At 69.9% G+C, this 56549-nt stretch carries 54 protein-coding genes and 1 tRNA gene (2 of these 55 cut by a window edge); 26 read left to right on the top strand and 29 right to left on the bottom strand.

The window, feature by feature from the left end; all coding sequences use genetic code 11:
* The 3 genes in view from IEZ09_RS16815 to IEZ09_RS16805 are tightly spaced (at most 44 nt apart) and all read right to left on the bottom strand, a layout consistent with a single transcriptional unit that may run on beyond the window.
* On the bottom strand, positions 1–123 hold the beginning of the coding sequence (locus IEZ09_RS16815; protein ID WP_189254639.1) for a class F sortase. The gene continues 402 nt to the left of window position 1, outside the view; 123 of the gene's 525 nt are visible here — the first part of the coding sequence; the start codon lies at positions 121–123; its stop codon lies off the left edge, out of view.
* Entirely contained in the window at positions 123–857 is a 735-nt protein-coding gene (locus IEZ09_RS16810) for a DUF4397 domain-containing protein (protein ID WP_189254638.1), read from the bottom strand. Before IEZ09_RS16810 ends, IEZ09_RS16815 begins: the two co-directional genes overlap by 1 nt.
* Positions 858–901: 44 nt before the next feature.
* Positions 902–1765, bottom strand: coding sequence for a PfkB family carbohydrate kinase (locus IEZ09_RS16805; protein WP_189254637.1), 864 nt, complete (start codon positions 1763–1765; stop codon positions 902–904).
* A gap of 90 nt (positions 1766–1855) precedes the next feature.
* Between IEZ09_RS16805 and IEZ09_RS16800 the strand changes: the two genes are divergently transcribed.
* The gene (locus tag IEZ09_RS16800; protein ID WP_189254636.1) at positions 1856–5086 is read left to right on the top strand and encodes an NACHT domain-containing protein; all 3231 of its coding nucleotides are present in this window, start codon (positions 1856–1858) and stop codon (positions 5084–5086) included.
* Positions 5087–5101: 15 nt separating this feature from the next.
* Here IEZ09_RS16800 and IEZ09_RS16795 read toward each other — a convergent pair whose 3' ends face one another.
* Both IEZ09_RS16795 and IEZ09_RS16790 read right to left on the bottom strand, forming a co-directional pair.
* Positions 5102–5851 (bottom strand): hypothetical protein, encoded by a 750-nt coding sequence (locus tag IEZ09_RS16795; protein ID WP_189254635.1) that lies wholly within the window; start codon positions 5849–5851, stop codon positions 5102–5104.
* A gap of 23 nt (positions 5852–5874) precedes the next feature.
* Positions 5875–6999: a GAF domain-containing protein gene (locus IEZ09_RS16790; RefSeq protein WP_229812629.1), complete on the bottom strand. Its 1125-nt coding sequence runs from the start codon at positions 6997–6999 to the stop codon at positions 5875–5877.
* 119 nt (positions 7000–7118) lie between these two features.
* Here IEZ09_RS16790 and adh point away from each other — a divergent pair, with 119 nt between their 5' ends.
* The 3 genes from adh to IEZ09_RS16775 all read left to right on the top strand — a co-directional run bounded on the left by adh (position 7119) and on the right by IEZ09_RS16775 (position 10039).
* Positions 7119–8642, top strand: coding sequence for an aldehyde dehydrogenase (gene adh, locus IEZ09_RS16785; RefSeq protein WP_189254634.1), 1524 nt, complete (start codon positions 7119–7121; stop codon positions 8640–8642).
* Entirely contained in the window at positions 8642–8992 is a 351-nt protein-coding gene (locus IEZ09_RS16780) for a DUF779 domain-containing protein (protein ID WP_189254633.1), read from the top strand. Before adh ends, IEZ09_RS16780 begins: the two co-directional genes overlap by 1 nt.
* Positions 8993–9163: 171 nt before the next feature.
* Positions 9164–10039 (top strand): hypothetical protein, encoded by an 876-nt coding sequence (locus IEZ09_RS16775; RefSeq protein WP_189254632.1) that lies wholly within the window; start codon positions 9164–9166, stop codon positions 10037–10039.
* Here IEZ09_RS16775 and IEZ09_RS16770 read toward each other — a convergent pair.
* Positions 10017–10598, bottom strand: a complete 582-nt coding sequence (locus tag IEZ09_RS16770; protein ID WP_189254631.1) for an acetoacetate decarboxylase family protein — start codon at positions 10596–10598, stop codon at positions 10017–10019. The two genes, IEZ09_RS16775 and IEZ09_RS16770, sit on opposite strands and share 23 nt — an antisense overlap.
* 106 nt (positions 10599–10704) lie before the next feature.
* Between IEZ09_RS16770 and IEZ09_RS16765 the strand changes: the two genes are divergently transcribed.
* On the top strand, positions 10705–11976 hold the full coding sequence (locus tag IEZ09_RS16765) for an alpha/beta hydrolase family protein (protein ID WP_189254630.1): 1272 nt from the start codon (positions 10705–10707) through the stop codon (positions 11974–11976).
* A gap of 38 nt (positions 11977–12014) precedes the next feature.
* Here IEZ09_RS16765 and IEZ09_RS16760 read toward each other — a convergent pair whose 3' ends face one another.
* Positions 12015–13043, bottom strand: coding sequence for a pentapeptide repeat-containing protein (locus IEZ09_RS16760; protein ID WP_189254629.1), 1029 nt, complete (start codon positions 13041–13043; stop codon positions 12015–12017).
* Between the two features lie 89 nt (positions 13044–13132).
* On the opposite strand from IEZ09_RS16760, the gene IEZ09_RS16755 reads away from it, so the two are divergent.
* The gene (locus IEZ09_RS16755) at positions 13133–13525 is read left to right on the top strand and encodes an SgcJ/EcaC family oxidoreductase (RefSeq protein ID WP_189254628.1); all 393 of its coding nucleotides are present in this window, start codon (positions 13133–13135) and stop codon (positions 13523–13525) included.
* On the opposite strand, the gene IEZ09_RS16750 is transcribed toward IEZ09_RS16755, so the two are convergent.
* From IEZ09_RS16750 to IEZ09_RS16740, 3 genes are all read right to left on the bottom strand, one after another.
* A complete protein-coding gene (locus IEZ09_RS16750) occupies positions 13522–14553 on the bottom strand; it encodes a chitinase (protein WP_189254627.1) in 1032 nt (343 codons plus the stop codon). The genes IEZ09_RS16755 and IEZ09_RS16750 overlap by 4 nt on opposite strands.
* A 155-nt stretch (positions 14554–14708) precedes the next feature.
* Complete coding sequence (locus IEZ09_RS16745; RefSeq protein ID WP_189254626.1) at positions 14709–15638, bottom strand: SDR family NAD(P)-dependent oxidoreductase; 930 nt, start codon at positions 15636–15638, stop codon at positions 14709–14711.
* Positions 15635–16585 (bottom strand): SDR family NAD(P)-dependent oxidoreductase, encoded by a 951-nt coding sequence (locus IEZ09_RS16740; RefSeq protein ID WP_189254625.1) that lies wholly within the window; start codon positions 16583–16585, stop codon positions 15635–15637. The genes IEZ09_RS16745 and IEZ09_RS16740 overlap by 4 nt, the downstream gene beginning before the upstream one ends.
* A 112-nt stretch (positions 16586–16697) precedes the next feature.
* Between IEZ09_RS16740 and IEZ09_RS16735 the strand changes: the two genes are divergently transcribed.
* The gene (locus IEZ09_RS16735) at positions 16698–17243 is read left to right on the top strand and encodes a TetR/AcrR family transcriptional regulator (RefSeq protein ID WP_189254624.1); all 546 of its coding nucleotides are present in this window, start codon (positions 16698–16700) and stop codon (positions 17241–17243) included.
* Here IEZ09_RS16735 and IEZ09_RS16730 read toward each other — a convergent pair.
* Positions 17185–17667, bottom strand: coding sequence for a GbsR/MarR family transcriptional regulator (locus IEZ09_RS16730; protein WP_229812628.1), 483 nt, complete (start codon positions 17665–17667; stop codon positions 17185–17187). The genes IEZ09_RS16735 and IEZ09_RS16730 overlap by 59 nt on opposite strands.
* 70 nt (positions 17668–17737) lie before the next feature.
* Here IEZ09_RS16730 and IEZ09_RS16725 point away from each other — a divergent pair, with 70 nt between their 5' ends.
* Genes IEZ09_RS16725 through IEZ09_RS16715 form a run of 3 tightly spaced genes read left to right on the top strand, consistent with a single transcriptional unit; the run spans position 17738 to position 20900 of the window.
* Positions 17738–18256, top strand: a complete 519-nt coding sequence (locus IEZ09_RS16725) for an NAD(P)-binding protein (protein WP_189254622.1) — start codon at positions 17738–17740, stop codon at positions 18254–18256.
* Between the two features lie 11 nt (positions 18257–18267).
* Positions 18268–19782: an alkaline phosphatase D family protein gene (locus tag IEZ09_RS16720; protein WP_189254621.1), complete on the top strand. Its 1515-nt coding sequence runs from the start codon at positions 18268–18270 to the stop codon at positions 19780–19782.
* On the top strand, positions 19779–20900 hold the full coding sequence (locus IEZ09_RS16715) for a hypothetical protein (RefSeq protein WP_229812627.1): 1122 nt from the start codon (positions 19779–19781) through the stop codon (positions 20898–20900). The genes IEZ09_RS16720 and IEZ09_RS16715 overlap by 4 nt, the downstream gene beginning before the upstream one ends.
* Here IEZ09_RS16715 and IEZ09_RS16710 read toward each other — a convergent pair whose 3' ends face one another.
* Positions 20901–21935 carry an aldo/keto reductase gene (locus IEZ09_RS16710; RefSeq protein ID WP_189254711.1) on the bottom strand — a complete coding sequence of 345 codons (1035 nt, stop codon included), beginning with the start codon at positions 21933–21935 and terminating at the stop codon, positions 20901–20903.
* 61 nt (positions 21936–21996) lie between these two features.
* Between IEZ09_RS16710 and IEZ09_RS16705 the strand changes: the two genes are divergently transcribed.
* The 3 genes from IEZ09_RS16705 to IEZ09_RS16695 all read left to right on the top strand — a co-directional run bounded on the left by IEZ09_RS16705 (position 21997) and on the right by IEZ09_RS16695 (position 24356).
* Positions 21997–22386, top strand: a complete 390-nt coding sequence (locus tag IEZ09_RS16705; protein ID WP_229812626.1) for a MerR family transcriptional regulator — start codon at positions 21997–21999, stop codon at positions 22384–22386.
* Between the two features lie 10 nt (positions 22387–22396).
* Positions 22397–23065, top strand: coding sequence for an MOSC domain-containing protein (locus tag IEZ09_RS16700; RefSeq protein ID WP_189254619.1), 669 nt, complete (start codon positions 22397–22399; stop codon positions 23063–23065).
* A gap of 457 nt (positions 23066–23522) precedes the next feature.
* On the top strand, positions 23523–24356 hold the full coding sequence (locus IEZ09_RS16695) for an alpha/beta fold hydrolase (RefSeq protein WP_189254618.1): 834 nt from the start codon (positions 23523–23525) through the stop codon (positions 24354–24356).
* Positions 24357–24387: 31 nt separating this feature from the next.
* On the opposite strand, the gene IEZ09_RS16690 is transcribed toward IEZ09_RS16695, so the two are convergent.
* The 3 genes from IEZ09_RS16690 to IEZ09_RS16680 form a co-directional block, all read right to left on the bottom strand.
* Positions 24388–24795: a protein-tyrosine phosphatase family protein gene (locus tag IEZ09_RS16690; protein WP_370467719.1), complete on the bottom strand. Its 408-nt coding sequence runs from the start codon at positions 24793–24795 to the stop codon at positions 24388–24390.
* A 93-nt stretch (positions 24796–24888) separates the two neighbouring features.
* A complete protein-coding gene (locus tag IEZ09_RS16685) occupies positions 24889–25278 on the bottom strand; it encodes a DUF1304 family protein (protein ID WP_189254617.1) in 390 nt (129 codons plus the stop codon).
* The gene (locus IEZ09_RS16680) at positions 25275–25679 is read right to left on the bottom strand and encodes a cupin domain-containing protein (protein WP_229812625.1); all 405 of its coding nucleotides are present in this window, start codon (positions 25677–25679) and stop codon (positions 25275–25277) included. Before IEZ09_RS16680 ends, IEZ09_RS16685 begins: the two co-directional genes overlap by 4 nt.
* Positions 25680–25768: 89 nt before the next feature.
* Here IEZ09_RS16680 and IEZ09_RS16675 point away from each other — a divergent pair, with 89 nt between their 5' ends.
* Both IEZ09_RS16675 and IEZ09_RS16670 read left to right on the top strand, forming a co-directional pair.
* Positions 25769–26782 carry a helix-turn-helix transcriptional regulator gene (locus IEZ09_RS16675; protein WP_189254616.1) on the top strand — a complete coding sequence of 338 codons (1014 nt, stop codon included), beginning with the start codon at positions 25769–25771 and terminating at the stop codon, positions 26780–26782.
* Between the two features lie 15 nt (positions 26783–26797).
* Positions 26798–28126, top strand: a complete 1329-nt coding sequence (locus tag IEZ09_RS16670; RefSeq protein WP_189254615.1) for an FAD-dependent oxidoreductase — start codon at positions 26798–26800, stop codon at positions 28124–28126.
* Here IEZ09_RS16670 and IEZ09_RS16665 read toward each other — a convergent pair.
* Together IEZ09_RS16665 and IEZ09_RS16660 are read right to left on the bottom strand one after the other, a co-directional pair.
* A complete protein-coding gene (locus IEZ09_RS16665; RefSeq protein ID WP_189254614.1) occupies positions 28092–28562 on the bottom strand; it encodes a hypothetical protein in 471 nt (156 codons plus the stop codon). The two genes, IEZ09_RS16670 and IEZ09_RS16665, sit on opposite strands and share 35 nt — an antisense overlap.
* An 81-nt stretch (positions 28563–28643) precedes the next feature.
* Positions 28644–29057 (bottom strand): VOC family protein, encoded by a 414-nt coding sequence (locus tag IEZ09_RS16660; protein WP_229812624.1) that lies wholly within the window; start codon positions 29055–29057, stop codon positions 28644–28646.
* 103 nt (positions 29058–29160) lie between these two features.
* Between IEZ09_RS16660 and IEZ09_RS16655 the strand changes: the two genes are divergently transcribed.
* Positions 29161–30129 carry a helix-turn-helix transcriptional regulator gene (locus tag IEZ09_RS16655; protein ID WP_189254612.1) on the top strand — a complete coding sequence of 323 codons (969 nt, stop codon included), beginning with the start codon at positions 29161–29163 and terminating at the stop codon, positions 30127–30129.
* Here the strand turns inward: IEZ09_RS16655 and IEZ09_RS16650 are convergent.
* The gene (locus IEZ09_RS16650) at positions 30083–30733 is read right to left on the bottom strand and encodes a Clp protease N-terminal domain-containing protein (RefSeq protein ID WP_189254611.1); all 651 of its coding nucleotides are present in this window, start codon (positions 30731–30733) and stop codon (positions 30083–30085) included. The genes IEZ09_RS16655 and IEZ09_RS16650 overlap by 47 nt on opposite strands.
* A gap of 66 nt (positions 30734–30799) precedes the next feature.
* Between IEZ09_RS16650 and IEZ09_RS46455 the strand changes: the two genes are divergently transcribed.
* The 5 genes from IEZ09_RS46455 (at position 30800) to IEZ09_RS16625 (ending at position 35945) form a co-directional block, all read left to right on the top strand.
* Positions 30800–32494, top strand: a complete 1695-nt coding sequence (locus IEZ09_RS46455) for a protein kinase domain-containing protein (RefSeq protein WP_229812623.1) — start codon at positions 30800–30802, stop codon at positions 32492–32494.
* A gap of 4 nt (positions 32495–32498) precedes the next feature.
* Entirely contained in the window at positions 32499–33236 is a 738-nt protein-coding gene (locus IEZ09_RS16640; RefSeq protein ID WP_189254610.1) for an SDR family NAD(P)-dependent oxidoreductase, read from the top strand.
* 114 nt (positions 33237–33350) lie between these two features.
* Positions 33351–34679 carry a glycosyl hydrolase family 18 protein gene (locus IEZ09_RS16635; protein WP_189254609.1) on the top strand — a complete coding sequence of 443 codons (1329 nt, stop codon included), beginning with the start codon at positions 33351–33353 and terminating at the stop codon, positions 34677–34679.
* 52 nt (positions 34680–34731) lie between these two features.
* Positions 34732–35604, top strand: a complete 873-nt coding sequence (locus IEZ09_RS16630) for a 5'-nucleotidase (RefSeq protein WP_189254608.1) — start codon at positions 34732–34734, stop codon at positions 35602–35604.
* 44 nt (positions 35605–35648) lie between these two features.
* The gene (locus IEZ09_RS16625) at positions 35649–35945 is read left to right on the top strand and encodes a YiaA/YiaB family inner membrane protein (RefSeq protein ID WP_189254607.1); all 297 of its coding nucleotides are present in this window, start codon (positions 35649–35651) and stop codon (positions 35943–35945) included.
* Between the two features lie 6 nt (positions 35946–35951).
* On the opposite strand, the gene IEZ09_RS16620 is transcribed toward IEZ09_RS16625, so the two are convergent.
* The 6 genes from IEZ09_RS16620 to IEZ09_RS16595 all read right to left on the bottom strand — a co-directional run bounded on the left by IEZ09_RS16620 (position 35952) and on the right by IEZ09_RS16595 (position 46221).
* Positions 35952–37886: an NACHT domain-containing protein gene (locus IEZ09_RS16620; protein WP_189254606.1), complete on the bottom strand. Its 1935-nt coding sequence runs from the start codon at positions 37884–37886 to the stop codon at positions 35952–35954.
* Between the two features lie 43 nt (positions 37887–37929).
* On the bottom strand, positions 37930–38649 hold the full coding sequence (locus IEZ09_RS16615) for a DUF2625 family protein (RefSeq protein WP_189254605.1): 720 nt from the start codon (positions 38647–38649) through the stop codon (positions 37930–37932).
* Positions 38650–38711: 62 nt separating this feature from the next.
* Positions 38712–44177, bottom strand: a complete 5466-nt coding sequence (locus tag IEZ09_RS16610) for an ATP-binding protein (protein WP_189254604.1) — start codon at positions 44175–44177, stop codon at positions 38712–38714.
* Between the two features lie 160 nt (positions 44178–44337).
* Positions 44338–45561: an MFS transporter gene (locus tag IEZ09_RS16605; RefSeq protein WP_189254603.1), complete on the bottom strand. Its 1224-nt coding sequence runs from the start codon at positions 45559–45561 to the stop codon at positions 44338–44340.
* A 4-nt stretch (positions 45562–45565) separates the two neighbouring features.
* Positions 45566–46057: a Gmad2 immunoglobulin-like domain-containing protein gene (locus IEZ09_RS16600; protein WP_189254602.1), complete on the bottom strand. Its 492-nt coding sequence runs from the start codon at positions 46055–46057 to the stop codon at positions 45566–45568.
* An 81-nt stretch (positions 46058–46138) separates the two neighbouring features.
* Positions 46139–46221: transfer RNA gene (locus IEZ09_RS16595), tRNA-Tyr, on the bottom strand.
* A gap of 121 nt (positions 46222–46342) precedes the next feature.
* On the opposite strand from IEZ09_RS16595, the gene IEZ09_RS16590 reads away from it, so the two are divergent.
* Genes IEZ09_RS16590 through IEZ09_RS16580 form a run of 3 tightly spaced genes read left to right on the top strand, consistent with a single transcriptional unit; the run spans position 46343 to position 49683 of the window.
* On the top strand, positions 46343–48913 hold the full coding sequence (locus IEZ09_RS16590) for an ATP-binding protein (RefSeq protein ID WP_229812622.1): 2571 nt from the start codon (positions 46343–46345) through the stop codon (positions 48911–48913).
* Between the two features lie 50 nt (positions 48914–48963).
* Positions 48964–49245, top strand: a complete 282-nt coding sequence (locus IEZ09_RS16585; RefSeq protein WP_189254601.1) for a hypothetical protein — start codon at positions 48964–48966, stop codon at positions 49243–49245.
* Positions 49246–49254: 9 nt separating this feature from the next.
* Positions 49255–49683: a DUF4383 domain-containing protein gene (locus IEZ09_RS16580; RefSeq protein WP_189254600.1), complete on the top strand. Its 429-nt coding sequence runs from the start codon at positions 49255–49257 to the stop codon at positions 49681–49683.
* Here IEZ09_RS16580 and IEZ09_RS16575 read toward each other — a convergent pair.
* The 4 genes from IEZ09_RS16575 to lnt form a co-directional block, all read right to left on the bottom strand.
* Positions 49676–50152: a TspO/MBR family protein gene (locus IEZ09_RS16575; protein WP_189254599.1), complete on the bottom strand. Its 477-nt coding sequence runs from the start codon at positions 50150–50152 to the stop codon at positions 49676–49678. The two genes, IEZ09_RS16580 and IEZ09_RS16575, sit on opposite strands and share 8 nt — an antisense overlap.
* 80 nt (positions 50153–50232) lie before the next feature.
* Positions 50233–51021 (bottom strand): MerR family transcriptional regulator, encoded by a 789-nt coding sequence (locus IEZ09_RS16570; RefSeq protein WP_229812621.1) that lies wholly within the window; start codon positions 51019–51021, stop codon positions 50233–50235.
* A gap of 166 nt (positions 51022–51187) precedes the next feature.
* On the bottom strand, positions 51188–51955 hold the full coding sequence (locus IEZ09_RS16565) for a polyprenol monophosphomannose synthase (protein WP_189254597.1): 768 nt from the start codon (positions 51953–51955) through the stop codon (positions 51188–51190).
* Complete coding sequence (gene lnt, locus IEZ09_RS16560; protein ID WP_229812620.1) at positions 51939–53495, bottom strand: apolipoprotein N-acyltransferase; 1557 nt, start codon at positions 53493–53495, stop codon at positions 51939–51941. Before lnt ends, IEZ09_RS16565 begins: the two co-directional genes overlap by 17 nt.
* 36 nt (positions 53496–53531) lie before the next feature.
* Here lnt and IEZ09_RS16555 point away from each other — a divergent pair, with 36 nt between their 5' ends.
* Both IEZ09_RS16555 and IEZ09_RS16550 read left to right on the top strand, forming a co-directional pair.
* On the top strand, positions 53532–54914 hold the full coding sequence (locus IEZ09_RS16555; RefSeq protein WP_189254596.1) for a class I adenylate-forming enzyme family protein: 1383 nt from the start codon (positions 53532–53534) through the stop codon (positions 54912–54914).
* Positions 54915–54941: 27 nt separating this feature from the next.
* Positions 54942–55547: a TetR/AcrR family transcriptional regulator gene (locus IEZ09_RS16550; RefSeq protein ID WP_189254595.1), complete on the top strand. Its 606-nt coding sequence runs from the start codon at positions 54942–54944 to the stop codon at positions 55545–55547.
* Here the strand turns inward: IEZ09_RS16550 and IEZ09_RS16545 are convergent.
* On the bottom strand, positions 55451–56549 hold the 3' portion of the coding sequence (locus IEZ09_RS16545; protein ID WP_189254594.1) for a hypothetical protein. It continues 158 nt past the right edge of the window; 1099 of the gene's 1257 nt are visible here — the last part of the coding sequence; its start codon lies beyond the right edge, outside the window; its stop codon occupies positions 55451–55453. The two genes, IEZ09_RS16550 and IEZ09_RS16545, sit on opposite strands and share 97 nt — an antisense overlap.

The following is a 56549-nucleotide window of genomic DNA, read 5'->3' as shown; positions in this document are numbered from 1 at the left end:
GACGCCGATCGACGGGATCTTCACCGTCACCGGCTCGGGGACCTTCTCCGCGCCGGGATCCTTCACGATGTAGATCAACGCGACCACGATGGCGGCGCCCATCACGAGCTTGCCCTTGCTCATCAGCCGAACCGGAAGAGCCTGCCGCGCACCGAGAACATCGCGATGCCCACGATGAGCGCGATGACCAGCGCGGTCACCCAGTCCCAGCCGCCCGCCATGCCGCCGAAGCCCGTCTCCTGGCCACCGCCGGGCACGACCTCGGCGCCCTTGGCGTCGGTGCGCAGCTCGATGCGGCGCGCGCTCACCAGCAGCGTGTAGACCGCGCCGGACTCGAGCGTCGCCTCCAGCCGCGTGGAGTCCTTGCCGCGCGGCAGGACCTGCAGCGCGTCCGAACCGGGCAGCATCACCGCGTAGCCGGTCGTGGAGTTCGCCTGGACGTTGCGGTGCACGAACACGCTGCCGCGCAGGAGGTCCATTTCGGCGTCACCGGCGTTGAGGACCCGCAGCCGCGCCTGGCCGTTGGGCGGCAGGCTGACGTCGTCCTCCAGCACCTTCATCGCCGAGGCGATGTCGACGACCGTGTACGCCTTGCCCGTGCCCGCGTGCACGAGCACCGACCTCAGCACCGGCGAGCCGGGGTCCGCGCGGAACTCGACGGCGTGGTCGCCCGGCTCGACGCGGCGGTAGTCGTACAGCTGGGAGTAGTCGAGGGTGCCGAGCTTCGCGCCGTCGAGCGTGACGTCCACGCGCGCGGAGTCCATCGAGAAGTGTCCGATGCGCAGGTACGTGCCCGTGGCGGCGTGCGCGGGGGCGGCCGAGAACAGCACCAGCAGCACGACGGCGAGCACTCGCACCCCGGACCTCCCCTCATCGGACGCAACAACGATAACGCGCCTGATCAGCACCCGGTGAGGTCCGGCCGTCCGCCGGGGCGGGTGACGGTGTCCCCGGAGGCCTGCACGGCGAGCCGCGCGGCCCGTGCCGGGTCGTCCCCGCGGCCGAGCGCGAAGGTCAGCGCCGCCACGAACGCGTCGCCACCACCGGTCGTGTCGACGACCTCGACGTCCCCCAGCGGCACCACGAGCTCACCGGAGTCCCAGACGAACACGTTGCCCACACCGTCCACGGCGAACGCCACGAACCCAGGGCCGCGCTCCATCACCTCACGCGCCGCGCGCACCGCGTCGTCCGCGCCGGTGATCTTCCGGCCGGCCAGCAGCTCGGCCTCCCGGTGGTCGGCCCGCACGACGTCCGCGCACGCCAGCAGTTCGTCTCGCAGCCGTTCCGGGGACCCGTCGAGAACGACCCGGCCCGTCGCCGCCCGTGCCGCCTTCACCGCGACCTCGGGCGGCTGCTGCAGCTGCACGACGACCGCCCCGGCACGCGCGACCACGTCCGCGTCGACGTCGGACTCCCGCAGCAGCACCCCGTCGGGCAGGTCTTCGAGGTACCGCCACCCGTCGGCCACCACGTTCACGATCAACCCGGTCGCGCAGCCCTGCCGCCGCACGACGGACGAGGTCTCGATCCCGTCCGCGGCGGCCCGCGCGATCAGCCGCTCGCCGACGTCGTCGTCCCCGACCACACCCACGAGCCGCACCGCAGCGCCCAGCTGGGCCAGGCCGACCGCGATGTTCGCGCCCTTGCCGCCGAGCATCTCGCGGCGCTCGCGCACCGGTGCCGCACCGCCGGGACCCGGCACCTCGTCGACGACGAGGACCAGGTCCCGCGCTATCTGTCCCACCACGACGATCTCGTCCACCGCGGTGGAGTACCCAGATCGTCAACCCGCCGTAACGACGCATCGGCGGTCCGCGATCTTCGGATGAACCGACGACGAACGGGACGACGGATGCCTGCTTGGGAAACGCTGTTCCTGCGCATCGGCTCTTCTGTCGCGCAGCAGGCCGGCCGCAGCTGGCTGCGGCGCAAGACCGACCAGGCGAACCGCGAGCTGTCCCTCGTCCAGCTCAGCGCGCTGGGCGGTCTTCCCGTTCTCGCCCAGCGCAGGCTGAACCGCCAGTTCGAGCAGCTGGCGGAGGACGTCGCCGACCGGGTCCAGCGGTTCAGCGACGCCGAGGCCGACGGCATCGACGACAACGAGCGCGCGGCGGCGCTGGTCGCGGTGGCGGTCACGCTCGAACGCGCCGAACTCGACGACGAGAAGCTCTTCGGCAGCGACGTCGTGGACGTGCGCGCGCTCCTCAGGCCGCTCGCCGAGTCCGCTCCCGATGCCGATCTCGGCGAGCTCGCGCGGGCGCTCTACGCCATCGTGCTCAAGGAGGCCGTGTCCTACCTGGTCGAGGTCGTCAAGACGCTGCCGGCCTTCACCAACCGGGCGCTGGTGGAGGTGCTGAAACGCGAGACCCAGATCATCAAGGAGCTGCGCACCGTGCTCGACCGCATGCCGCAGCTCTCCGCCACGGCCGAGGCGTCAGAGGGCGACCGGCGGTTCGAGGTCGACTACCGCCGGGTGGTGGCCGACAAGTTCGACCAGATGCAGATCTTCGGCGCCTCGCTCGGCGTCACGAGCAGGCGCTACTCCCTCAGCGTCGCCTACGTGACGCTCACCGCCGTCGACCACCCCGCGGGATCCGCGGTCAGCCACAGCATGACGGCCGACGCCCACGGCGCCAACGTCTGCGCCGCCCTCGCCCAGCACCGCCGGGTGCTGATCTCGGGCGAAGCCGGTTCCGGCAAGACGACGCTGCTGCGCTGGCTGGCCGTCCGCGGTGCCGAGCGGTCGTTCGACCACGAGATGAGCGCGTGGAACGACACCGTCCCGTTCCTGGTGCAGCTGCGCAACTACGCGGAGCGGCCGTTGCCGGGGGTGGGCGAGCTGGTGGACGGTGCCGGCTGGGCGATCCGCAACCAGATGCCGGCGAGCTGGGTCGACCGGGTGTGCGCGAGCGGCCGGGGCCTGCTGCTCGTGGACGGTGTCGACGAGCTCGGCGAACAACACCGCGCCCGTGCTCACGCCTGGGTCGAGGACCTCCTGCGCGTCTACCCGCGACTGCGCTGCGTCATCACCTCACGGCCGCCGTCCGTCGACGACAACTGGCTGGAACTGCCCGGTGTGCACCTCACCCACCTCCAGCCGATGTCGCCGGAGAACGTGCGCGCCTTCGTGCGGTACTGGCACAAGGCCGTGCTGCTGCGGGTCGAGGACCCGGACGAGCGCCGCGATCTGCCCGAGTTCGAGCGCCGGCTGCTGGCCGCGATCGACGCGAGCAGGGCGCTGACCTCGCTGGCCACCAATCCGTTGCTGTGCGCCCTGCTGTGCGCGTTGAACAGGGATCGCCGGTCGAGCCTCCCCCGCGACCGCATGGAGATCTACCGGACGGCACTGGAGATGCTGCTGTCCCGGCGCGACGACGAACGCAACGTCCCGTCGCAGGCCGACCTGACCACCGAGGACAAACAGGCCGTCCTGGAAGACCTCGCCCACTGGCTCACGGTCAACAACTTCGTGGCGGCGCCCCGCAACCGCGTCCTGGACCAGGTCGCCCGCTCGCTGCGAGCCAACCACCTCGACGGCGACCCCGAGACCGTCTACGACACGCTGCTGTTGCGCAGCGGACTGCTGCGCGAACGGGACGCCGAGTCGGTCGACTTCATCCACCGGACGTTCCAGGAGTACCTGGCGGCGAAGAAGTTCGTCGACACGGACTCGCTGGAAGCCTTGCTCGCGCACGCCCACCTCGACACCTACAGCGAGGTGATCACCCTCGCCGTCGGCCACGCGCGCAAGCACGAACGCGACAGGTTCCTGCGTGAACTCCGCACCAAAGCACAGGAGGCCGACGAACAGCACCAACTCGCGCTGAAGGTGTTGTGCGTCAGATGCCTGGAAACCGCCAAGCGGCTCGACCCCGGCCTGCGCCAGGACCTGCTCGCCTGCGTCGCGGACCTGGTGCCGCCCAGATCGATGGACCAGGCCAGGGCCCTTGCCCTGATCGGCGAGGACGTCCTGCCGCTCCTGCTCACACCGAGGACGTTCGACAGAATCGAGGCAACCTTCACAGTCCACACCGCCGGATTGTTGGGCACAAGGTCTGCCTATCCCGTACTGCGCCACTTCGCCGCGAACCACTCCGGCCCAAACGTCGCCAGCGCCCTGACCGCGGTCTGGTCGTACTTCAACGTGGACGAGTACGCGCGAGAAGTACTGGCCCACGCAACCTTCCCGGACGGGTACATCGAGCTCTACCAGCTTCAACTCGTCCCCGCAGTACACCACCTGAAAGGGGTGCAGAAAGTCGCCTGCTTTCTCGGCACCGCACCCAAGCCGGGCGAACTGACCGCGCTCACCACACTGCCGAACCTCACCACTCTCAGCCTGCCCTCACCTGGCGCTGCAGTGCTGTCCGAGCTCAACGCGGTCAAGACGTTGAAGGTCCTCTCCATCGTGGACGAGAGCGGCGATGTACGAGTACTGCGCTCACTGTCCGGCCTTCAGCTCGAGGCATTGGTCTGCCGAGGCAAGGGCGGCGTCGAGATCGGCACCAACCTCGACCACATGACCGGTCTGCGCAACCTCCACCTGGAGTCGGTGGCGGTCGATGACCTGGTTCAGGCCATGAAGAAGTTGCCGAACCTGCGCTCGGTGAGCCTGGTCAAGCCACTGGGCCTGGACCGGCTCGACCACGTGCTCAACACCGGTGACCTCAGGCACCTCAGCATCTCGAACTGCTCTCTCACCTCGATCGGCCGCTGCACCGCGGCGAGTTCGATCATCGGACTGGAGCTCAGCAATGTGCCGAACTTCCGTTCGCTCAAGGGCATCGAGGTGTTCGAGAGCCTCTCCCGGCTGAGGGTGGAGGGCACAGGCCTTCAGGATCTGGGCGCACTCGAGAACCTGCCCGAACTGGAGACCCTGTACCTGGACACAGAGGTCCAATGCGCGCTCGATCCGCTCGCTGACCTTCCATCGTTGCGATTCCTCCAGCTCATGGGTGGTGACGGCACAGTGGATCTGCGTCCGCTGGCGGGCAAGGAGAACCTAAAGGTCGTCGTCGCGCGGTGGCACGAGGTGCTCGGCGCCAACGGCCTCGGCGAGAACAGCGGGGTCCTGGTTTCCTGAGTGCGTTCGCCACCTTCAGCGGCGCGGGTAGCGGTCGGTGACGTCGACCCCGTCCGGCAGCACCGCGAACAGGTCCACCGGCGTGCGCTGCGACACCATCTCCGTGCGGTGCAGGCGTTTCAGGCGGTCCCTGGCGACGGTGACGTCCTGCCGGGACGCGGTCAGCACGAGCACGGGGACCGCGCCCAGCTCCACGTGCGCACGGACGCGTTCGGCGTTGCCGCGCCCGAACTTGAGCACTTTCCCGTACCGCACCAGGTAGAGCAGGTTCTCCTCGCCGCGGGAATGCCGCAGCCGCACGACCTCGCCCGTCTCGGCGTTGCGACCCCAGGTGCCGTGCGACTTCGTCAGCCAGCGGAACCCGGTCCACGGCAACCCGTGGACGTCGGTCGCGAGCACGGTCCAGCCGGGCTGGAAGTACTTCGCCAGCCGGATCTTCACGGTCGTCGCGGCGATGAACTCCGAGTTCTCCCGCCAGGTTCCGTCGAGCTCGAGCCGGTGCGCGATCTTCTGCACGGCCGGATCCGGGACGGACCTGTCGTCCAGGCACACCAGGCACCGCGTGCGCCAGCCGACGCCGCAGGAGCGCGCGACACCGCACCAGCCGCACTGGTAGATCTGCACGTCGGCGCCACCCGGCCGGTCGTGCACCAGCTTCATCTGGTCCGACACGACCTGAAGGCAGGGCGCGCACAGGGCGCACCACGCGACCTCGGTGACCTCCTTGCGCGGCAACCGGGTCATGCAGTTGATGCACTGCTTCACTTCGTCCTCCCCCGCAGGGAAGCCTATTCCAACGCCCTTCGCAGGCGCGAGGAGACAAGAGCGTGACGGGGATCGGTGGCCGGGAGCATCAGGTGCAGCCGTTCGAGCACCTCGGCGTCCTCCGCCGTGTCGGCGAACGACAGCAGCGCGTCGGCGTCTCCCTCGTCCAGCACACCCCTGCGCACCGCGGCGGCGAGATCCGCCCGCTCCTCGCGCACGAGCGGTGCGTCCGAACGGGGCAGCAGCTCGCCGCTGTAGTGCCGGGTGGCCTGTCGCGCGTCGCCTGACCTCAGCGCCGTGCGGACGTTCAGGAAGTCGCCGTGGACGACGGCGTCCAGCCGGTACGGTCTGGTCAGCAGCACACCACCGAGCTGAGCGCGCAACCTGTGCAGCTCAGCGCGGACCGTGGTCGGGTTCCCTCGTTCACCATAGAGCAGCAATGCGAGTTGTTCGGCGGTCAGTCCCCTGGGGTGCAGCGCGAGTGCCGTGAGCACCTCCGCGTTGCGCAGCGTGAGGACCAGCGGCCGTCCGTCGAGGTCCGCGTGCAGCCCGCCGAGGAAGTTCAACGTCAGCACGTGCCCGCTCGGCACGAGGTGCTGCCGCAGGTGGTGCTCCGCGAGCTGGGCCGCGGCGGACACGAGCTGCGCGACGGCCGGGTGCATGGTCTTCAGCGGCCCGCTGACGTCGACCACGCCCAGCAGCAGCCCGCTGTGGGGGTCGCGGATCGGGCTCGCCGCGCACGTCCAGCCGTGGTAGGTCCGCACGAGGTGCTCGCGCGAGTGCACGGTGACGGGCTTGCCGGTGGCGAGCGCCGTGCCCATCGCGTTGGTGCCGATCGCGTCCTCGCTCCAGCGCGAGCCTTCGGTGAGGTGGACGCGTTCTGCCTTGTGCCGCACGCCGTTGTCGCCCTCGCACCACAGGATGTGACCGCGCGTGTCCGTGACGATCATGATCGTCTCGTCCATCGAGAGCGTGTGCTTGAGCAGCGGCACGGCGGACGCCAGCGGGTGGGTGCCGCGCAGGTCGGCGATCTCGTCCGGCGCGTAGACGACCGGCGCCTCGTGCCGGTCCGGGTCGACGCGCGCCGCGAGGGACCGCCGCCACGACTCGGCGATCACCGGCCGCGTTGCTTCGCCGAGGTCCGTCACCAGTTCAGGATGACGGTCCTTCTGGCGCCTCGCGTTACTCCTTTCGGATGCAACGTCGGTGAAACGTCGCACTACCTAGCGTCGCCACCCTGGTCGCAACGATGCGGGAGGTTTCGACGATGACGAAGTACGCGGCCCCAGGCCAGCCCGGGAGCGTGGTGACGTACCGGGACCGGTACGACCACTTCATCGGAGGCGAGTACGTGCCGCCCGCCAAGGGCGAGTACTTCGCCAACCCCACCCCGGTCACCGGCGAGGAGTTCACCGAGATCGCCCGCGGCACCGCGGAGGACGTCGACCGCGCGCTCGACGCGGCCCACGGCGCCGCCCGCGCGTGGGGCAGGACCTCCCCCGCCGAGCGCGCCAACGTCCTGAACAAGATCGCCGACCGCGTCGAGGCCAACCTCGAAGCGCTCGCGGTCGCCGAGACGTGGGAGAACGGCAAGGCCATCCGCGAGACGCTCGCCGCCGACCTGCCGCTCGCCGTCGACCACTTCCGCTACTTCGCCGGCGTGATCCGCGCCCAGGAGGGCGGCATCTCGCAGATCGACGAAGACCTGGTGGCGTACCACTTCCAGGAGCCGCTCGGCGTCGTCGGCCAGATCATCCCGTGGAACTTCCCGCTGCTGATGGCGGTCTGGAAGCTCGCACCGGCACTGGCCGCGGGCAACGCGGTGGTGCTCAAGCCCGCCGAGCAGACCCCGGCGTCGATCCACGTGCTGATGGAGCTGATCGCCGACCTGCTGCCGCCGGGCGTCGTGAACATCGTCAACGGTTTCGGCGTCGAGGCGGGCAAACCGCTGGCGTCCTCGCGGCGCGTCGCGAAGGTGGCGTTCACCGGCGAGACGACCACCGGCCGGTTGATCATGCAGTACGCCAGCGAGAACATCATCCCGGTCACGCTGGAGCTCGGCGGCAAGTCGCCCAACGTGTTCTTCTCCGACGTGGCAGCGCAGCGGGATGCCTTCTACGACAAGGCACTCGAGGGCTTCACGATGTTCGCGCTGAACCAGGGCGAGGTCTGCACGTGCCCGTCGAGGGCGTTGATCCAGAGCTCGATCTACGAGGAGTTCCTCGGCGACGCCGTGGAACGGACGCGTGCGATCAAGCAGGGCCACCCCCTCGACACCGAGACGATGATCGGCGCGCAGGCGTCCAACGACCAGTTGGAGAAGATCCTGTCGTACATCGACATCGGCAAGCAGGAGGGCGCCCGCGTCCTGACCGGTGGCGAGCGCGCGGACCTCGGCGGCGAACTGTCCGGCGGCTACTACGTGACGCCGACGATCTTCGAGGGCGACAACAAGATGAGGATCTTCCAGGAGGAGATCTTCGGCCCGGTCGTCGCCGTCACGTCGTTCTCCGACTACGACGACGCCATGAAGACCGCCAACGACACCCTCTACGGCCTCGGCGCCGGCGTCTGGTCGCGCGACGGCTCCGTCGCCTACCGCGCGGGCCGCGACATCCAGGCGGGCCGCGTGTGGGTGAACAACTACCACGCCTACCCGGCGCACGCGGCGTTCGGCGGCTACAAGCAGTCCGGCATCGGCCGCGAGAACCACCGCGTGATGCTCGACCACTACCAGCAGACCAAGAACCTGCTCGTCAGCTACTCCCCGAACGCCCTGGGCTTCTTCTGATGCCCCGCGTGGCGGTGACCGCGGAGGCGGCGGCGGTGCTCCGCCGCCTCCGGGCCTCGCACGGCGACCTGATGTTCCACCAGTCCGGCGGCTGCTGCGACGGTTCCGCGCCCATGTGTTATCCCGCAGGGGAGTTCCGCACCGGCGAGTCCGACGTCCACCTCGGGGATCTCGCGGTGGAGGAGTTCGTCGTTCCCGTGTGGATGTCCGCGGCGCAGTACGAGTACTGGAGCCACACGCACCTCACGATCGACGTGGTGCCGGGGCGTGGCAGCGGCTTCTCCCTGGAGGCGCCGCTGGGAATCCGGTTTCTGGTGCGTTCACGACTTCTCGATGCGGAGGAGCTCTAGTGGTGTGGCGCGGAACGTTGCCGGGGGAATTCGCGGTCAGACGGGTGCATCGTGGTGCCGCCCCCACTCCGTCGTACTGGTTGTACGGGGGCGTGGGGGCGGTGCCGCGAGGTGCCCTGCTGAGCGTGAATACCTCGCCAACGTTCCGAGTCGCACCACTAGCATCTGCGCATGACCGTCCAATGCGGATGCTGCGGAGCCGAGATCACGACGACGGGCCGCATCGACTACCGGTTGAACCGTCCGGAGCCGCTCATCGGCGTACGTGCCGAGCAACTCGGCGCGCCGACCGGCGGTCTGCTGGTCGGACCGGACGGTGACTCCTACATCCGTTGCCTGCTCCCGGTTCGGCTGACCGGCGGAACCGAGCTCGTGTTCGGCGCGTGGATGCAGATCAGCAAAGTCGACGCGATGTACGCGCACGCGGTGTGGGACAACGACAGCGAGTACGCGAACCTGCGCCTCGCCGGCACGTTCGCGAACTTCATCGCGCCGTGGGACCTGCTCGGCACGCCGGTCGAGGCGGCGGTCCTCAACGCCGACGAGCTGCCGTATTACACCTCGCACCCGTTGCTGGAGCGCGAATGGGACCGCGACGCGGTGCTGAGCTGCATCCGGCAGCCGCTGCCGGTGCCCGTCCGCGAGACGCTCGGCGAGGTCTGGACCATCGAGCGCACGGCGGGCATGCGCTGCACGATCGAGAACCTCACGGTGTGCTTCACGAGCCCCGGCCGCCGGGTGCGGCTCGACGTCTACGAGGACCGCACGGGTGGCAGCCTGAGCGACTTCCTCGGCGCGGTGCTGGAGGGCTATCCGGCGAGCGCCGAGCACTCCGTCGAGCACGACGGCGAGGAGCTGCGGCACGCGTTCTGGCTCAGCGAGGTCATCGACGGCAACGAGGAGCAGGTGTTCCACGGGCACGTCGTCCGTCGCGGCACCATGCTGTCCGTGCGCATCGTCCACCGCTTCCCCGCCGACCGGGCGTGGGCGCAGCACGTGTTCAACAGCGTCCGCTACGCCGGGGCTACGGGGCCTGCCCGAAGGTGAGCCGCATGTCCCGCGCCGCGAAGCTGACCAGCGGCGTGCGGCCGGTGAGGTAGCCGAGCGGACCGCCCACCGGGAACATCCACGCGGCCCGCACCAGCCGGTACCGCCCGGACAGGCGCATCCTCGTGCGCACGTCGCGGCCGTCGAGGCGCTGCGCGGTCCAGCCGGACGTGGACCACTCGCCGGGCAGCGGTACGCCACCGGTCACCGCCACCGCGGCGATCGACGAGCCCTCGCCGAACCGGGCGAGCTGCTTCGGGATGGCCCACAGCTCGCGGCCGCCCTGCTTCGAGGCCTCGCTGTCGACCCAGATCTGCGGCACCGACACGGCGACGCGGCCCCTGTCCCACACGGGCGTGGTCACGAGCAGCTCCTCGTAGGTGAGTTCGCTGCCCGGTTCGTACGACACGAACGCCACCGCCACGAAAGCGTTGCCCGCCAACGTGATCAGCCGAGCACCCTCGGGCAGGTGGGCCTGCGGCACCAGCTCCTGGGGCACCCGGAACAAGGAGATCATGAGGGAACCCCGCATGTGCCACGGCTCGGCTGGATACTGCACGCCCCCGACCGTACCGCGCGGGACGCGACCGTTCGCAACGTCAGGGAAATCCCAAGTTTGCCTGCGTGAGCTGGACCACATGTCCAGCCGGGCTCACGATTCCGCCATGAACGTCCTGCTGGCATTCGCACTCGCCGCGAGCGTGGCCGCGCCCGCGCCACTGCCTCCCACGGCGCCGTGCCCGGAGAACGTCCCCACCGGCACCACCTGTTACGAGGGCAGGGACGCCAACGGCGCGTACTACACGATCGCCGTGCCGAAGAAGTGGAACAAGACGCTGGTCGTGCACTCGCACGGCGGCCCTGACCTGGGCGATCCCACGCCCGAGCGCACGCGTGACGACCTGAACCGCTGGGCCGTCATGGTCAAGGAGGGCTACGCGTGGGCGGGCACCTCGTACCGGCGCGGCGGGTACGGCACGCGGATGGCCGCGGAGGACACCGACAACCTGCGCAGGATGGTCAGCGCGATGCTCAAGCCGCACAAGGTGTACCTCCACGGCCAGTCGTGGGGCGGCAACGTGGCGGCCAAGGCGATCGAGCTCTACCCCGGCTACGACGCGGCACTGCTCACCAGCGGCGTCCTGGCCGGCGGTTCGCGGGGCTACGACTACCGCGTCGACCTGCGGGTGGTCTACCAGTACTACTGCGGCAACCACCCGCGCCCGACGGAGGTGCAGTACCCGCTGTGGCAGGGCCTGCGTCCGGGTTCCACGCTGACGACCGCCGGGTTGCGCGGCCGCGTCGAGGAGTGCCTCGGCACGGCGGGCAACCGCACACCGGAGCAGCAGCGCAAGCTCACCGACATCCTGGCGGTCACCAAAATCCCCGAGGAGACGCTGAACTCGCACCTGAACTTCGCGACGTTCACGTTCCGCGACATCGTCCACAACCGACTGGGCGACAAGAACCCGTGGAGCAACGCGGGCGTGCGGTACCAGGGCTCGCACGACGACGCCGCCCTCAACGCGGGCGTCGAACGGTTCTCCGCGGACCCGGAGGCACGGGCAGCCCTGGCCTACGACAGCGACCTCACCGGGAAGATCGACATCCCGGTGCTGACGGTGCACGCGATCGGTGACCCGACGGCGTTCGTGGAGCACGAGTCCGCCTACCGCGACACCGTGCTCAAGGCCGGGCGGTGGTGGAACCTCGTGCAGACGTTCACGAACGAGGCCACGCACAGCGCCCTCAGCGACGCGGAGTACGCCTCCGCGATGCAGGCGCTGGAGAGGTGGGAGAAGTTCGGCGTGCGCGCCAACCCCTACCTGATCGCGTCCAGCTGCCCCGGCCACGACGAGAAGTACGGCACGGGCTGCTTCTTCAATCCCGGCTACAAGCCGAACTCCTACGAGTCGCGGGTCGCACCCCGCGCGTGACCCGGTGGTGACGAGGCCAGGAGGCGTGCCGGGCCTCGTCACCACCACTTGTCGACGGTCGAGGGGTCGGTCAGCGCGTCACGGACGTCGGTGTCGTCGTTGTGCAGCGCGCCGGTCAGGTTCGCTCCACGCAGGTCGGCCGACCTCAGTGCGGCGGCACGCAGGTTCGCGTCGCGCAGCAGCGTTCTGCTCAGGACCGCGCCGCTCAGGTCAGCGCTGCTCAGGTCGGCGCCGATGCACTGCGCGTCGGTCAGGTTCGCGCCGCGGAAGTCGGCGAACACCAGCCTCGCCTTGCTCAGGTCGGCCCGCGTGAGCACCGCGCCGGACAGGTCGGCCTTCTCCAGATCGGCCTCGCGCAGCAGAGCCCCGCTGAGGTCCGCACCCCGCAGGTTGGCCCCGGTGAGATCCGCGATCGAGGTCAGGTCCGCCCGCCCCAGGTCGGCCTTCTCCAGGTTCGCGCGGCGCAGTCGCAGGTTGCGGTAGCCGGTCCCGTTCAGGATGGAGCCGTGCAGGTCGGAGAAGCTCAGGTCGACGTTGTGCAACGGGAGGTTGCGCAGGTCGAGGCCGTTGAGACAGGCGGAGGTGAGATCGGTCCTCGCCCCTTTGTCCTGGCCCGTGTCGCGCCGGCCCAGCACGGTCAGCGCGGCTTTCGCGTCCGGCGGCAACGCCACCGGTTCCGGGCACTTCGACACGTGACTGTCCGAAGAGGCGCGTGCGCGGTTCGTGCGGACGAAGGCGGACAGGACCTCGACGATCGTGGGCTGGTCGCGCGGCGAGTCCTTGGCGAGCCGCTCCAGCGCGTAGATGGCCCCGAGACGCCCCTGCAGGTGATCGGGCCCCGTCCGGTCCAGCTGCTCGACGGACCTCGAGTAGCGATCGGTCAACTGCCCCTGCTCGGCCACGGCGTTCTGCCGGTGGGCCGCCGCGACCTGGTCGCGCGTGGCGTTGAGCGACAACCCGGTGAAGACCAGCGCACCGAGCGCGGTGAGCGCGGTGATCGCCTCCGCCACCGTCATCCCGCGCTCGCGGCGCCGCCGGACGCGGCCCCGGAACCGTCGACGAGACACCACCATGCCCAGGAGATCGCTCGAACGCCCCGATGTGCAACAACCGGGGTCTTGACCTCCAGCATGGTCGAGGTACGACGATCTTGCCCATGACCGACACCACCGACATCACCGACATCGAAAAGCTCGTCGCCACCGTCCAGCACGCCCAGCAGAACGAGCTCCCCGAGGAGTTCATCGACCTCTTCCGCGAAGACGCCATCTGGACCACCGCCCACGGCAAGCGACTCTTCGGCCGGGACGAGATCGCCTCCTTCACCCGCCAGGTCCTGCCCGGCGCGACGAAGGAGGCGCTCGCCACCTACGAGGTGTCGCACGTGCTGTTCATCCGGCCGGACGTGGCCGCCGTGAAGATCCGCCAGCGCCGTGTCACGCCCGACGGCGAACACCTCGACCTGGCAGAGGGTTCGCCGCTCTACGTGCTGTCCAAAGAGGACGGCGAGTGGCGGATCGCCGCCGGGCAGAACACCATCGTGCTCTAACGGGCCTGCAGGCGCTTCACGTTGTCGCCGAACGTCCAGTTCTTCGAGCCGTCCCAGTTGATCGACCAGGTCATCAGCCCCTTGAGCTGGCCGTTGAAGCTGCCCCACGCCTGGCTCACCAGCGACGGCGACATGTAGCCACCACCGGCCCCCGGCTGCGCGGGCAGCCCGGGCACCTGCTTGTCGTAGGGCACCCGGATCGTGGTGCCCTGCACGACCAGCCCCTTGTTGAGGCACTGGGTCTGCGCGACGAAGCCCTGCACGGTCCCCGCCTGGTAGCTGTCGCCGGAGCAGCCGTACATCGACCCGTTGTAGTACTGCATGTTCAGCCACCACAGGCGGCCGTTGTCCGCGTACTTCTTGATGATCGGCAGGTAGGCACCCCAGATGGAGCCGTAGACGACGCTGCCGCCCGTCACGTACGCGGTCTCCGGCGCCATCGTCAGGCCGAAACCCGGCGGCATCGCGGCGAGAACGCCGTCGATGATGCGAATCAGGTTGGCCTGCGAGACCGACAGCTGGTTGACGTTGCCACTGCCCACCAGCCCGGTCTCGATGTCGATGTCGCCGTCGAAGTTGTACTTCTTCAGAATCGGCACGACGGTCGCGACGAACCGGCTGGCCACGGCGGTCGAGCTCAGGTCGATGCCCGCCGCCGCGCCCCCGATCGACAGCAGGATCGTGGCGCCCGCCGCCTTCGCCGCGCACATCTCGGCGGGCGTCGCGACCTTCACGCCGGCGTCCATGCCGTCCTCCCACAGCACGGTGCCGTCGGAACGGATGACCGGGAACGCCGCGTTGATCACGTTGTAGCCGTGCTGCTTGATGCGGCTGTCGGTGATCGGGGTCCAGCCGAACGGCGGGTGAACCCCGTTGGACGCGCCGTCCCAGTTCTCCCAGTACCCGTGCAGGACCTTGCCCGCCGGGCGCGGCTTGAGCGCGCACGTGTCGGCCGCCTGCGCGGAGGCCGGGACGAGCACGACGGACATGAGCAGAAGCAGGGCTGTCAATGCCGAACGGGCAGACATTCGCTCACCTTTCGCGTTCAGGCGGCGACCCGCTGTCATTGAAGCATGAAATGGTCCAGACCTCTAGCGGAACTGGTGGTGGCACGAACCGAGCACGGCCTCACCCACCCGAAGGCTCGTGGTCGTCGCGCCCGACACGGGCGTGAGCCTCGGCGTCAGAAGCCCAGGGTCTCCTCCGAGACCTTCCACAGCTGGGCCGCGGCCTCAGGGTCCTGCGCGTAGGCAGCCACGCCGGAGAGCACGCCGCCGGTGTGCGGCTGGGCCTCGTTGCAGTCCTCGAAGTACTTGCCGGACAGGCCTTCCAGCAGTGGCGAGGTGGCCACGACCAGCGTGGTGGCGGCGCCCTGCTCCGGGGTCTTCACGCGGCGCGTGGTGGCGGCGCCGCTCAGGCGGATGCGCTCCTGCAGCTCTTCGGGGGTGAGGTGGCGCTGCAGGTTCGTGGCGATGCTGCCCGGCATGAGGGCGTTCATCGTGATGCCCTCGGACGCCCAGCGCTTGCCCGCCTCGACGCCGAACAGGATGTTCGCCGTCTTCGACTGGCCGTAGGCCTGCCAGCGGTCGTACTCGCGGTGCTCGTAGTGGAGGTCCTCGAACACGACGTCGCCCATCAGGTGCGCGGACGAGCTCACGTTCACCACGCGGGCGCCCTCGGCGCGCAGCGAGTTGAACAGGCCCAGCGTCAGCGTGAAGTGGCCGAAGTGGTTGGTGGCGAACTGGAGCTCCCAGCCCTCCGGCGTACGCGTCAGCGGGGTCGCCATGACACCCGCGTTGTTGATCAGCAGGTGCAGCGGGCCGTCCCAGTTGCGCGCGAACGCCTTCACCGACTCCTGCGACGCCAGGTCGAGGCGGGCGACCGAGATCTTCTTGTTGCCCGTGGCGGACATCAGCGAGGACGCCACGCGCTGGCCCGCGTCGACGTCGCGCGCCGCGATGGTGACCTCGGCGCCCGCGGTGGCGAGTGCGCGGACGGTCTCCACGCCGATGCCCGAGGCACCGCCGGTGACGATGGCGCGGCGGCCGGAGAGGTCGACGCCCTCCACCACCTCCAGCGCGGTGGTCTCGAAGCCGTCGCCGGTGGTGATCATGCCTGTTCCCCGATCTCGAGCGTCTCTTCGGAGACCTTCCACAGCTGGGCCGCGGCCTCCGGGTCGTGTGCGTAGGCGGCGAGGCCGCCCGACATGCCGCCGGTGTTCGGCAGCGCCTCGTTGCAGTCTTCGAAGTAGAGGCCGGAACGGCCCTCGACCAGCGGCGAGACGGCGAGCACCAGCGTGGTGGCCGCGCCCTGCCCGGGAGTCTTGAGCTGCAACGGCTTGTCGCCGCCGCGCAGCCGGATGCGCTCCTGCAGCTCCTCCGGCGTGACGTGCCGCTGCAGCGCCGTCATGATGACGCCGGGCATCAGCGCGTTCATCGTGATGCCCTCGGAGGCCCAGCGCTTGCCGGCCTCGACGCCGAACAGGACGTTCGCCGTCTTCGACTGGCCGTAGGCCTGCCAGCGGTCGTACTCGCGGCGTTCGAAGTGGATGTCGTCGAACACCACCGGGCTCGCCAGGTGCGCGGACGAGCTGACGTTCACGACGCGGGCGCCCTCGGCGCGCAGCGCACCGAACAGGCCCAGCGTCAGCGTGAAGTGGCCGAAGTGGTTCGTGGCGAACTGGAGCTCCCAGCCCTCCGGCGTACGGGTCAGCGGGGTCGCCATGACACCCGCGTTGTTGATCAGCAGGTGCAGCGGGCCGTCCCAGTTGCGGACGAACTCCTTCACCGACTCCTGCGAGGCCAGCTCCAGCGGAGCGACGAAGATCCGCTGGTTGCCCGTGGCCGCGGACAGCTCAGAGGCGACCTTCCTGCCCGCTTCGAGGTTCCGCGCCGCGATGGTGACCTCGGCGCCCGCGGCGGCCAGAGCCCGCACCGTCTCGACGCCGATGCCCGACGACCCACCGGTGACCACGGCGCGACGGCCCGAGAGGTCGACGCCCTCGACGACCTCCAGCGCGGTGGTCTCGAAGCCGAACGGCGTGGTGATGCGCTCACTCATCCGATTTCCCCAACCTGTGTCGTACACTGAAACGGAGGTTCCTCCGGTTCGAGTTCCACACTAAACGGAGGAGCCTCCGGTTAGCAAGTGACGTACCCCATAGGAGTGACGAGTGCGTGCTGACGCCGTCCGCAACCGCGGATTGCTGCTCGAGGTGGCGCTGGACGCGTTCACCCACGAGAAGGACGTGACGCTGGGCGCCATCGCCAAGAAGGCGGGCGTCGGCATCGGCACGCTCTACCGGCACTTCCCCACCCGCGAAGCGCTGATCGAAGCCGTTTACCGCACCGAGCTCGAGAAGCTCTGCGACGCGGCACCCGAACTGCTCGAGACCCTCGGCCCGGAGGCGGCGCTGCGGGAGTGGATGGACCGCTTCATCGCCTACCTGGCGACGAAACGCGACCTCAAGGACGCGCTGCAGGCCGTCATCGCCCTCGGCGTGAACCCGTTCGAACACAGCCGCGCCAAGATGGCGCAGGCGCTGGAGCAGCTGCTCACCCCGCTCGGCGCGAAGGTCGAGCCGCTCGACGTCATGACGATGCTCGTCGCCGTCAGCCAGAACGGCGACGCCGATCAGGCCAAGCGCATGCTGGACCTGATCATGGGCGGGATTCTCCACGGTGCTGCCCAGAACGCTGAGCCTCAAAACGCTCGATGAGCGTCGGCACCTCGCTCAGCAGGAACTCGTAGAAGTCCCGCATGTAGATCAGCCGCTCACGGGCAGGCCCCGGCCCGACGGTCTCGACGCCGTGCGCGACGGCGGACAGGATGTCGTCGATCGGGGCGTGCTGCCTGCCGTAGAGCGTGGTCCACGCACGGTCGCGCATCCGGTAGTGCTCACGGCGGCTGCCCGGCGCAGGGGCTCGTTCGATCAGCCCCATCTGCATGACCATCTTGATGGCACCCGACACGGATCCCGCGCTCGCGCCCAGCTCCTCGCTCAGATCGCCCGCCGTCAGCGACGGTGCGTCGGTGAACAGGAACGCCGCCAGCACCCGCGCCGCCATCCGCTGCATCCCCGCTCCGACCAGGGTGAGCGCCAGGTGTTCCGCAGCCTGCTTGCGATCTGTCTCGCCCGTCACACCGAACCCATCTGTCTTCAGAAATTTCTGAACGTTCGCTAGCCTCGATCCTAGGGGGAAGGGGCTGGACATGGCCACAGCACTCGTGGTGGGCGCCGGAATCGCCGGCCTCGCGACCGCGCTCAGGCTGACCCGCAGCGCGTGGGAAGTCGTCGTCCTCGACCACGGCGCGCACCACGATCCCGTGCCGCTGCGAGGCCCGGACCTGCACGCCGCCCGCCGGCTGGCCGCCCTGCCGTACCCGCTGCACTACGAGACGCGGCACAGCACCGTGACCGCGTTGCAGCCCGACCGCTTCGGCGTCACGGTCCCGTTCAACGACCACGACGACGAGTGGTTCGACATCGTCGTGTGCGCCCAACCGTGCTGCGAAGCCGATCGATTACCCGGCCTGCGCCTCGACTCCTGGTCCCGCGAGCACGTCGCACTGCTCTACCGGGCCGTGCGGGACACCGGGATCCCGCTGTGCGCGGCCGAGCTCCTCGCCGACGCGTTCGACATCCACCACGACGACCACGCGGCATTTTCCTGGTGGGAAACCACTTTGAAGCCGCACAGCGTTAGGCGGACCTTTACTCGCGTTCGGTAAGCCTGCCGGTCATGACCACGTTACGGAGACGTACCTTCATCGTGGGCGGCCTCGCGGGAGCGAGCGCCGGAGTGCTCATCCCGCGTCTGGCCAACGCCATCGGCTATCCCTTCACCCTCGGCGTCGCGTCCGGCGAACCGGCAGCCGACGGGTTCGTGATCTGGACCCGCCTCGCCCCGAACCCCCTGAACGCCGACGGTCTCGGCGGCATGCCGAACACCAACACCGCCGTCGAATGGCAGGTCGCCACCGACGAACGCTTCACGAGCATCGCCCGCACCGGCACCTTCACGACGACGCAGGCGAGCGCCCACTCCGTCCACGTCACCCTCACCGGCCTCGAACCCGGCCGCGAGTACTGGTACCGCTTCCGCACCGGCGGCCACATCTCCCCCGCCGGCCGCGCCCTCACCGCGCCGGCCGTGGGCACCTCCCCCGAACTCACCATGCTCTTCGCCTCGTGCTCGCACTACGAGGAGGGCTACTTCACCGCGTACCGCCGGATGGCCGAGGAACACCCGGACCTGATCCTGCACCTCGGCGACTACATCTACGAGGGCGCGGCCACGACCACGAAGGTCCGCCAGTTCGCACCCGCCGCCGAGATCAGCACGCTGGCCAACTACCGGGTCCGCCACGCCCAGTACAAGACCGACCCGGACCTGCAGGCCGCGCACGCCACCGCGCCCTGGCTGGTCGTCTGGGACGACCACGAGGTCGAGAACAACTACGCCAACCTGGTCCGCAACGACACGAGCCCCGCCGGTGACTTCAAGGCCCGCCGCGCGGCCGCGTACAAGGCCTACTACGAGCACATGCCGCTGCGCAGCGCCCAGGCCCCGAGCGCGGAGAACATGCTGCTGCACCGCAGGGTCCGCTGGGGCAGCCTCGCCACGTTCCACATGCTCGACACCCGCCAGTACCGCATGGACCAGGCGTGCGGCGACGGCACGAAGGTCTGCCCCGAAGCCGACGACCCCGCACGCACGATCACCGGCACCTCGCAGGAGACCTGGCTGATCGACGGCCTCCGCCAGAAGCTCGGCACCTGGGACTTCCTGGGCCAGCAGGTGTTCTTCGCCCAACGGCTCGCGAGCGCGGACGGCGCGAAGAGCATGGACGCCTGGGACGGCTACACCGCCAACCGCACCCGCATCCAGAACGCCTGGGACGCGAGCGGCAACAAGGGCACCGTCGTCCTCACCGGCGACGTGCACCGCAGCTGGGCCGCGAACCTCATGCAGAACTACGGCACGCAGAACCGGATCATCGGCACCGAACTCGTCACCACGTCGATCACGTCCGGCGGTGACGGCAACGCGGCGGACAACAGCCTCAACCCGACGCTCAACCCGCACGTGAAGTTCTTCAAGAACCTGCGCGGCTACGTCCGCACCCGCACCACGTCGGCGCAGATGAACGTCGACTTCCGCGCCGTCGACAAGGTCACCGTCCGCGACTATCCGGTCAAGACCGTCGGCAGCTACGTGATCGAGTCGGCCAACCCCGGATTGCAGGCGCCGTGAAGACACTCCTGATCGCGAGCCTCCTGCTCGCCCCCACGCCCATGACGTGGTCCACGGTCAACAGCGACTCGACCGGCGACCAGGACAACGCGGCCGTCTCGGCCACCCGCAACGGCTACACCGCCGTCGTGTGGGAGGACGACCGCGACACCACCAACCCCGAGGACCCGGTCCACTCCGACGTCTGGATCCGCCTCTACAAGGAGGGAACCTCCCTCTACGAGAAGAAACTGAGCAACGGCGGCACCGGCAACTGGCGCCACTGGCAGCCCGACGTCGCACTGCACGAGAGCGGCACCGCCGTCGTCGTGTGGTCGGAAGACCCGGACGGCAACGGTTTCTACAACATCGCGGTCCGCTCGGTCAGCACCAGCGGCACCGTCTCGGGTTCCGGCACGGCCAACGCGAGCGCCGACGGCCAGCAGCACTTCCCCAGCGTGGCGGCTGATCCGGACACCGGCGGCTTCGCCGTCACGTGGGAGGACAAGCAGGGCACGAACCCGCCCACCGTGCGGGTGAGCGGGTTCGCGTCCATCTCGTCCAAGACCTACGAGGCCCAGGTCAACAACGCGGGCGGCACCCACGCCAAGCCCCAGGTGGCGATGGGCGCCGCGGGCAACGCGATCGTGGTGTGGGAGGCGGACACCACCGTCGCCCGCAAGATCCTCACCCCGTCCGGCGGCGTGAAGCAGGCGCAAACCACGATCGCGCAAGGAAAACGCCCCGCCGTGGCAGCGAACTTCAACGGCGACCTCGCCGTCGCGTGGGAGCAGTCCGGTGTCCGCACGCAGTCCTTCACCGCGGCCGGGGCGTCCCGCGGCGCCGTCGCCCAGACCACCGGCACCGACCCGCAGGTCGGCATCGACGACCAGCTCGGTGTCGCGGTGACCACGGCGGAAGCGGACGACGTCTACACGCACGTCTACAACCCCGACGGCACCACGACCGGCCGCCCCGCGCGGCAGCTCACGGTCTCGAACGCCACCGGCAGGCAGAACGAGCCCGCCGTCGGCGTCGATCCGTGGGGCCGCATCACCGTCGTCTACACCGACGACAACGACGGCAACGGGTACGACCAGATCTACCTCGGCACCGGCCTGACCACCCAGGCCTGGTAGTCAGCGCTGGTCGAGGGGCCTGCGTCGCTGGTGGACGTCCAGCAGCGACGCGGGCTTCCAGAACCCGTGCACGTCGTAGGTGTCGACACCGGGCGGCACGATCTCGTCGATCCGGTCCAGCACGTCGTCGGTCAGCACCAGCGAAGCGCCCTCCAGCAACGACTCCAGGTGCTCCATCGTGCGCGGTCCGGTGATCGCCGAGGTGACCGCAGGGTGCGTCGTCACGAACGCGATCGCGAGCGCGGGCAACGACACCCCCATCTCGTCGGCGAGCTTCGCGAACTGCTCCACGGCGTCGAACTTCGCCGCGTTGCCCGGCAGCGACTCGTCGAACCGCTCCGGCGTCAGCGTCGCCCGGAACGCCTCCGCCGACGCACCCCGCCGGTGCTTGCCCGACAGGAACCCGCTCGCCAGCGGGCTCCACACCAGCACGCCCATCCCGAGCCGCTGACACGTCGGCAGCACCGACCGCTCGATCCCGCGCGCCAGCAGCGAGTACGGCGGCTGCTCGGTGCGGAACCGCATCAGCCCGCGGTTCATCGCCACGTGGTGCGCCTCGACGATCTCCTCCGCGGGGAACGTCGAGCAGCCGAACGCGCGGATCTTCCCCTCCCGCACCAGATCCGTCAGCACCGACAGCGTTTCCTCGACGTCGGTCGTGTAGTCCGGCCGGTGCACCTGGTACAGGTCGATCCAGTCGGTGCCGAGCCGCCGCAGGCTGTCCTCGACGGCCCGCACGACGTACCGGCGCGAGTTGCCGCTGCGGTTGCGGCCCTCGGTGAGCGGGAAGTGCACCTTCGTGGCCAGCACGACGTCGTCCCTGCGGCCCTTCAACGCCTTGCCGACGATCTCCTCGGACTCCCCTGCCGAGTACATGTCGGCGGTGTCGACGAAGTTGATGCCGGCGTCGAGTGCGCGGTGGATGATCCGCACGCCCTCGTCGTGGTCTTTGTTGGCGACGTCGCCGAACATCATGGCGCCGAGGCAGTGGTGGCTGACCTCGATGCCGGTTCCCCCGAGTACGCGATAACGCATTGTCATGCCGGAAAACCTAGGAACTAGAGTCGCCTCTAGGTCAAGAACCTATGCTCGGAGCATGAGCTTGAGCATCGGGCAGGTCGCAGAACGCACCGGGCTGAGCGTGCACGCGCTGCGGTTCTACGAGAAGGAGGGCATCCTCGCCAACCAGGTCCACAGAGGACCGGGCGGGCGCCGGGTGTACACCCAGCAGGACGTCGACTGGCTGCGCATGTGCATCATGCTGCGCATGTCCGGGATGCCGGTGCCGGAGATCCGCCGCTACACCGAGCTCGTCCGCCAGGGCGACGGCAACGAACTGCAGCGCCTCGACATCCTGAAGGAACACCAGGAGCGCGTCCGCCAGCAGATGGCGCAGCTGCAGGAGTGCATGGACCTGATCACCTACAAGGTGGGCAAGTACGAGGACTACATCAATTCGATCGCATCCAAGGCGGTCGGCCAATAACCTCGGGTTCATGCCCGTCGTGCTCTCGCTGAACATCGCGTCCAAGACGACCGAGGTCGACTACGCCCAGAAGGGTGCGACCGCCATCGACAAGCGTCCCGTCGACGGCCCGCTGGAGGTGCGCCCGCCCGGTCCGAAGAAGGGTGCCGGCAGCGGGATCCAGGGTGACGTGATCGCCGACTGGAACCACCACGGCGGCGACTACCAGGCCGTTTACGGTTACGCCCGCGAGGACCTGGACTTCTGGCAGGGCGAGCTGGGCGTGGAGCTGCACAACGGGCAGTTCGGCGAGAACCTGACGACGCAGGGCATCGACCACACGCACGCGCTCATCGGCGAGCGGTGGCGGGTCGGCACCGCGCTGCTGGAGGTGTCCGCCGCTCGTGTGCCCTGCCGGACGTTCGCGGGCTTCCTCGGGCAACGCGGCTGGGTGAAGCGGTTCACGCAGGTGGCGCGGCCGGGGGCGTACTTCCGCGTCATCGAGGCCGGATTGATCGCGCCCGGTGACGAGATCACCGTCGTGCATCGGCCGGAGCACGACGTGACGGTCGAGGTGTTCTTCCGCGCCATCACCACGGAGGCGGAGCTGCTGCCCAGGCTGCTGGCGGCGGGCGACTCGGTGCCGCCGGAAGTGGTCGAGCTCGTGCACAAGCGCACGGTGATCGAACTGGACTCCTGACGGGCACGTTCCCGGCGGGAGCGTTCCTGGTGCTGTGACCATCTGGGACGCGTCATCCGTGTCGGCCGTGAGACCTCGCGGTGCCTGCACCGGCGCCGGGCATCACCTTCCAGCGGACCAAAACCTGGAAGGAGCCCCCCGGACGCGAAGCCGAGCTCGACCGCATCGAGCACGCGCTGGAGCATTTCCCGACCGGGTCTTCGCCTCCGACGAGTTCGGGTCCCCGGGATCCGGCCGGCAGCCCGCTCCTGCCGGGCCGAGCAGGGCAGACCCGACCGGCTGTCGGCGACCTACCGCCGCACCCACGGCGCCACCACTCCGGCCGCGCTGAAGCCGATCCGCACTGCCCGACCGGACGGCGCGCCGGTCCGCATCGTTCTGGACAACCTCTCCGCCCACACCGGCGCCGACCTCCGCCACTGGACGAAGAAGAGACAACTGAGGAGGAACAGCGTTCGTGAGTGAATGGCAGCTGTCTGAGACGTTCCGCAGCACCTCCGGTGGTGTCCGCTGGGGAAGCCTCGGCCACTCCGGCCACGACCCGGTCGTGCTCCTTCACGGCACACCCTTCTCCTCGTACGTCTGGCGCGCCATCGCCCGCGCGCTCGCCCTCCGCCACCAGGTGTTCGTGTGGGACATGCCCGGTTACGGGGCATCGGAGAAGTACGCCGGCCAGGACGTCTCGCTGGCTGCCCAAAGCAGGATCTTCACCGAGCTGCTGACGCACTGGGGCCTTGAAGAACCGCTGGTGGTCGCCCACGACTTCGGTGGTGCCGTCTCCTTGCGAGCACATCTGCTGCACGGAGTCCGCTACCGCGCGCTCGCTCTGGTCGACCCGGTCGCGCTGGCTCCGTGGGGTTCCCCGTTCTTCCGGCTCGTGGGCGAGCACTCCGAAGTCTTCGAGCAACTGCCGCCCGCACTGCACCACGCCTTGGTGCGCGAGTACGTGAGCTCAGCCAGCAGTCCGGGCCTGCACCCCGCCGTCCTCGACCGGCTTGTCGAGCCCTGGCTCGGCGACCTCGGCCAAGCGGCCTTCTACCGCCAGATCGCCCAGGCCGATCAGCGCTACACCGACGAGGTGCAGGACCGGTACGGGGAGATCGGTTTCCCGACGCTGGTGTGCTGGGGCGAAGACGACACATGGATCCCCGTGGCGAAAGGACGGGAACTCGCCGCCCGCATCCCCGGCGCGCGGCTCGAACCGATCGCCGGGGCGGGACACCTCGTCCAAGAAGACGCACCTGCCGAACTCACAGCTGCCCTTCTCGCCTTCCTCCAGCAGCCAAGCTGACACAACCCGGCGAACCCGTGCGGTCACCGCACTAGCTGGGCGGGAAGCGCCGCACCCACCGCTTCTGCCACGGCGTTTCCACCGCGCGCGGGTGGTAGTGCGCACGCGTCCACGCCACGGCTTCGTCGGCCGGCACGCCGGACAGGACCGCCAGGCACGAGATGACCGTGCCGGTGCGGCCGACGCCTCCGCTGCAGGCCACCTCGACGCGTTCACCGGACAGCGCGCGGGCGTGCAGCGCGCGGATCACCCCGATCGCGGCGTCGTGATCACGCGGAAGGCGGAAGTCCGGCCAGTCGATCCAGTCGTGCGGCCACGGCACGTCGACAGGCCGGTGCTGCAGATACACCCCGTACTCGGGATGCGGGTCCACGATCTTGCCCTGGCGCAGGCCACGCCCTGTGATCACCGCCCCGTCAGGCAGCTCGATCGTCCTCACGAACAGTTCCCCCCAACAGTTCCACCAACCCGAACAGCAGATTCTGTCATGCCCGCCGCGCCGGATCACTTCGTTCGCACCACGCTTGTCCGGCTACAGGAACAGCAGCACGACCAGCGGCGGAATCCCTTCCGCCGCAACACCTCCCCACGCCTGGTTGCGCGGCCTGCTCATCGCCAGCTGGTCGGCGACCGCCAGCACGACGCTGCCCAGCAGCATGAACCACGACACGTAGATCACCAGCGTGCGCCCGACCAGCTCGTGCCCCGAGTTCACGGCGACGAGCCCCGCGATCAGGCCGCACGCCAGGAGCAGGTTGTAGAACCCCACCCCGAACGCCCACAACCGGATCGCCGGCACGTCCTCGGCGGGCTGCCGGAACACCGAGTGGTGCACGCGGTGGATCAGGAACGCCTCCCACACCCACACGACCAGGTGCACGAGCGCGGCGACGCCGGCCGCGACCTGAGCCACGACGCTCACAGGGTCACCCCGTGACGTTCCAGGGCCTCGAATCCGTTCGCGGACAGGTCGCGGAAGAACGCCCCCATCAGGGCTCCGACCGCGAACGCCAGGAACTGCACCGACGGCGTGTGCACGGTGAACGTGTGCGGCGCGTTGGGCGGGATCACGACAGCGCCACCCGGCGACAGGTCGTGCAGCTCGCCGTCGAGCAACACGGCCATGCGCCCGTGCAGCACGTAGTAGACCTTCGGCCACGGCGTGCGGTGCGGCGGCGCGGCCTCGCCGCGGGGCGCGTCCACCTCGAACAGCTCGTAGGCGCCGTCGGTGTCCTCGCCCGAGATCCGGACGGTGATCGTCGCGTCGGGCACGGTCAGCTCCACGCCCTCGCCGGCTGTGCTCATGAAGCGGGTGCTCGTCATGTCCAGCAGCGTCGGCTGCCAGGACGGACAGGCACATCCCGGAAAACTGGGATGCCCCGGCACCACGGCACGAGCGCATACTGCCAACCATGTGGGAGGGCCGTGCGCAGGGCGTGCGACGCGACGTGACCGCACTGGCGAGCGCCGGGCTGGACGTCGCGCAGCTGCACGCGGCGGCCATCGCGCTCGTCGACCGCGTGGTCCCGTGCGAGCTCACCTGCTGGGCCTCCATGGACCCCGACTCCGGCGCCATCAGCTCGATGACCAGCGGCGCCACCCGCATCCCGCAGCAGTACGAGCCGCTCCTCGCGAGCTGCGAGTACGCACCCGGCGAGCCGCACACGTTCGCGGCACTCGCCCAGCGCGGCGACACCGTGGCACGGCTCGAGGACCAGCGTTCGACCCGCCTCAACGAGGTCTGGCGCCCGCTGGGACTCAGCCACGAGCTGCGCGCACTGTTCCGGGCCGACGACACCTGCTGGGGCGCCGCGGGCATGGTCCGCACGAGCGACTTCACCGACCGCGAGCTGGAGTTCATCGCGTCGATCGCGCCCGCGCTCGGATCGGCCACCCGCGTCGCGGCACGCACGGCGGCCAGGCGGACCGGCACGCCCGCCATCGTCGTGGTCACGAAGGACGGCACGATCCGGGCGTCGACGGCCTCCGCGAACCACTGGCGCGACGAGATGGAGGAGATCGCGCCGGGCCGGTTCGCGGTCATGCTCCGCGCCGCCGCGGCCGGTGCACGCGCCGGAACGTTCACCGCGCGGGTCCGCGACGCCCACGGCGGCTGGATCCTCCTCGAAGCGAGCGAACTGGTCTCCGACGACGGCTTCGAGGCCGCAGTGACGATCAGCAGGGCGTCCGGCGCTGATCTGGCCGGGCTGCTGCTCAAGGCCCACGGCGTGACCGCCCGCGAGCAGGACATCTGCCAGGAGGTGCTGGCGGGCCAGTCGACCTCGGAGATCGCCGCACGGCTCGCCATCTCGCCGTACACCGTGCAGGACCATCTCAAATCGGTCTTCGCGAAGTTCGGCGTGCGCAGCCGCGCGGAACTCGTCGCGAAACTCTCGCAGGGGACTTTCGGGGGATCGATCCGGTAGCTCCGCTCTGCCAGCATGAGCGCCATGTACTCCGACCGCGCCCTGGTCATCGGCGCCGGCTTCGCGGGACTGCTGGCGGCCAGGGTGTTGTCCGAGTCGTACGGCGACGTGGTGCTCGTGGAACGCGACCAGATCCCGGCAGACGCCGGACACCGCTCAGGCGTCCCGCAGGCCCACCACCCCCACGCCCTGCTCGCCCGCGGCGCGGAGGTGCTCGAAGGGCTCTTCTCCGGTCTCGGCGCGGAACTGCGGGCCGCGGGCGCCGTCCAGGCCGACCTCGGCAGCGACTTCGCCAGCCGGGCACCGGCGGGCTGGGCACCCCGCGACCCGATCGGCCTGAGCGTCCTGTCGACGACCCGCGTGACGATCGAGCGGATCATCCGCCGCAGGGTGCTCAAGCTGCCCAACGTGTCCCTTGTGGACGGTGTCACGGTCGACGGCCTGCTGCACGACCGCGGCACCGTCACCGGCGTGCACGGCAGGCGGTCCGGCGAACCCTTCACCGACTACGCGGACCTCGTGGTCGACGCGTCCGGCCGCACCAGCAAGCTCGTCTCGTGGCTCGCGGAGTTCGGCGTCCACTGCCCGGCCCCGATGATCGTGAACGGCCATCTCGCCTACACCTCACGCCTCTACCACGTGAACCACGACCTCCGGCTCGGCTGGAAGACCGCCTACGAGATCACCCACGCCCCCACCACGAGACGCGGCGGCGCGGTGTCCTCTGTGGACGGTGACCTGTGGTTCGTGACGCTGTTCGGCGCGGGCGGCGACATCGCCCCGACCGACGACGACGGCTTCCTCGCCTACGCCACCACCCTCGAGTGCCAGGACATCGCCGAGATCATCAAAACGGCCACCCCGGCGTCCCCGATCCACCGCGCCACCAACCTCCGCAGCCGCTGGAACCGGTTCCACAAGGTCCCGAACTGGCCACGCGGCCTCCTCGCGCTCGGCGACTCGGTCGTCTCGCTCAACCCCGTCTACGGCCACGGCATGACCCTCGCCGCCCTGAACTGCGCCGAGCTGCGCACCCTGCTCCAGGAGCACGACCTGGCCAAGGAACCCCTCGTCTTCCAGCGCGCGATCGCCAGGACCGCCCGGATCCCGTGGATGTCCGCGACGACCACGGACCTGGGCTGGAGCCAGAAGAAACCGCCCCGCGGCACCCGGTTGATGCAGTGGTACGCCCGCCGCCTGTTCGAGGTGATCCCCGGCAACCCGCAGGTCTACCGCGCGTTCCTCCGCGTCTCGCAGATGGTCGACCACCCGGTGGCGCTCCTCCGCCCGGCGGTGTTGTGGACAGTGCTCACCGGATCGCGCCCTCGGGCCAGACAACGGTGACCGGCACACCCTTCGACCTCGCATAGGCGACCACGTCGGCAGTTCCACCGCGCCCGCGCCCCGGCAGCCCGTCCCACACCGCGAGCAGCGAGTCGGACTCGTCGACCATCCGCTTGCCCGCCTCCATGTACGCGTGCGAGTCAGGCGTGACGAACGGCAGCCGCACGACGTTGCCCGCCCGCGCGAGCAGCCGGTCGAAGGTCGGCCGGTAGTCCTCCGGCAGCGACTCGCGGTACTTCACGGCGGGCAACACGACCACGAGCGAACCACCGGCATCCAGCACGGCCTGCGCGAACACGGCGTCGGCCCCGTCCGCCAGACACGACACGCCCACCACGCCGCTGTCCTCTGCCACTGCGGCACGAATCATCCGATCGACCTCCGCCTCCAGTTCGGAGGAGAGGCCACGATGACCGGTGATGGCGAGGCGAGTCATCTGCGCAGGATATGCGGCCACAACACGGTCAGGCGGCCAGATCCCCAAGCGACAGGACACAGCTGGGGCACACGACGGTGCTCACCCGAGACCCTTGTCGCGGTTCTGCTCGGCGATGGCCATGTAGTGGACGTTCGTCATGATCCCGAGGATGTTCCCGAACGGGTCCAGGACGGACGCGGTCACGTACCCCTCACCCCGCACGCGCGGCTCGTCGTGCGTCTTCGCCCCGAGCTCGTGCAGCCGGGCGAGCGTCGCCTCGAGATCGTCGACGGCCCAGTACAGGATCGCGCCACCCGGTCCCTCCGAGGGAGTCACCTCGAGCCGCCTCTGCAACAACCCCAGTTCGGCCAGGTAGTCGCCGATGCGGAACTCGACGTATGCCAGTTCCCCGTCCGGAGTACGCCCCTCGAAGTACGCCTCGACGCCGAGGAGCGCCGTGTACCAGGCACGCGCCTCGGCCACGTCGTCGGCGTAGTAGGTCACGGTCGACATGCCTCGCAACATCTGAGATCCCTCCAAAAAATTTCGGTGTCGGGATCCAGGTTCGGCCGTAAAGTGCTCATCCAGTGAGCACTTTTACCGGGAACCTCGAAAAATGCGCGCAGACCGCCTCGTGGCCACCCTGCTGCTGATGCAGGCCAGGGGCCGCATCACAGCCGCTGAGCTGGCAGAAGAGCTGGAGGTGTCCACGGCCACCGCCCGCCGTGACCTCGAAGCGCTGTCCACCGCGGGCGTGCCCGTGTACCCGCAGCCGGGCCGGGGCGGCGGCTGGTCGCTCATCGGCGGCGCCCGCACCGACCTGAGCGGGCTGACCGCGGCGGAGGCGCAGGCGTTGTTCCTGATCGCCGGACCGGCCGCTTCCGTTGCGCCCCAGGTGAAGTCGGCGCTGAGAAAGCTCGTCCGCGCGTTGCCGCGGACGTTTCGCGCCGACGCGGAAGCCGCGGCCTCGGCAGTCGTCGTCGACTCCGCGGGCTGGGGCGACGACACCAAGGACAGGCCCGTCCTGGTGTCGGTGCTGCAACAGGCCGTCGTGCAGCAGATCAAGGTCCGGCTGACCTACCAGAAACGCGGCTCCGCCCCCACCGGACGCGTGGTCGACCCGTGGGGACTCGTCGACAAGGACGGCATCTGGTACTTCCTCGCCGGCACCCCGGACGGCCAGCGGACGTTCCGGATCGACCGCATCCTGGGCGCCACGCTGACCGGCACCCCCTCGGCGAAACCGCCCGACTTCGAGCTCGCCAAGGCGTGGGACTCGGTCGTCACAGAGGTCGAGCAGCGCCGTTCGGAGACCGCGGCGATCATGCTGGTGCCCGCGCGGTTTCTGAAGATCTTCCAGGAGATGCACGGCCGCCACTGCACGGTGCTCGACGACGCCGGGGAGAACGTGAGGGTGCGGCTGACCGCACCGCGCCCGCTCGACATCGCCCGCAACGTCGCCGGATGGGGCGGCCTGATCACCGTCGAGTCACCGAACTCGGTGAAGGAACACCTCGCCCGCATCGGCGCCGAGCTGGTCAGCCGATACCCACCTGCTTCTCCAGCCGGTCCAGCCGAGTCATGATCATCTGCAGCACCTTCGCCGCGTCCGGCGTGGCCTGCTGCTGCTTCTTGAGGTGGATGATCCCGGCGAGCGCGGTCTGCACGGCACGACGGGTGCCCTTGAGATCCGCGCCGAGCTCGCGGAGGACCTCGCCGCCCTTGCCGTCGGGTTCGGCGATGATGCCGAGCAGCAGGTGCTCGCAGCCCACGTAGTTGTGCCCCAGCGACATGGCCTCGACGACGGCCAGTTCCAGCGCGTTGACCGCGTCCTGGGCGAACCCGCTGCCCTCCACGGGCTCGGACGGGAACCGCAGCGTCCGCGGATCGATGTCGATCGCGCGCAGCACGTCCAGGCCCAGGTTGCCGCCCTCGTCGACGAGCGCCTGCGCCAGCTCCGCGGTGGTGACCACGGGCGACTCGGCCGCGAGACGGAGCACGGTGCGCAGCCGCTCGGTGAGCTGCGAGCCCCTCTCGCCGTCGAGATCGGCGACCGTGAGCCCACGAACCGACGTGATCCGCTTGACGGACACCTCCAGCGCGCGCTGACAGATGGCCGACACCGGAATGTTCAGGTCCTTCACCGCTTCGGCCAGGTCATCGGGCAGGTAAACATTGATTTTCGGCATAACCCCATATGTACCCCCATGTGGGGTTACAGTCAACGACAAACGCGGCAACCGTCACACTTGCGGGTGATCAAAGGGGACGGGAGCGCGGGCGTGGAGGAGAAGAGCAGGCTCATCGGGAGCCGCTACCGGTTGCAGAAGAAGGTCGGCCAAGGCGCCATGGGCGTCGTCTGGCAGGCCTACGACGAGCAACTGCAGCGGGTGGTCGCGGCCAAGGAACTGCTCGCGCTCGACAGCCTCGACGAAGCCAAGGTCGAACGCGCCCTCGCCAGAGCGATGCGCGAGGCCCGGCTGGCCGCCCGCCTCGAACACCCGAACGCCATCCGCGTCTACGACGTGGTGGAGGACCAGGGGCAGCCCTGGCTGATCATGGAGTACCTGCCCTCGCGCAGCCTCGCCGCCGTCATCGCGGAGCAGGGCTCGCTGCCGCCCCGCGAGGTCGCCCGCATCGGCTGCTACACCGCCGCCGCACTGGCGGCCGCGCACCGCCACGGCATCCAGCACCGGGACGTGAAGCCCGGCAACGTCCTGATCGGCGACCAGGAAGTCAAGATCACGGACTTCGGCATCTCCCGCGCCACCGACGACGGCACCGCCACCGCGACCGGCACCGTCGGCACCCCCGCCTTCTTCTCCCCCGAGGTCGCCCGCGGCGAAGACGCCGGCTTCGCCTCCGACGTCTTCTCGCTCGGTGCCACGCTCTACAACGCCGTCGAAGGCGTTCCGCCGTTCGGTGCCGCGGACAACCACATCGCGATGCTCCACCGCGTGGCGAGCGGCTCGTTCATGCCGCCGGCCAACGCCGGCCCGCTGTTGGCCCCCGTGCTGTTCCGGTTGCTGGCCACCGAGCCGGAGCGCCGGCCCACCATGGAGGAGGCCGTGCACCTGCTGGCCGCCGTGGTGAACGAGTCGCCGCAGGTGTCCGAGGCGACGGCGGTCATCCCTGCCACGGTCGAGCTGCCGGTCGAGGCGCAGCCGGAGGAGAAGGCGAAGCAGGAGGCGAGTGCCGCTGCCGCCGCCGCGGTCGCCGAACCGGAGGCACAGCCCGAACCAGAACCGGAACCGCAGCCCGAACCGGAACCACAGCCGGAGCCGGAGCCGGAACCAGTGGTGGCGGCGCCCGCGGAACCCGTTGCCGTACCAGAGGAACCGCCACCCGCCCCGGTTCCCGCACAGCCGGAACCCGAGGAGAAGCGGCGCAAGTTCCCGCTGGTCCCCATCGCGATCGTGATCCTCGTCCTGGCCGTGGGCATCGGCTCGTTCCTGTTGTGGCCCAAGGGCAACCGGAACAACGCGACGAACAACCCGCCAGCCTCGGGCTCCTCGGCCGCGCCCACCACGGGCCAGTCGCCGTCCCAGACCCAGCCGCAGACGACGACGGAAACCCCGGCACAGACCCAGCCCCAGACGCAGCCGCAGTCCAACCCTCAGACGAACACCCCGAACCCGCCTGCCGCACCGCAGACCGCACAGCAGGCGATCGAGGCGTACTACGCGCTGATCCCCGGCGATCTGCAGACCGGCTGGTCGTTGCTGACCGACTCCTTCAAGGCCGGCCGCGGCCTGACTTTCGAGGGATACCAGACGTTCTGGCGCAACTACACGAGTGTCCAGCTGTCGAACCCCGCACCGCAGGGCGACAACGTCGTGACGGTGACGGTGCAGTACATGCAGGGCGCCAACGTCGCGATGACCGAGCGCAACACGTACACGCTGGTGCGGCAGAACGGCAAGTGGATGATCGACAACCAGGCACCCTAGGACCATGACTCGACGCGCCCTCGTCACCGGAGCCTCGCGCGGCATCGGTGCCGCCATCGCCCACGCCCTCGCGCGCAACGGCCACCGGATCGCCGTCCACTTCCGCAACGACGAAGCCAAAGCCGTTGAGGTCGCCCGGAACCTCCCCGGCGAAGGGCATGTGACCGTCCAGGGCGACCTCGGCGCGAACCAGGCCGAGCAGATCGTCCGCGAGACGGTCGAGCAGCTCGGCGGGCTCGACGTCCTGGTCAACAACGCGGGCGTCTACTTCCACCACCCGATCGCGACGACGAGCTTCGACGAGTGGCAGGACGCCTGGCGCCGCACCGTCGAGCTCAACCTGTACGGCCCCGCCGACCTGACCTGGCACGCGGTCCGGCACCTGACCGAGGGCGGCCGGATCATCAACGTCGGCTCCAGGGGCGCCTACCGCGGTGAGCCCGACGCCCCCGCGTACGGGGCAGCGAAGGCCGGGTTGCACGCGATGACCCAGTCGCTCGCGCTCTCCCTTGCGCCGCAGGGCATCGCGGTCGCCGGCGTCGCGCCGGGCTTCGTCCGCACCGACATGGTGGCGGACCTCCTCGCGGGTCCGGAGGGCGACGCGATCCGCGCGCAGAGCCCGTTCCACCGCGTCGCCGAGCCCGAGGACGTCGCCGCGGCGGTCGCGTGGCTCGCGCAGCCGGAGGCCGAGTGGGCGGCCGGCACGATCATCGACGTGAACGGCGCTTCCCACCTGCGTTGATTCCCAGAACGGCGACCGGAACCAGTTCCGGTCGCCAGTTGATCTTCCCGGCAACCGGTCTAGACCACTAACGTCGCGGTGGGCGCACGACGAAAGTGGAAGGCAACCCCTGCAATGCGTTCACTCCGATCTCGCCTCGGTGCCGTCAGCCTCGCGCTGGCCGCAGCCGCCGCGACAACGACGGTCATCGCGCCTGCCGCGCAGGCCGCCTATCCCCCCGGCTTCAAGAGCGTCGGCTACCAACCCTCCTGGTCCAACAACTTCGGCTCCATCCCGTACAGCAAGCTCACGCACATCAACTACTCGTTCGCGCTGCCGAACGCCAACGGCACGCTGCAGGCCATCCCCGAGCCCGGCAAGCTGCAGCAGCTCGTCAGCGGCGCGCACGCCAACGGCGTCAAGGTCTCGCTCGCCGTCGGCGGCTGGAACAACGGCAACGACGACAACTTCGAGATCCTGGCGGCCAGCGCGAACGGCCGCACCACGTTCGTCAACTCCCTGATCAACGTCGTCAACCAGTACAACCTGGACGGTGTCGACATCGACTGGGAGTACCCGGATCCGGGTGCAGAGGGCGACAACTTCACCCTGCTGATGCGCCAGCTCGGCGACGCCCTGCACAGCCGCGGCAAACTGCTCACCGCCGCGGTCGTGAGCGAGGGCGACACGGCGAACGGCGTGCAGCCCGCGGTGTTCGGCATCGTCGACTGGCTGAACATCATGGCCTACGACGGCGGCAGCCCCCACGCGAACTACGACTGGTCGGTCAACAGCGTCAACTTCTGGAAGAGCCGCGGCCTGCCCGCGAGCAAGGCCGTGCTGGGCGTGCCGTTCTACAGCCGCCCGACGTACATCTCCTACGCCGACCTCGTGCGGCAGGACCCGGCCAACGCCAACCGCGACTGCTACAACGGCAACTGTTACAACGGCCTGCCGACGATCCGCCGCAAGACGACGTGGGCGCTGTCGAACGCGGGCGGCATCATGAACTGGGAGCTCTCCCAGGACACCACGGGCAGCACCAGCCTGCTCAACGCCATCTGGGACACCGCGTCCGGCGGCACCCCGCAGCCCGGCGGCACCATCACCGGCTACGGCGGCAAGTGCGTCGACGTGGCGGGCGCGAACCCGGCCAACGGCACCGCGGTGCAGCTCTGGACGTGCAACGGCACCAACGCCCAGCAGTGGACCCGCAACGGCTCCACCCTGCGCGCACTGGGCAAGTGCCTCGACGCGTCCGGCACGGCCAACGGCGCGGTGACGCAGATCTGGGACTGCACCGGCGCGCCGAACCAGCAGTGGACCGCCGAGGCCAACGGCCAGCTGCGCAACGCGGCGTCGGGGAGATGCCTCGACGCCACCGGCCCCAGCTCGGCCGACGGCACCAGGCTCCAGCTCTGGGACTGCGCAGGCACCGCCAACCAGCAGTGGCGCTTCAACTGACCTGACGGTGATCCCGGTGCGGGGCGCCGGGATCACCGTACGATCTCATGCCGTGGCTCCCAGCCTTGAGAACCTGCTGGTCGTGGGCATCGCGTCGAGCGCGCTGTTCGACCTCTCCGCGTCCGACGCCGTCTTCCAGTCCGAGGGCGAACAGGCCTACCGCGCCTACCAGGAGGCGCACCTCGACGAGCCGTTCGCGCCGGGTGTCGCGTTCCCGTTCATCCGGCGCCTGCTGCAGCTCAACTCCCTGGGACCACTGGTCGAGGTCATCGTGCTGTCCCGCAACTCCCCCGACACGGGCCTGCGCATCCTCCGCTCCGCCGCCCACCACGGCCTCGCGATCACCCGCGCGATCTTCACCGAGGGCCGCGCGCCGCACGAGTTCATGCCCGCGCTGAACATGTCGCTGTTCCTGTCCGCCCACTCGGACGACGTCCGCAAGGCGACGCTGGCAGGCATGCCCGCCGGCCAGGTGCTGGCCTCCTCCTTCATCGACGACGACGATCCGGCGCTGCGGATCGCGTTCGACTTCGACGGCGTGCTGGCGGACGACGCGGCGGAGCGGATCTACCAGAGCGGCGGGCTCGACCGGTTCCAGGAGCACGAGGCCACGAACGTGGTGACGCCACTCGATCCCGGCCCGCTGCGGAACTTCCTTGCTGGCATCAACCGGATCCAGCGCCAGGCCGAGGACCGCATCCGCGTCTCGGTGGTCACGGCCCGCTCGGCCCCGGCCCACGAACGCGCGATCAACAGCCTCAAGGCGTGGGGGCTGACCGTGAACGACGCGTTCTTCCTGGGAGGCCTGCGGAAGGCGCCGATCCTCGACGTGCTCAAGCCGCACATCTTCTTCGACGACCAGCGCGGGCACCTGATCCAGACCGTGCCGTGCGTGCACATCCCGTTCGGTGTCGCGAATGAGTAGCTGTACTCATGACAGCGCGGGTGTGACCCAGGACTCTCGGGATCATGACTTCTTCCACGCCCTCGCACACCCCGACCAGCGGCGCCTTCTACATGCAGGCGGTCCTGTCGTTCGGGCTCTCGCTGACCGCCGTCGGCATCGGAGTGGTGTTCCTCCCCGTTGACGGATGGGTGCGCGCGTTCCTGGGGATCGCGATGCTCTACACGGTCACGTCGGCGTTCACGCTGGCCAAGGTGATCAGGGACCGGCAGGAGGACACCTACATCAGCAGCCGCGTGGACAGAGCGCGGCTGGACAAGCTGCTGGCGGAGCACGACCCGTTCAAGATCGACGCGGCCTGACCAGCGTCAGCGCTCCGCCAGCACGTCGCGGAGCCCGGCGTGCCGGAACTCGTAGGAGGTGCCGACCTGCCGCAGCACGCCTCGAGAGTGGGCGTCGTCGAGGAACCGCATGAGCCGGAGGGGAAAGATCCCGCGCGTGGCGAACGGCAGTTTGGCGACCGCGTAGGCGAGCCAGTCGCTCATACTGAACATGAAGGCAGTCAGTACGACGAGAAATCCGGTGCCGACCTGCAGAGCGCCGCCGACACCCATCGGCTCACTCCCTGGGGGGATCAACGGCGTCATGATCGTGGCCGCGGCCACTGGCACGGCGAAGAAGACGAGCCCGAGACCAGCAAGGGTCAGCAGGTTCGCGTACCAGCTGGCGCGGAGGGACGAACGGGGATTCAGCGCTCGGACGTCGCTGACCGATGCGAGCTGTTTCTCCAGCCCTTCCTGCAGGCCGTAGGGGATGCCAACCGCCGCCATCATGACCACCGTGGCGACGAAGACCTCGAGAAAATCAGCCCAGTCGAACCAGATCGCCGAGATCGTCGCCAAAAGCAGTCCAGCTGCTACACCGCCACGGACCATCGTGAGGAACTTGGCCGTCATCGCGCGCAGGGGCAGCGCAGTGGGCAGTCTGGACACGACAGACGGCACCGATCCGCGCCCGACCTCATAAACGATCCACGCGCCGAGAACCGCCCCGCACACAGCGCCAGCCATCATCATGAACAGAAACTCCTGTCCGGCGACAAACCCGCCTGCGAGGCCGCCGACACAGTCGATCCCACAGCACACCAGCGGAAGGACCCAGCGTGGCAACGTCTGGCGGAGGTGCCACCAGGTGAAGCCGTCGGTGTCGCGCGACCGGAGGTAGAGGGCAAGATGGCCGAGCCACCGGCGTGCCTCAACTGCTTCGTAGGCTGGCTGCTTGGCGCGCCGCAGTCCCGGTGTCGGCCTGCGCGGGTGCTCGTCGCGGTACCTCGTGTCGACGAACGACGCCAGCAGGTGGTGCTCGATCTCCTCCGGAGTGGTCAGCAGCTCCGCCGGATCGGTGCGGGGATCCCGGTACGTCGCCCTCGCGAGCCACGCGAGCAACGGCCGGGCCAGCGCGGTGGCGAGTGGACCGGCCGGCTCCGCACGCATCCGCGCGACCACCGGCTGCCAGCGCGGATCGTCCGGCGCGCCACGCGTCACGTAGCCGATCACGGTGTCGGTGTCCGCGGTGCCGAGCACGATCTCCCGCGCGTCGCCGAGGACACGTCCTGCGGTCGCCAGGGCGTCCCGGTACTCGGCGACACGTGAAGTGAGTACCAGCGGGCCTGCCAGCCGGTCGATGCCGATCACAGCGGACACCCTGGACTCGGCGGGAAGCTCGTCCAGTCCGTCGAGCACGGGAAGCACGAGCCCGGCGGCGACCAGTTGCGCGGCCACCTCGCGGGTGAGACCGGTGTAGTCCTCGACGAGCCGCCGGGCGATCCAGTCGTGCAGGTGCTCGCCGGGATCCCACCGCGCCACCGGCAGCAGCACCGGAACCGGATCGCCCGACGCGCGTCGCTGGAGCAGTTCCAAGGTGAGGACGATCGCCGCCACGGTCTTGCCGGCTCCCGGCGGGCCCAGCACCACCACCCGGCCGGGGACGAGGTCGTCGATGTCGCACGTCCGCAGGAGCGCCTGGCCGACCAGGTCCTGCGACTCCAGCTCCGCCTCCCACCGCCCGCGAACTCCGGTGGCGAGGGCGTCGGCCGCCTGCGTCACGTCGAGTCGCACCTCGGTGCGGTCACCACGAACCTGCTGGACCACCAGCACGACGGCGAGCAGAGCCGACACCGGCCACGCCACCCAGAGATACGGCTGCCACGCCGCGGGCAGCGAACTGGTGGCGACGTTGACCGTGACGGGCAGAAGCAGCGCGGCGATGACCGCAGTCACCGCGATGGTCACGTAACGCCGCATCCGCCCTCCCGTCACCCTGTCCTCGTGCTGCGCGCGTCAGCCGTTACGTCAAAAGGCCGAGCGGGCCGGGATCGGGCAGACCGAACTGCCGGGCGAAGTCCACGCTGAACGACAGCTGCTGCCCCAACGGCACCGCACTGCGCGTGGTGCCCGCGACGTTCTCCGCCCCCTCCTTCGAGAACAACGGCGGCCACATGGTGATCGCGTCCCGAAGCCCGAGCTCGGCCACCTCCGCCTGCCAGGACGGCCAGAACGAATCGGCGTAGTACCCGGCCGGCCCTCCGTCGAGCAGCCAGAGCAGCCAGTGGCTGTAGCCGCCATCGAAGGTCTCCCACTCCAGCGAGTCCGGCGCGAAGTAGACGACCTGGCCCGGCTCCCCCGGCCTGCCGTGCCCCGCGCAGTCCGCGCCGTTCAACGCGAACACGCCGCCCAGCACATCGTGCGCGAGCACCAGCCCTGCCTCAGGCACCCACGAGGGATCGAACGAAGCAGGAAACCCGTTCACCTCGGCGAGGCTCGGCAACGAGCCACCGGATCCGCCGTACACGCGCAGCCAGCCGTGGTGCAGCGCCAGGCCGCCGCTGTTCAGCACGACCGCACCGAGCAACGACCGCGCGGTCACCTGCAGCTGCAGCAGCGTCGCGCGGCAGGCCGAATGATCCGGCGGCAGCACGACGCACGAGGTGACGCCCTCGGCGATCGCGTCCGCGACCACCGGCCACCCCGGATCGGCGACGTCGACGAGTTCGGCGATCTCTCGCACAGTTCCCCCAGAAAAAGCGGAAAGACCCGGCCGCACCGCGACCGGGCCCTCCCATCCAAGCACTAGCGAGCCAGACCGTCCTCGATCGCCTTGATGATCGCGGGCCGCAGCTCGGCGGCCGAGATGATCGCGTCGACCGATCCGACCTCGACCGCGCGCTGCACGCTGTGCACCCGGTCGAACTCCGCCGCCATCTCGTTCAGCTTCTCCGTCCGCACCGACTGGCGTGTCGCGGCCAGCTCGGCGGTCAGGGCCGCGCGCTCGGCACCCGACGCCTCGGCCACCGAGGCCTCCAGCTTCTTCACGCGCGGGTCGTTGGCCGTGCGGCCGTCCACCTCGCGGGCGAACACGACGGCCGCGGCGGGGGCGCCGCCAATGACCGAGGCGAAGGAGCCCTCGACCGCCAGCACCGTCATGGACGGGTTCAGGGCCTTCGAGAAGACCACGAACGCGCCGCCGTGGTAGCGCGAAATCACGCAGAACACGATCGGGCCGCGGAAGTTGACGATCGCGCGGCCGATCTCGGCGCCGTACTCGAGCTGCAGCAGGCGCATCGACTCCGGCGAGCCGTCGAAGCCGGACAGGTTCGCCAGCACGACCAGCGGCCTGTTGCCAGAGGCCGCGTTGATGGCGCGGGCCGCCTTCTTCGACGACTTCGGGAACAGCGTGCCCGCGGTGTAGGTGTCCGGGCCGTCGGTGGGCGGGAAGCCGGTGCGGGGCACGCCGCGCGACTCGATGCCCAGCAGCGTCACCGGGATGCCGCCGAGGTGCACGTCCTGCACGACCGCGGTGTCGGCGTCCGCCATGCCCGCCCAGCGCTCCAGGACGTCGTGGTCCTGGTCGGACAGCGCCCGCATGACCGTGCGGATGTCGAACGGCTTCTTGCGGTCCGGGTTCGCCTCGACCGAGAAGATCTCGCCGACCGTCGCGAAAGGACTGTCGGCGACGACGTGCGGGTACGAGGACACGTCGCGGGAAACCGGGTCCGACGTGGGCACCCGGCGCGGGCCGGACTCGCCCGGCGCGATGTAGCTGTGCTCGTAGTGCGCCATCAGCACGTCGAACGCCGCCCGCAGGTTCGGGGCCCAGTACTGCGCCTGGCCGTTCGGGCCCATGACGCGGTCGTAGCCGCCGATGCCGTAGTTGTCCTCTGCCGAGACGCCGCCGGAGAAGTCCAGGGCCTGCTTGCCGGTCAGCACCATGGCCGAGTCCGGGGTCATGACCAGGATGCCCTTGGTGTGCATGAGCATCGTGGCCTCGGCGTTCCAGTACGGCTGGGCGCCGACGTTGATGCCGTTGACCACCACGTTGATCTCGCCACCGGCCTGGGTGAACTCGACGATCCGCTTCAGCGCGGCGGCGACCCAGTCCATGTTCTCGACGCCGGAGCTCATCGAGATCTTGGCGCCGGACGACAGCGAGAACCACTCCAGCGGAACGGAGAGCTCCTCGGCGAGGTCCAGGGCGTGGATCACCCGCGAGCACTCGGGCTCGGCCAGCGCGCCCAGCGACTTGGTCGGGTCGCCGAGCAGCACCACGCGCTTCATGCCCTCGGGGTAGGCGGCGCTGGGCGTCGTCACCACACCGACGACGATGCCGGCCGTGTTGCGGCCGCGCGGGCGGTCCACCGGCACGAGGGCGCCGTCGACGAGGTCGTGCTCCACGAACGAACCGCCGTCGCCGACGAGCATGTCGACCAGCTCGTACGGGTAGATCGTGCCGCGCGACTGGGCCCGCAGGACGTTCTGGCGGTAGTCGTCGAGCGGCTGGATCGGCTCGGTCGGCGGCTGCACGAACGAGAACGACATGCCGGAGCCCGCGTTGTTCGCGATCCGGACGCCGATGTCGGTCAGCTCACCGGTGACGGCGTCCTTGCGGCGCGCCAGGAACAGGACCTCCTCCAGGTCCAGGCCCGTCGTCGTCGGTCCCACGCGGGTGGCCACGGCGTCGAGGTCCGAAGAGGACAGATCGGTCGGCGGCCACGCGTACAGCACGACCCGGTTGGTGGCGAGGCGCGTGCGGCCACCGGCCTGCGCACGGGCCCGGCGGATGCCGTCCAGGCAGGTCGCCAGCACGTCCTCGGCGGCGGGCAGGGCCACGATCCGGCCGTCGTCGTCGCGCAACGGCGTCAGGTCGCGGACCTGGCCGAGCGCCACGAGACGCTCGTCGGACTTGTTGGCCTTCGCGACCGCGCGGAACAGGTAGACGTCCTCGTCCAGCGACGGCAGGCGGGTGAGGTCGAACTCCCGCAGCCGCTCCAGCTGCATGCGTTCGGCGATGCGCGGGTGCAGCCCGCGCACCAGCCTCTCTTCGGCGAACCCGTTGGAGGACGGGCGGAAGGTGAAGTGGTGGTGCATCGACTCGCCGCGCCGGCCCGCCACCGTGGTGGTGATGCGGGTGACGGTCGGCGGCAGCTGGTGCGCGGCCAGGGCGGCGCCCAGGCCCGCGGCCATCTCGTCCTGGTCGGACGGTCCGTCGGCCCAGTTGACGTAGAGGTCCGCGACGACCGGGCTGCCGTTGCCGTGCGCGACGACCTCGCCGACGGCGTCCGACAGCGACGGGAACTCCACCGCGGTCGAGACGAGCCTGGTCTGCTCCGGCTCGTTCTCCGCGATGAAGAACGCGCCGTTGACGCGCGGGTTCGCCAGCGCCTTCTTGGTGTAGTAGCGGCGGGCCAGCACCTCCAGCAGCGGGGTGTTGTCCGCGCCGGGCTTGCCGATGCGCTGGCCGAGCAGGCGCACCAGCGGTTCGGCGGACGCGACCATCGCCGCGATCCGCTCCTCGCGGTCGGCGGCCTGGGGGTTCTTGTCGAGGTGGATCAGGTGCTTGCGGACCTCGCTGTGGACGCGGGCGCGGTTGCGGCGCACCAACGGCTGCGCGAACCAGGTGAAGACGACGCTGCGGGCGAGATCGGCCACCGCCGGGTAGCGCACCTGCGTCGCGGCGACGATGTGCTCCAGCACCAGACCGATCTGCACGCGCTCGGACTCGACCGGCGGCGCCTCCTGCACCCACTGGCGCAGCAGGGTCGTGGCGACGGCGGCGTCGAACACACCGCGACGCAGCGCCACGAAGATGCGGAAGACGGCCTGTTCGAGCTCTGGCGTGCGCTCCAGGTCGGTGATGCCGTAGTGGCCCATCACGTTCCGCAGGCGGGCGCGGAAGCTCTCCGGCAGCGCCGCGCGGTCCGCGTCGAGCGTCTTGAGGTAGGTGTGGAAGTGCTCGCGCGGAGAGTGGATGTGGTTCTCCGGCTTGGTCTCCTCACCGGCGGGGCGGTTGCGCGAGAGGTCGCACAGGTCGGCGAAGATGCCCAGCAGCTTGGCCTCTTCGACGAGCGGCCGCTCCAGCAGGTCGTGCCGCGCGCCCATGTACTCCGACAGCACGCGCTCGGTGTCGGCGGCCGTGGTGTCGAAGCCCAGCAACAGGTTCCGCAGGTCCTCGAGACCGCGCGCGACGATCTCCTCCGGCGCGACGTCGGTGCGCGGGGCGGGCAGTTCCAGCTCGACGGACGGCTCGGACTTCTCGACGACGGCGGCGCCGTCGGTGTCCTCGATCTCCTCCAGCTTCAGCAGCGCGCCACCGGCGGGCACCTGGGTGCCGACGACGACGTTGAGCTCCTTCAACCGCGCACGGAACGGCGCGCGCAGCACCGTCTCCATCTTCATCGCCTCGAGCACGAGAACCGGTGCGCCGGCCTCGACCTCGGCGCCGACCTCCAGCGGGGTCGCGACGACCAGCGCGGGCATCGGCGAGCGCAGAACGCCGCCCTCGTCACGGGTGACGCGGTGGGTGACGCCGTCGACCTCGACCTGGTGGACCGGGCCGGACGTGCCGGTGACGACGCGGAAACGCGTGCCGTTCACGGTGATCTGGCCGACGTGGTGGTCGAAGCGCTCGACGTCGACGTCACCGGTCAGCACGGTCTCCGAGCCCGAAGCGGACACCCCCACGCGGTACTTGGTGGCGCCGACGCGGGCGACCTGCACGACGTAGGACTGGCCGCGCAGCACGAACTCCAGCTTGCGCGCGCCCTCGTGGTTCGTGCGCGGCTGACCGCCGTGCGCGGACGCCAGCAGCTCGGTGCGGTTGATCTGCTCCTCGTCCTCGTACACCTCGATGCCGGCCGCCGCCAGGGCGATCGCGGAGTGGCGGTGCGAGACCAGGCCGCCCTCGGCGCGGACGCGGTCGATCCAGGAGGTGTCGGCGGTGCCGTCGATCACGGCGGGCTCGGCGAGCAGGTCGAGCACGAAGCTCTTGTTCGTCGTGCCGCCCTCGATGATCACGGTCGTCTCGGCCATGGCGCGGCGCAGCTTGCCGAGCGCCTCGTCGCGGTCGCGGCCGTACGCGATGATCTTCGCGATCATCGAGTCGAAGTCGGCGGGGATCTGCGAGCCCTCGGCCACTCCGGTGTCGACGCGGATGCCGGGACCGGCGGGCAGTTCGAGACGAACGATCGTGCCGGGGCACGGCGCGAAGTCGCGGTCCGGGTCCTCGGCGTTCAGGCGGGCCTCGACGGCGTGGCCGATCTCGACCGGTTTCTCGCCCTCCAGCCTGCCGCCGCCCGCGACGTGCAGCTGCGCCTTGACCAGGTCGAAGCCCGTGGTGATCTCGGTGATCGGGTGCTCGACCTGCAGGCGGGTGTTGACCTCCAGGAACGCGAAGAGCTTCTCACCGGGGTGGTAGAGGAACTCGACGGTGCACGCGCCGCGGTAGCCGACGGCGTTCGCGAGCCGTTCCGCCGACGCCTTCAGGTCCTCGACCTGCTGCGGCTCCAGCACGCAGGACGCCGACTCCTCGATGATCTTCTGGTTGCGCCGCTGCACCGAGCAGTCGCGGACGCCGAGCGCCCACGCCGTGCCCTGGCCGTCGGCGATGACCTGCACCTCGACGTGACGGGCGCCGGTGACGAGGCGCTCCAGGAACATCACGCCGGAGCCGAACGCGCGCTCGGCCTCCATGCTGGTGCGGTCGAAGTTCTCCTCCAGCTCCTCCGGCGAGGTGATCTTGCGGATGCCGCGGCCACCACCACCGGCGGTCGCCTTGAGCATCAACGGGTAGGTGACCTCCTCGGCCACCTTCAGCGCGTGCTCGAGGTTCTCGACGGCACCGCGGCTCCACGGCGCGACGGGAACACCGACCTCCTCGGCGATCAGCTTCGAGCCGATCTTGTCACCGAGCTTGCGCATGGCCTCGGCCGACGGGCCGACGAACGTGACGCCGACCTTCTCGCACAGCTCGGCGAACTCGGGAATCTCGGCGACGAAGCCCCAGCCGACCCACGCTGCGTCGGCCTTCGTCTCGACGAGAGCCTGCTCCAGCACCTCGAGGTTCAGGTACGGGCGGTCGGCGGCGAGGCCGAGGTTGTAGGCCAGATCGGCTTCTCTGACGAAGGGCGCCGACTTGTCGACATCGGTGTACAGGGCGACGGTCTCGATCCGCTCCCCTGACTCGGCGGCGAGCTCGCGGACGGCGTGGATCAGCCGCATTGCGGCTTCTCCGCGGTTGACGATCGCTACACGACTGAACAACGACTTGGCTCCTCGCGGACGTACAACCTCAGCGGCAGACGCCGCTCAATCGATGTACACACTCTCGTCTACTACCCGGTAGGAAAACCGCTAGATCGAAGCGAGTTGGGCAGCGTGCTTTGTATGAAACCAACAAGCCACCAGGTCCTCGGGCACAGGATCACTTGAGCCCGTGTCCCAGCTCACGACCCGGCCGCTGCCTCACCTTCGACCACCCGAACCCGGCGGCGAACACGAGCGGTAGCGCCGTGATCACCAGAGCGGCCTTCACCGACACCAGGTCGGCCACCGCTCCACCGGCCAGCGCACCCAGGGGCTGCCCCACTCCGAAGGTCACCGTGCGCCCCACCACGTTGACCCTGCCCTGTAGGTGGTCAGGGGTCGCGAGCTGGCGCACCGTCAGCCCGTTGACGATCACGATCGTCGAAGTCAGTCCCCACAACGCAGTGCTGACGACCGCGAGCCACCACTGATCCACCCCCACCAGCAAGCCCATGACACCGACCCCGGCGGAAAGCCCGATCGTGGTGACGTGCCGGGGTTCGCAGGCGTCACTGATCCTGGGCATCACGACGATCGCGGCGAACGACCCCGCGGCCAGGGCGCTGAACAGCATCCCGACCCTCGGGTCGTGCTCCGGCACGTCGAACACCCTGAAGGCGTAGACGACGATAAGCCCGGACACGGCCCCACCCGCGATCGCTTGACCGACACCCAAGGCGGTGAAGAGCCGGACTGTGGGTTCCCTCCACAGGAACTCGAGTCCTTCCCTGATGTCCGCCTTGAGCGAGATGCGCGGTTCTCTCACCTGGTTGAGCGGCCGCAGGATCATCCGGACGAGCACGGCGGAAACGGCGAAGCTCATCGCGTCGAGCGCCATGGTGCCCGCGGGCCCGATGACGGCGATCAGCACACCGGCTGCCGACGGCGCCACGATGTGCACCGCGGTGGCGGCACTCCAGATCGCGCTGTTGGCCCGGACCAGGTTCCGGCAGCCGACCAGCGCGGGCACGGCACCGAAACTGGCCGCGTCGAACCACACGCCGACACTCGCCACCCCCGCCGCGACCAGCAGCAGGTGCTGTGGCGTCAGGGTGTCGAGGGCGGCCGCCACGGGAACGCTCGCGAGCAGCCCGGCGCTGATGGCGTCCGTGACGACCATGACCGTGCGCCGGTGCATGCGGTCGACGAGCGCGCCCGCGACCAACCCGAACACGAGGTAGGGCGCGGCGGTGAGGGCCGCGAGCGCTGCCGTGTGCACGGCGCTGCCGGTGAGCGAGTACATGAGGACGGGCAGCGCGACGCCCGACACCGCGGATCCGGTGGTCGAGATGACCCTGGAGAGCCAGAGCTTCCCGAACTCGCGATCGGTCCACAGCGTCAACCGATCAGGATTGCGGAACTCGGATCACATCCCCGGGGTGGATCACGTTCGGGTCCGTGATGACGTGCGGGTTGGCCCGCACCAGTCGCGTGTAGAGGTTGCCGGCGCCGTAGAAGTGCGTGGCGATCGCCCACAGGGTGTCGCCGGGTTTGATCGTGTACTCCTGGTAGACGCGGTAGCCCGGCACGATCCGCGGCCCGTACACGACGGGCACGATGACCTTGTCGAGCTCCGCGCCGTCCTTGGGCGAGATCCAGAACACCTCGACGAAGAGCCGGTCGAGCGCGAACGACGCGCCCGACACGTCCACGTTCACCTGGAACTGGCCGTGGCCGCCGGTCCCGTCGCCGGCCATGAACCCGCCGGTGACCTCGTCGTGTCCCTCGTGGATCCGGTAGTTGAACTGCGCCTCGAACGCCCCGCCCGCGGTGCCGGCGATCTGGACGTGACTGCCGACGAGGCCGAGGGCCCGCGGCTGCTGAACATCGATCGACATCGTTGTTCCCCCTTCCTTCCCTTGGTAAGTCGTGAGGAGGAAGGTGGTCGTTGCCCGGGGTCACCCCGGTGGCGCAACGCGTGGTGGTGGAGGACGGAGTCGAACCGCCTTTGCCGGAGCTCCCGTTTTACAGACGGGCGGGGCTCCACAGCCCCATCTCCACCATTGTGCAAATGCATTTCCTACGCCTCTGAGCTGCGCAGACACCAATATCATGACGTCGCCGGTGAGACCACTCAACCGATTTTCCGAAACACCTTTCCGCTCGGGCGCGATATCGAGGACGTGAAGGTGGTGGGACGCGGCCGGGAACTCGCGCTGGTGCGTGCGCGGCTGGAGGCGGAGACCGGCGGGCTGGTGCTGTGCGGCGGCGAGCCCGGCATCGGCAAGACCAGGCTGGCCCAGGAGCTGGCCGGGCACGCGCTAGCGCTGGGCCGTGAGGTCGTGTGGGGGCACTGCGTCGAAACCGAGGGCGCACCGGCGTTCTGGCCGTGGCGGCAGGTCCTGAAGGCGACCGGCGCCGACCCCGATGCCGTGCTGGCGCACGACGCCGAGGTGCCGCAGGACCGGTTCCGGGTGTTCGACGCGATCGCGACCGCGCTCGACCGCGACGGCCTGGTGATCGTCGTCGAGGACGTCCACTGGGCCGACCAGGCCTCGTTGCTGGTCCTCGCCCACCTCGCCACCCAGCTGCGCTCCGTGCTGATCTTCGCGACGTTCCGCGACCCGTGCCCCGCCGTCGCGGACCTCATGCGCTCGGCGGTCCGCATCGACCTGCACGGCCTGTCCACCGACGAGGTGGCCGAGCTCGTCGGAGCCGGACGCGCGGCCGAGGTGATGTCGTTGACGAGTGGAAATCCCCTTTTCGTCACGGAGATCGCCCGCGCGGTCGAGGACGGCACGTGGCGGCCGGACCAGCCGCCCCGCAGCGTCCGCGACATCGTGACCGCGCGGCTCGACCGGCTGAGCCCACCGGCGCGGGAGCTGATCAAGACCGCCGCGCTGATCGGCCGCGACTTCGACGTCGACCTCGCGGCCGCGGCGTCCGGTCAGCCCCTCGACGTGCTGGACGAGGCGACGACGCTGATCGACGCCACCGGCCACCGGTTCGTGCACGCGCTGACCCGTGACGCCGTCGAGGCCTCGCTGACCACGGCCGAGCGCCGCACGATCCACCGGCGGATCGCCGAGGCGATGACGGGCAGCACGCGCTACGCCGACGTTGCCCGGCACTGGATCGCTTGCGGCGCAACGGAAGAGGCGCGGGCGTGGACGATCCGCGCTGCCGAGGACGCGGTGCGGCGCCTGGCCTACGAGGAAGGCGTGCGTCTCTACCGCATGGCGGCGTCCATAGAGGACACCTGCGAGGTCCAGGTCGCACTGGGCAGGGCGGCCTACTTCGCCGGCGATCTCGCGGGGTGCGTGCAGGCGGCCCAGCGCGCGGCCGAACTGGCGACGACACCGGAACAGATCGCCGAGGCGGCCCTGGTGCTGGAGGCCGCACCCGGATCAGGGGTGAACGCGGTGGCGACCCCGTTGTGCGACAACGCACTCCGCCACGAGGTCAGTCCCGCCACCCGCGCCCGGCTGCTCGCCCAGCGCAGCCACCTCGCGTTCTACCGCGGCGAACAACACCGTCTCGACGAGCTCAGCCGGGAGGCGCTCGACCTCGCGCGCGGCAGCGGCGACGACCGCGCGCTCGCCGAGGCCCTGCACGCCCGGCAGGAGGCCTGCCCCGGTCCGGCCGGCCGCGCGGAACGGCTCGGGCTCGCCACCGAGATGATCGGCCTGGCCCACCGCACCCGCAGCCCGCGCGGGGCGATGTGGGGCTCGCTGTGGCGGATCCACGCGTTGATCGAGAGCGGCGAACTCGCTGCCGCGCAGGAAGAACTGCCCGCGCTGGCGCTGGCCTGCGATCGGGTCGGCGGCCAGGTGCCGCTGTGGCACCTGGAGGTCGTGACGGCCTGTCTCGCCCAGGCGCAGGGCCGGTTCGCCGAGGCCCAGGAGGTCGGGCGGCGGGCCTACGACCGGATGCGGGTGATCGAACCCGAACCGGCTTCCGGCGCGTACTTCGCGTTGCAGTGCGGGCTGGCGTGCCATCTCGGCGTCTCCGCGGACGGTCTGGCGCTCGCCCGCCACTTCCACAACCCGCCGCCGCGCTTCCACCTGATGTCGAAGGTGACGCGCGCCTACCTGTTGCTGTGCGCGGGTTTCCGGGACGAGGCAGCCGAGTGGTACCGCCGCGCCGGCCCGATCACCGAGTGGGACCTGCCCGCGTTCTTCGTGGTGCCCGGCCTGGTCGACGCCGTGCTCGTCACGTCAGGGCTCGGCCTGCTCGACGACCTCGCCGAGGTCCTGCCGCGCCTGGAGGCGTTCCGGGGTGAGCACGCGGCCGGCAACGGCGTCGCCTACATGGGCCCGGTGTCGCTCGCGCTCGGCCGCGGGTACCTCGCGCTGGGCCGCCCGGCGGAAGCGGCGGCCGATCTCGCCAGCGCCGTCGACGAGGCGGCGAGGGCGGGCGCTCCGGCGTTCGCCGCGGAGGCCCGCTGGCACCTCGCCGCCGCGTTGCGCGCGCTGGGCAAGGACGCCGACGCCGTGCAGCGCGCCGCCGACCGCGCCATCCGCGACCTCGGCATGACCGCCTTCACGACGACGGAGCTGAGCAGCCGCGAGCACGAGGTCGCGCGCCTGGTCGCCGAGGGCCTCACCAACCGCCAGATCGCACACCGGCTCGTGATCTCCGAACGCACCGCGCAGAACCACGTGCAGCACATCCTCACCAAGCTCGGCTTCAGCACGCGCAGCCAGATCGCGGCGTGGATGAGTACCCGGCCGAGTACTCCGGCGGATGGCTGAGCAGCGCGAACTTCCTAGGTTCGTGGTCACACGACCTCAGGAGGAACACCATGTGGCTCACCATCGCGACCCCGCCCACCAAGTCCCTCGACCACCTCGACAAGGTGATGGGTGTGAGCGCCCCCGACGGCCTGCGCGCCCGGTACGCCTGCCAGGCCGACGGCGAGTTCCGGATCATCGCCGTGTGGGAGACCAAGGAACACGCCGACCGCTTCTTCCGCGAGGTGCTCGGCCCGATCCTCGCCCGCGTCCTCGGCCCCGAGCCGTCCGGCGCGCCCGCGGTCACCGGCATGGAGGTGCTCAGGGAGTTCATCCCGGCCACCGCGGGGTAACCGCCCGGCATGCAACCAGTGAAACGGGCTGCGGCAGCGGTCGGCGCGGCGTTCCTGCTCGTCGGGGTGCTCGGGTTCGTTCCCGGCATCACCAAGCACTACGACGAGCTGGCCTTCGCCGGCCACTCCGGAGCCCTTCTCCTCGGCCTCTTCGCGGTCTCCGTCCTGCACAACCTCGTGCACCTGCTGTTCGGCGTCCTCGGCCTGCTGTCGGCGAAACTCCCCGGCACGGCGCGGCTGTTCCTGATGGCGGGCGGCGGCCTCTACGTGCTGCTGTGGGTGTGGGGCTCGGCGATCGGCGAGCACACCCGCGCGAACTTCCTGCCGATCAACACCGCCGACAACTGGCTGCACCTGGGCCTCGGCGCCGGGATGATCCTGCTCGGCATCGCGGTGACGGCGGCCGAACGCGCCCGCAGCGACTCGCCCGTCAATTGAGCGTGGCGATCGAGACGTTGAGGGCCGCCGCGAAGCTCACCCACGCCAGGTAGGGCACCAGGAGCAGCGCGGCGGCCCTGCTGCGCCACCAGAACACGACGACCAGCGCGACGATCGCGAGCCACAGCACCACGATCTCGGCGAACGCGATCCCGTACCAGCGCAGGCCGAAGAACAACGGCGTCCACGCCGCGTTCAGCACGAGCTGCACACCGAACAACGTCAGCTCGCCCCGCCTGGCGCCGTGCCGCCACGCCAGCCAGCCGGACACCGCGATCAACCCGTACAGCACCGTCCACACAGGACCGAACAGCCAGGAGGGCGGTGCCCACGACGGCCGCCGCAGCGCCAGGTACTCGGCACCCGCCGACACCGAGAACAACGACCCGGCGACGGCGGTCACGACGACCGCCGCGAGGAACACGAGGAGCACCCGCACGGGGTGGTGGCGCAACGGCAGGGCGGTCATGAGGAACTCCCGACAGGCAGGGCAGGGATGACGGCGAACACCCCGCGGGAGAGCAAGCCCCCGTGGTCATGCCAGAGAGTCTAGATTCGATTCAAAATCGTTTCAACCGCAGAGCCCAGCGTGGCCACCCGCCCAACGCCCTCCGGCAGCGGCACTCCGTCCCACCCCGGCCCTCCGACCAGCACCGGAACGTCTCCGAGGTCCGCCAGCGGCACCTGCTGCGCATACACCTGGGCGTGCGCCCACACGAACACGACCCGCGGCTTCAGCCGATTCGCCGCACTCACCAGCGCGGCGGCGGGAACGCGCGCCCCGAGGTTGCGGGACACGCACCCCTTCTCGGCGAGCGCGGCCGCCAGCACGTCCAACGGCAGGCTGTGCTGCTCGTCCGGCGCGCACGCCAGCACCACCGACGGCTCCCCCAGCGCCACGCCGGACACCCGCATCGCGTCGGAGATGCTGCCGCTCGCGACGTGCTCGACCTCGACACCGCAGGCGGTCGACGAGATCCGGTCGCCGAGCGCGATCAGGAACGGCATCAGCACCGCGTCCCACGTGTGCACGACGCCGTGGCGTGCGATCAGCCCAACGGCGACCCTGCGCATCCGTGCCGCGTCGAGCAGGTCGGCGGCGGCCTCGAAGTCCAGGTCACCGGACGGCATCACCGAGGCGGCGGCCGACGCGGGCGCGACCCCGGACCCGGTCAGCTCGACCATGCGCTTCAGGCGCTCGACGTCGTCCTCGCTGTAGCGGCGGTGCTTGCCCTCGTGCCGCGTGCTGGGCCCGAGACCGTACCGCCGGTCCCACGTGCGCAGGGTCGTGGGCGAGATGCCGAGCATCCGCGCGACCGCGCCCGCACTCCACTCCACAGGTTCACCTCCGCCGCATCGATTTTGAATCGTATGCGCGTGGGAGTCAGTTCGCGGTGACGGGTGCGGCGGCGTCGACGCCGGCGGATCACCGCCCATCAGCCACGCGAGGACCCCCAGAACACGCCTCGGACCGCCCGATGTGGACGGTCCGAGGTGGACGGTGCTACTTTTTCTTGCCGGAGAAGAGCTCCTTGAGCTGCGTGCCGCGGCGGCGCAGGCCCCACTTCGTCACGCGGATCAGCGCCTCGCGGACGATGTTGCCGCTCATCTTCGACTCGCCGAACTCGCGCTCCTGGAACGTGATCGGCACCTCGCGCACGCGGAAGCCGAGCTCCAGCGTCCGCCACAGCAGGTCGATCTGGAAGCAGTAGCCGGCGGAGGCGACCGAGGCGAGGTTGAGCTTGCGCAGGGTGTCCGCGCGGAACGCCCGGTAGCCGCCCGTCATGTCGCGGATGTTCGCGCCCAGCGCGAGCCGCGAGTACAGCGAGCCGCCCAGCGACAACAGCTTGCGCTGCGTCGGCCAGTTCACGACCTCGCCGCCGGGCACCCAGCGCGAGCCGAGCACGAGGTCGGCCTGCGGCAGCGCGTCGAGGAGCCGGTGCAGCTGCTCCGGAGCGTGCGAGCCGTCGGCGTCCATTTCGCACACGACGCCGTAGTCGCGCTCCAGCGCCCACTGGAAGCCCGCGACGTACGCGGCGCCCAGGCCGGCCTTCTCGGTGCGGTGCATCACGTGGACGCGCTCGTCGGCGGCCGCCATCTCGTCGGCGAGCTGGCCGGTGCCATCGGGGCTGCCGTCGTCGACCACCAGCACGTGCACGTCGGGCAGTGCCGTGTGCAGTCTCTTGACGATCTTTCCGATGTTGTCCCGCTCGTTGTAGGTCGGGATCACCACCAGCACCTGCCCGAGTTCCTGGTCAGGCTGCTGCGCCATTCGAGTCCTTCCGTCGTCGTGTGAAGCCCAGCGCCAACGCCACAAGGCCCGCAGCGGTCAGCACCCACTCGGGCCAGGCTCCTAGCCAAGTGGCCAGCGTAGTCTGTGACCGCAGCGGCAGTGTCGCGACCAGGGCACCGGGCTCGAAGAGCCCAGTCTTCCGAGTGACGGAACCGTCGGGTTCGACGATGGCGCTGACCCCGGAGGTGGCCGCCACGACCACCGCCCGCCCGTGCTCGACGGCACGCACGCGTGACATGGAAAGCTGCTGGTAGGTCATCTCCGTGAAGCCGAACGTGGCGTTGTTCGTCGGGATCGCGATGATCGTCGCGCCGGTCGTCACGGAGTCGCGGACAACTGAGTCGAACGCCACTTCGTAACACGTGTCAATCGCGACCTTCGCGGGTCCCATGACGAAACCGTCCGGGTCCGAACCGGGCTGGAACACCCCCGCCCGGTCCACCGTGGACGTGAACAGCCGGAAGAACGACCGCCACGGCATCGTCTCGCCGAAGGGCTGCAGCTTGCGCTTGGTGTAGGTGTCGGTCGGCCCCTTGCCGGGCTCCCACAGCACCACCGTGTTGCGCGGCAGCCCGTCGCGCCGGTCGACCACCACCGCGCCCACCGCGATCGGCGCCTTGATCGCGTCGGCCGCCGCGGTGATCACCGCGGCGGCGTCGGCGTTGCGGAACGGGTCGATGTCGGACGAGTTCTCCGGCCAGATCACGATGTCGGGCTGCTTCGCCTTGCCCGCGGCCACGTCGGCGGCGAGCTGCAGGGTCCTGCGGGCGTGGTTGTCGAGCACCGCGCGGCGCTGGGCGTTGAAGTCGAGCCCGGCGCGCGGCACGTTGCCCTGGATCGCGGCGACGGTGACGGTCCCTGCCGAGGCGTCCACGCCCACCGGCACCGCGAACCCGGCCAGCAGCGACGCCACGACCAGCGGCAGCCCGAGCTTCCAGTTCCGCCAGACCCAGAACAGCCCGAACCCGGTCAGCACCACCGCGAACGACACCAGCGGCGCGCCGCCGAGCGACGCCAGCGGCAGGTACCAGCCCTCCGGCTGCCCGAACGCGACCTTGCCCCAGGTGAAGCCGCCGAACGGGAACACCCCGCGCACCGCCTCGTCCGCCACCCACAGGCACGCCGCCCACACCGGCCAGCCCGGCACCCGCGAGATCGCGGCCATCGCGGTCGTGGCGATGGAGATCATCACCGCGCACGCCAGCGCCAGCGGCAGCCACGCGATCAGCCCGACGAACTCCCCGGTCCACCGCAGCAGCGGCACCATGAACCCGAGCCCGAACAGCACGCCGTAGCCGAAGCCCGCACGCGCCTTCCGGTGGAAGATCACAGCCGCCAGCAACGCGAAGCCGACCGGCGCCAGGAACCACAGCGGCCGCGGTGGAAAGCTCAGGTGGATCAGCGCGCCGCCGGCGACGGCGAGTGCCGCGCGCGTCAGCACCGGAAGGCTCAGGCGCCGCCGGTGAGCGGGCAATTCCGGCGATTCCGGCGATCCCGGCGCAGCGGGGGGTGCGACCACCCGATCAGCCTACGAGGCCAGGAGTAGACAGGACGTATGACCTACGTGGATCTTGTGCTCCAGCGGCTCTCCACGGACGGCGAGCGCGAGGCACTGGTCGGCGGCGACACCCGCCTCACCCGCGCCCAGGCCCGCGACCTCCTCTTCCGGCTGGCTGACGGCCTCGCCCACCGCGGCATCGGACCCGGCGACGGCGTGGCCGTGTACGTCGGCAACACGCCCGAGGCGGTCCTGCTGAACCTGGCCGTGCACCTGCTCGGCGGGCGCCTGGTGTTCGTGCCGCCAGAGCCGGGCCCCTCCGAGCTCAAGGCCCTCATCGAACGGGCGGAGGTCGCCGCCGTCGTGGTCGACCCGGAGTTCAGCACGCGGATCGACGGCTGGCACCTGCAGGACCTCCCCCGTGATCCGGTCGAACGGACCCCGGCCCCTGACTACGCCACCGTCGCCTACACCGGCGGCACCACCGGACTGCCGAAGCTCGCGGTGCACCGCCCGGACCGGACCGGCACGATGGACGCGCGGGCGGGCCTGCCCGCGATGAACTGGCTCTGCAACACCCTGATCACCCACGGCAGCGGCGCCTCCGCCGCGCAGATCGCCCTGCTCACCGGGTCGAAGCTCGTGCTGGGGCCGTCGACGTTCGACGCGGACACCTTCGTGCGCCTGGCCCGCGAGGAACAGATCAACGCGACGATCTTCGTGCCGCCGATGATGTACGAGGTCCTCGACCACCCGGACTGCCCAGGCCCGCAGTTCGGCGCCGTCATCGTCGGCGGGTCCCCGCTGGCCCCGAAGCGGCTGCGGCAGGCGATCGAGAAGTGGGGCCCGGTCGTCAACCAGGGCTACGGCATGACGGAGGCCTACGCCATCTCGATGATGCCGGCCGCGGAGATCGACCTCGACCGTCCGGACACCCTGCGCACGGTCGGCAAGCCCAATCCCGCGCTGGAGGTCGAGATCCGCGACGGCGACGTGTGGGTGCGCGGGCCGTCCGTCATGGAGGGCTACTGGGGCGAGCCTCCGCTGAGCGAGACGAGCGACGGCTGGTTCAACACCGGCGACATGGGCTACCTCGACGACCAGGGCTACCTTTACCTCAACGACCGCAGCAAGGACGTCATCGTCACCGGCCGGACCTCGGACAACGTCTACTCCCGCCTGCTCGACGACTTCCTCGTCACGCTGCCGGGCATCCGCCAGGCTGCGGCGGTCGGGAAGCCGGACGATGCCCTCGGCGAGGTGGTCCACCTGTTCCTCGTCACCGACGGGCAGGATGTCGATGTCGACAGGATCCGCGATTCGGTCGTCGCCGAACTGGGTGAGCTTTACCAGCCCAGGGGCGTCACGATCGTGCCTCAACTCCCTCTGACCAAGGTGGGAAAGGTCGACAAGCGCCAGCTTCGTTCCCTGTTTCGGTAAGGTTCGGAGCAAACCAGGAGGTGACGGATGCCCCGTCCAAGCGTGGAAGCCGAACGCAAGGCGCAGATCCTCGCGTCCACCTGCAAGGTGATCGCGGCCGAGGGTTTCCGCCACCTCCGGGTGTCCGACGTGGCCAAGGACGCCGGAGTCTCCGGCGGCACGGTCCACTACTACTTCGAGACCAAGCGCGAGCTGACCGACGCCGCGTTCGAGCACTGCTTCGAACAGTCGGTCGCGCGCCGCCGCTGGATCCTCGAGTCGGACGAGCCGCCGCTGTCGCGCCTGCGCATGGTCGTCGAGTCGTACCTGCCGGAGGGCGCCGAGACGGTCGAGGCGTGGAAGGTCTGGGCCGAGCTGTGGGTCGAGGCCATCCGCAACCCCGAGCTGCAGGAGCTCAACGAGCGCTTCTACGGCGAGTGGCGCGACATCGTGGCGAGCATCTTCCGCGACGGCCAGGCCTCCGGCGACATCCACAGCTCCGGCGATCCGGTCGAGCTGGCGAACATGATGGTCAGCATGCTCGACGGCCTGGCCCTTCAGGTGCTGGCGGGCTCGAAGGCCATGACGGTCGACGCCATGCGCACGACCTGCCTGAGGTTCGTCGACCAGCTCTCCACGGCGTCCGTCGGGTAACTCACCCCGTTCGCCACCAGGCAGAGCGCGATCAGCAACGCCACCGGCGTGCGCGTGAACCCGAGGAACAGCAACCCCTTCGGCACCGGCACGGTCTCCGCGAACCGCTGCGCCTCGCTCAGCAACAACCCGCCGAACATCAGGAACACCACCGCCAGCGGCAACGTGCGCCCGATCATCCCCACCGCGACGAGACTCGCCGCCGACACCGTCACGAGCACGGCCGTGAACCACCAGTGGTGCGGCGAATGCCAGGGTTGCTTGCCGCCGCGGGCCATCAACCAGTCGCCGAACAACACCGCGACCGCACACAGGACCAGCACCCGCATCGCCGTCAACGTGTTCTGCCCGTCATACGCCATCGGCACGTAAGCCATGACGAGCGCACCAAGCGGCGCGACCGCAAGCCCCCGCGCCACCCGCATCACCGCGGGCCGCTGGTGCGGGCCGGGCCTCATCGCGGCCCTGGCCCTGATCCGATCCGCCTCACCGAGCTTGCTGCGAGCAGCCTCCGCGTCCTCGGCCTCCCACACCACCCACACCAGCCCGAGCAACACGACGATCCCGAGCACCACGGCGTACCCGGTCAACTGCCGCGGCCCGTAGAACCACCCGACCGCCCCCACCAGCACGCACAACCCGAGCCTGATCAACGCCCCGAGCTCCGGTCGCGCACTGCGCCACGTCTTCTGCGGCCACGACGTCAGCACGAGCCGCCGCGCCACGAACCACACGCTGGCCCCCATCGCGAGCACCGCGACCCACATCGCAAGCCCGATTCCGGGATCCCGCAACGACCTCGTGTCTCCGAACACCACCATCGCCGCGACGAGCGCCACGGTGACCGCAGGAACCCTGAGCCGCCCCAACGCCCACAGGTGCTCACGCACCCACCGGTCCCGGTTGCGCCAGGCCGACTCCACGGCCACGAGCACGAGGAACCCGAGCGCCACGAACCCGACGGGACTGCCGCCGAGATGCGCCGCCGCGAGCACCGTGATC

This window comes from Lentzea flava (assembly GCF_014648475.1).
Taxonomy (GTDB): Bacteria; Actinomycetota; Actinomycetes; order Mycobacteriales; family Pseudonocardiaceae; genus Lentzea; species Lentzea flava.
This window is presented reverse-complemented; position numbering and strand designations above follow the sequence as displayed.

Bases quoted from the DNA above. Each gene is read 5' to 3' on its own strand.
- IEZ09_RS16800 (WP_189254636.1), top strand. From the start codon at position 1,856: ATGCCTGCTTGGGAAACGCTGTTCCTGCGCATCGGCTCTTCTGTCGCG.
- adh (WP_189254634.1), top strand. From the start codon at position 7,119: ATGACGAAGTACGCGGCCCCAGGCCAGCCCGGGAGCGTGGTGACGTAC.
- IEZ09_RS16780 (WP_189254633.1), top strand. From the start codon at position 8,642: ATGCCCCGCGTGGCGGTGACCGCGGAGGCGGCGGCGGTGCTCCGCCGC.
- IEZ09_RS16775 (WP_189254632.1), top strand. From the start codon at position 9,164: ATGACCGTCCAATGCGGATGCTGCGGAGCCGAGATCACGACGACGGGC.
- IEZ09_RS16765 (WP_189254630.1), top strand. From the start codon at position 10,705: ATGAACGTCCTGCTGGCATTCGCACTCGCCGCGAGCGTGGCCGCGCCC.
- IEZ09_RS16755 (WP_189254628.1), top strand. From the start codon at position 13,133: ATGACCGACACCACCGACATCACCGACATCGAAAAGCTCGTCGCCACC.
- IEZ09_RS16750 (WP_189254627.1), bottom strand. From the start codon at position 14,553: ATGTCTGCCCGTTCGGCATTGACAGCCCTGCTTCTGCTCATGTCCGTC.
- IEZ09_RS16745 (WP_189254626.1), bottom strand. From the start codon at position 15,638: ATGATCACCACCGGCGACGGCTTCGAGACCACCGCGCTGGAGGTGGTG.
- IEZ09_RS16740 (WP_189254625.1), bottom strand. From the start codon at position 16,585: ATGAGTGAGCGCATCACCACGCCGTTCGGCTTCGAGACCACCGCGCTG.
- IEZ09_RS16725 (WP_189254622.1), top strand. From the start codon at position 17,738: ATGGCCACAGCACTCGTGGTGGGCGCCGGAATCGCCGGCCTCGCGACC.
- IEZ09_RS16720 (WP_189254621.1), top strand. From the start codon at position 18,268: ATGACCACGTTACGGAGACGTACCTTCATCGTGGGCGGCCTCGCGGGA.
- IEZ09_RS16710 (WP_189254711.1), bottom strand. From the start codon at position 21,935: ATGCGTTATCGCGTACTCGGGGGAACCGGCATCGAGGTCAGCCACCAC.
- IEZ09_RS16705 (WP_229812626.1), top strand. From the start codon at position 21,997: ATGAGCTTGAGCATCGGGCAGGTCGCAGAACGCACCGGGCTGAGCGTG.
- IEZ09_RS16700 (WP_189254619.1), top strand. From the start codon at position 22,397: ATGCCCGTCGTGCTCTCGCTGAACATCGCGTCCAAGACGACCGAGGTC.
- IEZ09_RS16680 (WP_229812625.1), bottom strand. From the start codon at position 25,679: ATGACGAGCACCCGCTTCATGAGCACAGCCGGCGAGGGCGTGGAGCTG.
- IEZ09_RS16675 (WP_189254616.1), top strand. From the start codon at position 25,769: ATGTGGGAGGGCCGTGCGCAGGGCGTGCGACGCGACGTGACCGCACTG.
- IEZ09_RS16670 (WP_189254615.1), top strand. From the start codon at position 26,798: ATGAGCGCCATGTACTCCGACCGCGCCCTGGTCATCGGCGCCGGCTTC.
- IEZ09_RS16665 (WP_189254614.1), bottom strand. From the start codon at position 28,562: ATGACTCGCCTCGCCATCACCGGTCATCGTGGCCTCTCCTCCGAACTG.
- IEZ09_RS16660 (WP_229812624.1), bottom strand. From the start codon at position 29,057: ATGTCGACCGTGACCTACTACGCCGACGACGTGGCCGAGGCGCGTGCC.
- IEZ09_RS16655 (WP_189254612.1), top strand. From the start codon at position 29,161: ATGCGCGCAGACCGCCTCGTGGCCACCCTGCTGCTGATGCAGGCCAGG.
- IEZ09_RS16650 (WP_189254611.1), bottom strand. From the start codon at position 30,733: ATGCCGAAAATCAATGTTTACCTGCCCGATGACCTGGCCGAAGCGGTG.
- IEZ09_RS16640 (WP_189254610.1), top strand. From the start codon at position 32,499: ATGACTCGACGCGCCCTCGTCACCGGAGCCTCGCGCGGCATCGGTGCC.
- IEZ09_RS16635 (WP_189254609.1), top strand. From the start codon at position 33,351: ATGCGTTCACTCCGATCTCGCCTCGGTGCCGTCAGCCTCGCGCTGGCC.
- IEZ09_RS16625 (WP_189254607.1), top strand. From the start codon at position 35,649: ATGACTTCTTCCACGCCCTCGCACACCCCGACCAGCGGCGCCTTCTAC.
- IEZ09_RS16620 (WP_189254606.1), bottom strand. From the start codon at position 37,886: ATGCGGCGTTACGTGACCATCGCGGTGACTGCGGTCATCGCCGCGCTG.
- IEZ09_RS16600 (WP_189254602.1), bottom strand. From the start codon at position 46,057: ATGTCGATCGATGTTCAGCAGCCGCGGGCCCTCGGCCTCGTCGGCAGT.
- IEZ09_RS16585 (WP_189254601.1), top strand. From the start codon at position 48,964: ATGTGGCTCACCATCGCGACCCCGCCCACCAAGTCCCTCGACCACCTC.
- IEZ09_RS16580 (WP_189254600.1), top strand. From the start codon at position 49,255: ATGCAACCAGTGAAACGGGCTGCGGCAGCGGTCGGCGCGGCGTTCCTG.
- IEZ09_RS16575 (WP_189254599.1), bottom strand. From the start codon at position 50,152: ATGACCGCCCTGCCGTTGCGCCACCACCCCGTGCGGGTGCTCCTCGTG.
- IEZ09_RS16565 (WP_189254597.1), bottom strand. From the start codon at position 51,955: ATGGCGCAGCAGCCTGACCAGGAACTCGGGCAGGTGCTGGTGGTGATC.
- IEZ09_RS16555 (WP_189254596.1), top strand. From the start codon at position 53,532: ATGACCTACGTGGATCTTGTGCTCCAGCGGCTCTCCACGGACGGCGAG.
- IEZ09_RS16550 (WP_189254595.1), top strand. From the start codon at position 54,942: ATGCCCCGTCCAAGCGTGGAAGCCGAACGCAAGGCGCAGATCCTCGCG.